This is a genomic window from Azospirillum doebereinerae (assembly GCF_003989665.1).
Taxonomy (GTDB): Bacteria; Pseudomonadota; Alphaproteobacteria; order Azospirillales; family Azospirillaceae; genus Azospirillum; species Azospirillum doebereinerae.
The window spans coordinates 1-56,166 of sequence record NZ_RZIJ01000034.1 but is presented as its reverse complement, the minus strand read 5'-3'; the positions used below and the strand labels follow the sequence as shown (position 1 = coordinate 56,166).

Sequence of the window (56,166 nt, the reverse complement as noted above, 5' to 3'; positions counted from 1 at the left end):
GGGAAAGGTGATGAAGGCTCCGCCCCCGGCGACCGCGTTCAGCGCCCCGGAGGCGAAGGCCGCCACCATAAGAAGACTCATGGACAGCATGCGCGTCTCCCATGCTTTCGGGCGTTGACCGCCCAATCCGTATTGTGTATACAGAATATCAAGAAGAACGAAGCGGCTCTCAAACGCGAAGCGCACCGACTCCGGGGCCGGGGCTACGGCCGCAGTGTCGGTGCGCTTGGTCGAAACCTTCCCCGGTCCACGCCCCCCGGCTGGACCGGGTCCGGCTTCGTCTCACGCGTCCTTAAGGCCGGCGTCCTGTCAGTCGGCGCCCTCGGTCGCCAGCTTGACGCGGGTCGGCGCGGATTCGGCGATCTGCCGGGCGCGCATCGGCTTCAGGACGAACAGGGCGAGGAAGGCGGCGATGGCGTTCACCGCGGCGGCGAAGAAGAACACCGCCTGCCAGCTTCCCGTGGAGGCCACGGCGACGTTGGCGAAGGGCACGACCAGCGACGCGGTCCCCTTGGCGGTGTAGAGCAGCCCGGCGTTGGTCGTCGCGAACTTCGAGCCGAAGCTGTCGCCGCAGCAGGCGGGGAACAGGCTGTAGATCTCGCCCCAGGCGAAGAAGACCAGACCGGTCAGGATCACGAAGGCGACCGGGTTGTGGCCCCACTGGTTCAGCGCCAGGATGCCGACGCATTCGATGGCGAAGGCGATGAACATGGTGTTCTCGCGGCCGATGTTGTCCGACACCCAGCCGAAGAAGGGACGGGTCAGGCCGTTCAGCACGCGGTCGATCGACAGGGCGAAGGTCAGCGCCGGCAAGGTCAGGCCCATGATGCTGACGGGAACGCCGTCGAGGTGGAAGTCCTTGGCAATGGGGCCGAGCTGGGCCGTCGCCATCAGGCCGCCCGCCGCCACCATGGCGAACATCAGATACATGACCCAGAAGGTCGGAGTCTTCAGCATCTCCTGCGGGGTGTAGTTGCGGCGGCTCTGGTTGACCGACGCGCTCGTCACCTTGGGCAGTTGGTCGGCGTGCGGCTCGGCCAGGAACCAGGCGAGCAGGAAGACGACGGCGCCCTGGCCAAGGCCGAAGGTCATGAAGGTCGCCTCGTAGCCGGACGACGCGATCATGTTGGCGATGGGAACGACGGTCAGGGCCGAACCGGCGCCGAAGCCGGCCGCCGTGATGCCCGCCGCCAGACCGCGCCGGTCGGGGAACCACTTCAGCGCGTTGCCGACGCAGGTGCCGTAGACGCCGCCGGCGCCGATGCCGCCGATCGCCGCGCCCAGATACAGCATCGCCAGCGAATCCGCGACGGAGTTGATGGCCCAGGCCAGCGCGCAGAGGGCGCCACCGACGACCACGACGATGCGCGGCCCGAACTTGTCCACGAACCAGCCTTCGACCGGCACCAGCCAGGTCTCGGTCACCACGAAGATGGTGAAGGCCACCTGGATCGCCGCCCGGCCCCACTGGTGCTTTTCTTCGATGGGGGTGACGAACAGGGTCCAGCCGTACTGAAGATTGGCGATCATCGACATGCAGATGACGCCAATGACCAATTGCATCCATCGACCGCCGAGAGGTCCGTTTTGGACTCCGGATTGGGATTGGTGCATTTTTTCATTCCTCCTTTGAAGCGTGCTCTCTTCCAGGTCGGGCGTTGTTCTTGTCTCGATGCTTTTGTGGTTTGGAAGGCGGAGGAAGCGCGGCGGAATGCGGCGCCGCGGCCTCCACAGCCCCTGTTGGGGTGCTTTGAGACCCGGCCAGATGTGAAGGTCTGAGTTTCATATCTGGAATTATCAATATGGTATACCAGATGCCGACCCCTTGTAAACCGATTAGTGGCATCCCCAATTGTTTTAACCCCCCTCAGTCCGCCGCCCCTTTTTCCGTCTTGCTGAATGGCCGCGCTCTGGCATATGGTATGCCAGAGCGCGGCCGAGAGCGGCACCCAGGCCCCTGCGGCGCGCTCCGAACCCCTGGCCCCGCGACCACGGACACGGCTTCCTCCGCTGTGGATCCCGGGCTCCTGGGTGGTTCCGCCCATCCCCACCGACACGCCTCAAAAGAAGGAGACGAGCGCCATGGAGCAGCAAACCGTCGAGATCGTCCTCGCCCGGGACGACGCCGACATCGCGGCCAGCTTTCCGGTCATGAAGGAATTGCGGACCCATCTGGCCGACCCGGACGTCTACCGCGCGCAGATCCGCCGGCAGATGGATGACGGCTACACGCTGGCCCTGGTGCGGATTGACGGCGAGGTCGCCGGCTGCGGCGGCTTCCGTGTGCACGAGACGCTGTCGCGCGGGCGCTACATGTATGTGGAGGATCTGGTGACCGCGTCGCAGAAGCGGTCCTACGGGCTGGGCGACAAGCTGTTCGACTGGTTGACCGCCGAGGCGCGCGAGCGCGGCTGCGCCCAATTGGAGATCGTGTCGGGCGTCCAGCGCGGCGAGGCTCACCGCTTCTACCACCGCAAGCGGATGACCATCAAAGCGTTCCAGCTGGTGCTGCCGCTGGCTTGAGCGCCCATCGCCGTTCCGGCAACGAAAAAGGCGGCCCCGTCGGGGGCCGCCTTTTTCATGCCTGTGGGCTTCCGATCGGAATTCGGGCGAATCAGAACGCGCGGGGGAAGCTCGCCCAACTCGGACCGGGGGCCTCGTCCTCGGTCTCCGCCTTCACCGGGTTGACGCGGCGGAGCGGGCTGGTGGTGAAACGCTCGGACTCGGCCTGGGCGGCGCCGACCCGCGCCACCAGCAGATGATGCACCGTTCCGGCGAAGACGGAGAGCACAAGCGCGAGAGCCAGCATTTCCAACATGTTCGTCGCTCCAGAAATCTCGGTGTGTGGGCTTTTTTCTTGTCAGGGTTCCGTTATGACGCACTGCAACAGATGGGGCAAGGTTCTTGGTATACAAGGTACCGAATACCCGTTATGCGTATTTCGCATTTCGCACCGCAGCAAGGCATGCGTTTCAAACATACCGTATCGCGGAATATCTTTAAAATCCGCTGTTTCAACAGCAAGATGTCCACAGCGATCCACCGCCCGCGAAATTATCCGCAACGGTGAAATTGTTTGATTGGCGTACTGTATTTGGTATACCATAATGCCCATGGATCGCCGCGATCATCCGTCCCCGCTTCCCCACGCCAGCACCACGGAGGACACGCCATGAGGGTCGAACACATTCTGCGCACCAAGGAATCCCGCGTCGTCGCCGTCCGCACCACGGCGACGGTGGCCGAGGCGATCCAGTTGATGAAGGCGGAAAACGTCAGCGCGCTGCTCGTCAAGGAGGTCTGCCGGACCGAGGGCAACACGCTGGCCGGCGTGCTGTCGGAACGCGACATCGTGCACGCCCTGCTGGAGCGCGGCTCGTCCCTGCTGCCGATGCCGGTCTCGCAGTTGATGACCCGCGCGCCCATCACCTGCGCGCCAAGCGACAGCCTGCACCACGCGCTGCACCTGATGGACCGCCACCACATCCGGCACCTGCCGGTGCTCGACGACGGGCATCTGGTCGGCGTCGTCAGCGCGCGCGACTTCACCAAGCTGCAATTGCAGGAACTGAGCGCGGCCGAACCGCTGCCGGCTTCGCCGACGCTCCACCTGCACTGAGTCCAGATCGCCTGCCGGCCCCGCGCCGCCGCCGTGCCGCCGCGCACGCGGCGGCGCTTTCCCATGGGAGAACCGTTCCGTGACGACCCTGATCTTCACGCATTCCGATTGCTTCGCCCACGACACCGGCCCCGGCCACCCCGAAGCACCGGAGCGGCTCGCCGTGGTTTGGGAGGTGCTGGACCGCGAGGAATTCCGCGGCCTGGAACGCCGCGACGCGCCCGAGGCCGGCGTCGAGCAGCTCGCCCGCGTGCACGATCGCGCCTATGTGGACATGGTTCTGGACGGCGTGCCGGCGCAAGGCTACCACCGGCTCGACGGCGACACGCTGCTGTCGCCGGGATCGCGCGGCGCCATCCTGCGCGCCGCCGGGTCGGTCTGCGCGGCAGTCGACGCGGTGATGACGGGCGAGGCCGCCAACGCCTTCTGCGCCGTCCGTCCCTGCGGCCACCACGCCGAGCCGGCCCGCGCCATGGGGTTCTGCGTGTTCAACAACATCGCCGTTGGCGCGCTGCACGCGCGCGACCGCCACGGGCTCTCCCGCATCGCGGTCGTCGATTTCGACGTGCACCACGGCAACGGCACCCAGTCGATGTTCACCGACGATCCGGAGCTGTTCTTCGCCTCGACCCACCAGTCGCCGCTCTACCCCGGAACCGGCGCGCCCTGGGAGCGCGGGGTCGCCGACAACATCCTCAACCTGCCGCTGGAGCCCTACAGCGGCTCCGTCGAGTTCCGCCAGGCGATGGAGCGGGCCATCCTGCCGGCGCTGGAGGCCTTCGCCCCGGAGTTGCTGCTGATCTCCGCCGGCTTCGACGCCCACGCGCGCGACCCGCTGGCCCAGCTCGGCCTGACCGGCGCCGATTTCGAATGGGTGACGCGCAAGCTGGTCGAGACCGCCGACCGCCACTGCGGCGGCCGGGTGGTCTCGGTGCTGGAGGGCGGCTACGACGCGGTCGGGCTGGCCGAGGGCTGCGCCGCCCACCTGCGCGCCCTGATGCGCGCCTGATCCTCAGGCCGCGTTCCGCGCTGCATTCCGCGTCCATTCCAGCAGCCGGGCGACGGCGCCGTCCGGTTCGGTCCGCGTCAGCGGCGCGGCCCCCGCCAGCACGGCGCCGCTCGACCCGTCGATGGTCATGAGATCGCCGCCGCGCAGCGTCACCGCGCCGACGGTCAGGACGCCCCGCTCCACGTCGATGCGCAGCGTGCGGGCGCCGGCGACGCAGGGACGCCCCAGCCCGCGCGCCACCGTAGCGGCGTGGCTGGTGAAGCCGCCGCGCGCGGTCAGGATGCCCGCCGCCGCCTGCATGCCCAGGATGTCGTCCGGCGCGGTTTCCGGCCGGCACAGGATCACCGCCACGCCGCCGGCCGCCAGCCGCACCGCCTCGTCCCCGGTGAAGGCCAGACGGCCGGTGACCGCCCCCGGCGAGGCCGGCAGCCCGATGGCCAGAGCCTCGGCCTCCGCGCCCGGCGCCAGGGTCGGGCGCAGCAGCTCGTCCAGCGCGCGCGGATCGACCCGGCGCACCGCCTCCTCGCGGGTGATGATCCCCTCTTCCGCCAGATCGACCGCGATGCGGACCGAGGCGGCCGAGGAGCGTTTCCCGGCGCGGGTCTGGAGGATGAAGAGGCGGCCGGATTCGACCGTGAACTCGATGTCCTGCATGTCGCCGAAGGCGCGCTCCAGCCGTCCGGCGACCGATAATAGCGCTGCGAAAACGTCGAGCATGCGGCGTTCCATGGAGCCGGAAGGCAAGCCCCCCACGGCACGCCCCCGCTCGGCGCTCTGGCGCTCGGTCAGCGGGTCGGGGTCGCGGACGCCCGACACCACGTCCTCGCCTTGGGCGTTGGCGAGGAACTCGCCGCACAGCCCCGGCTCGCCGGTGGAGGGGTCGCGGGTGAACAGCACGCCGGAGCCCGAGCGTTCGTCGCGGTTTCCGAACGCCATCGCCTGCACCGTCACCGCCGTGCCGCCCTGGTCGGGCAGCCCGTGCAGCGCCCGGTAAGCCACGGCGCGCGGGTTGTTCCAGGACCGGAACACCGCGCCGATGGCCTCGCGCAGCTGCTCGCGCGGATCCTGCGGGAAGGGACGGCCGCAGGCCTCCTGCACCGCCTGTCGGTAGCGCGGCAGCAGGATTTGCCAATCCTCGGCGGTCAGATCGGCGTCGCGGACCAGGCCACGCGCCCGCTTGTGCCCGTCCAGCAGGTCGTCGAAGGCGTGGGCCGGAACGCCCAGCACCACCGGCGCGTAGGTTTGGATCAGCCGGCGGTAGCAGTCGTAGGCGAAGCGGGCGTCGCCGTGGCGCTCCGCCAGCCCCTCCACCGTCGCGTCGTTCAGGCCGAGATTCAGCACCGTGTCCATCATGCCGGGCATCGAGACCTTGGCGCCCGAGCGCACCGCCAGCAGCAGCGGGGCGTCGCGCCCGCCGAAGCGCGCGCCGGAGCGGGCCTCCAGCGCGGCCAGCGCCGCCTCGATCCGCCGCTCCAGGGCCGGTGGCAGACGATGGCCGTCCGCCCGCACCCGCTGCCCGGCGCCGGTGGTCAGGATGAAGCCCGGCGGCACCGGCACCCCGAGCCGCGCCATCGCGGCCAGCCCGGCGCCCTTGCCGCCCAGCCGCTCCGGATCGGCGGGACCGTCCAGAACGGCGCCCGCGCCGAACTCGACGATCCAGCCGGGGCTGTCCACACCCTCATCGGGTACGGCATCCGGTACGGCATCGGGTACGACGGCGACCGACACGGCGGCAGCGGCTGTGCAAGCGTTGAAGGCCCTCACATCCAAACCCGTGTCCATGCGCCGTTCCTCCTTAGCCGTATCCCGGACCGTACCGGGCCATCCTATAAAATTGGGTGTTTGCACCGCAGTGCACAACAGCACTTTTAGGCAATTTTCACAATGCGGAATGCGTGCAAGACTTACACTTTCTTACCCAAGAGTGACTTTTTCGACAGGGGTGTCGATTGGATGGAACCCGCAGCCGGCGGGTATCCGAAACACCGGACCGGCCGGCGTCTCCACCACACCCGGCTGGATCGGCGACAGGTCGCAGCCCGCCGCCAGACGGAGCGCCGAGTCCGGGTCGGCGCAGCCGGCCAGACGCAGCAGGATCATCCGGGTCACGAAGACCAGCCGGCACGTCCCGGCGTCGGCGTCGGCCAGGATGCGACGCGGCGTGGTCCACCGCCCGGCGACCGCTTCGCCGCCGTCCATCACCGGGGTCTGGCCGGGCGGCAGGCGCGCCAGGAGGAACAGCGTGTCGAATCGGCGCGGCAGCGTGTCCGGCGTCACCCAGCGGCTGAAGGGAACCGCGCGGGCCGGCGCCGGGACCAACGCGGCCTCGTCCAGGGCCTCGGCGAAGATCCGACCGGCCGCCATCGCCCGGCGCAGCGACTCCAGCCGCGCGGCGTCCGGCGGGTCGTCGGTCAGCAGCAGCCCGCATTCCTCGAAAGCCTCGCGGAGAGCGGCGACGCGCTGGGGCAGGTCGGCCGGAGCCGCACCGTCCGGCCAGAAGCGCCGCCAGCCCGGCGCGTGGTCCTCCCCCTCCAGCCGCCCGCCGGGAAACACGGTGGCGCCGGGGGCGAAGCGCAGTCCCCCGTGCCGTTCGATCATGAAGAGTTCCAAGCCTTCCGCGCCATCGCGCAGCAGGACGAGGGACGCGGCCGGGCGCGGTTCCACGGGGAGGGTTGTCATGGCGTCAGTGTGGCTTGGCCTTGGCGGGCTGTCCACCGCAGGGCCGGTGCGGGTGTCTCACCATGCGGAAAAGGGCACCCCCTGCGGTTGACCCTCCAACCCCGGCGATCCCAGCATCCGCCCCGACACACCGTTCGTCCGCCCTGCTTACGGGGCGCACAAGGAAGCTCATCGCCATGCCGCTCCACCGCAGCACCAAGATCGTCGCGACGCTGGGTCCGGCGAGTTCGACCGAAGCCCAGATCGTCGCCCTTGCGCAGGCCGGCGTGAACGTCTTCCGTCTGAACGCCAGCCACGGCACCCAGCCCGAGCACGCCCTGCGCTACGCCCGCATCCGCGCCGCCGAGGACCGGCTGGGCCGCCCGATCGGCGTGCTGCTCGACCTCCAGGGGCCGAAGCTGCGGGTCGGCACCTTCGCCTACGGGCCGGTGGATCTGGGCATCGGCGACTCGTTCCGGCTCGATCTCGACCGCCGGCCGGGCGACCGGAAGCGCGTCGCCCTGCCCCACCCGGAGGTCTTCGCCAGCCTGGAGCCCGGCCACGACCTGCTGCTGAACGACGGGCGCATCCGTCTGCGCGTGCTGGCCTGCGGCGCCGATTTCGCCGAGACCGAGGTGATCGCCGGCGGCACCCTGTCCGACCGCAAGGGCGTCAACGTCCCCGGCACCGCGCTGGCCCTGACCGCCCTGTCGGAGAAGGACCGCAGCGACCTCGCCTTCGGCCTGGAACTGGGGGTGGACTGGATCGGCCTCAGCTTCGTCCAGCGCCCGGAGGACATCGAGGAGGCGCGCGCCCTGATCGGCGACCGCGCCCATGTGATGACCAAGATCGAGAAGCCCGCCGCCTTGCCGACGCTGGACCGCATCATCGAACTGTCCGACGCCGTGATGGTCGCGCGCGGCGATCTCGGCGTGGAGTTGCCGCCGGAGGATGTGCCGGGCCTCCAGAAGAGGATCATCCGGCTCAGCCGCGCCATGGGCAAGCCGGTGATCGTCGCCACCCAGATGCTGGAATCGATGATCGCCGAGCCGACGCCCACCCGCGCCGAGGCGTCGGACGTCGCCAACGCGGTCTACGACGGGGCCGACGCGGTGATGCTGTCGGCGGAATCGGCGTCCGGCCGCTACCCGGTGGAGGCGGTGGCGATGATGAACCGCATCGTCCACAAGGTGGAACGCGATCCGCTCTACCGCCGCATTATGGACGCCGAGCATCCCCACCCGGAGGCGACCGCGCCCGACGCCCTGACCGCCGCCGCCCGGCAGATCGCCGAGACGATCTCGGCGGCCGGGATCGTCACCTTCACCACCACCGGCTCCACCACGCTGCGCGCGGCGCGGGAGCGGCCGACGGTGCCGATCCTCGGCCTCAGCGCCCGGCGCGAGACCGCCCGGCGCCTGTCGCTGGCCTGGGGCGTCCACGCGGTGTGGACCGACGACGTGCAGAACTTCTCGGAGATGGTCGGCCGCGCCGCCTCGGCGGCCACCGCCGCCGGCATCGGCCGCACGGGCCAGCCGCTGGTGGTGACGGCCGGCGTTCCCTTCGGCACGCCCGGCATGACCAACAGCCTGCGCGTCGTCACCATCGACGCCGAGGACGAGCCGCCCGCCGCGCCGGCCGGGGCCGCGCGGCAGACGGAAACGGTCTGACCGGTGGGAGAGGCGAACCGCCCCGTCTTGGAAGCCTCAGTTCAGGAAGTCGCAGTGCTTCTCGACATGGGCGGCCAGCCCGATGGTGTGCTCGCGGACTAGACGCTCGGCCAGATCGGCGTCGCGGGCCTCCAGGGCCTTGATGATCGCCTTGTGGTCGTGGATCGAGCGCTCGGCCCGGTTGTCCTGGCCGATGGTCAGCTTGCGGATCGCCCGGATGTGGATGAACAGGTTGTCGGTGACGTCCTGGATCAGCTTCGACCCGCTGAGCTGGATGATGCTCTTGTGGAAGGCGATGTTGGCGTCGGAATACTCACTGACATGGTCGGTCGGGCGCCGTTCCTCGAAGCCGCCGAACAGGTCCCACAGCTTGTGGATCTCGGCCGCCGGGGCGCTCTGCGCCGCCATGCGCGCCGCCATGCTTTCCAGCGCCGCCCAGACCTGGATCATCTCGATGATCTCGGTCTTGGTCTTGCGGATGACGAAGATGCCCCGTCGCGGCTGCAGGCGGATGAAGCCCTCCTGCTCCAGCAGGGTCAGCGCCTCGCGGATGGGGGTGCGGCTGACGCCGAGAAGGTCGCTGAGCTGGCGCTCGTCCAGGCGGATCTCGTCGTCGTGGTCGTAGATGTCCATCTCCGTGATCGCCTGCTTCAGCGCGTGATAGACCTGACTGCGGAAGGTCGTTCCGGTGTCGAGCGGCTGAACGTTGAGCGATGGAGCGGCCATGGTCCTGCGTGTCCTCGTAGCGCGCCGCAACCTGGGCGCGGTGTGCCGATCCGGGCGATCGGCTTTTCGTATCTCACATACCAGATGCATCCAATGTCCTGAAAAGTCCAGGACTATCCGGCGGAATCAGGGGGCCGCGCGGGGCGCCGCCAAGGCCGCCAACAGCCCCGCCACCGCCGCCGGATCGCGCATCGCCACGCCCATCGCCGCCACCCCGGCGGCGCCCGATTCCCGGCAGGCGAGCACGGCGTCGGGCGTCTCCACCCCGCCCAGCGCGACGACCGGAAGCCCCGAGTCGGCCGCCATCCGCCGCAGCCCGTCCACGCCGAGCCACGGGCCGTAGCCGGGTTTGCTCGCCGACGCGAAGACCGGCGACAGGGTGGCGTAGTCGGCGCCCTGCGCCGCCGCGCGCGCCAGCCCGGCCGCGTCGTGGGCCGAGACTCCGATCAGCGCCCCCTCCCCCAGCAGCGCCCGCGCCGCCGCCGCGTCGCCGCCGTCCGGCAGATGCACCCCCGCCGCCCCGGCGGCCAGCGCGAGAGCCGGGTCGCCGTGCAGCGTGACCGTCGCCGACCACGCCCGCCCCCGCCCGACCAGCGCGCGGGCGAGGTCCAGCCGGTCGGCGTCCGGCAGGTCCTTGTCGCGCAGGGACAGCCAGCGCAGGCCCAGCGCAAACAACCTGTCCGCCAGATCCGCCAGGGGGCAGGCCGCCTGCGAACGGTCGGTGATGACAAGCAGGGATGGTGTGGGCAGAGGCATGAAGAAAGCCTTCAGGGCGATCGTGAAGCCCCTCTACCCTTGCGGGAGAGGGGTTGGGGTGAGGGGTAACGCAACCTTCCCAGCTTTCGCTGGGCTGCACCCCTCATCCCAACCCTTCTCCCGCAAGGGGAGAAGGGCTTCAAGAGACGCGAAGCTCCTAACTTCCCGATCCAATCGAAACTTTGTTTTTCCGCCCTTCGGAAAGACATCGGCGAATTGTTGGCGTCACGGACGATCCGGCGCGATCCTAGCGGTCCAAAGCCCCACGACCCCAATCGCAAAGGGGGATTATTGCTTGGTATTGACACTGTCCGTCAAACGGATGATCGTTGGCGAGGGCATGGGGCATTTGGCATGCCAGTCGCGACGATCAGCCATCGGTGGCGGGCACCTTGGCACCGGCACGCCTGGAATTCACGAAAAAGATCCGCCACCCCATCCCGCTGCAACCGGAACGAGGCAACGGCCGCAAAGGCCCCCGTCCGGCCGTCCGAACGACCATAAGAATTCGGGTGCAAACGGGAGGAGATGCAATGATCTTGCGGGGATCGCGCAACGCCGGACCAATCGGCGGGCGGTGGATGCAGTTGCTCATCGGCGTCGTCTGCATGTCGATGATCGCCAATCTTCAATACGGCTGGACGCTGTTCGTCGAGCCCATCGACGACAAGACCGGATGGGGCCGCACGGCGATCCAGGTCGCCTTCACCATCTTCGTGGTAACCGAGACCTGGCTGGTGCCGGTCGAGGGCTGGTTCGTCGACAAATTCGGGCCGCGCATCGTCGTGCTGATCGGGGCGGTGCTCTGCGCGCTGTCCTGGATGCTGAACGCGATGGCCGACTCGCTGGCCCTGCTCTACGTCGCGGCGGCCATCGGCGGCATCGGGGCGGGCGGGGTCTACGGCACCTGCGTCGGCAACGCGCTGAAATGGTTTCCCGACCGGCGCGGTCTGGCGGCGGGCATCACGGCGGCCGGCTTCGGTGCCGGCTCCGCGCTGACCGTCGTCCCCATCGCCACGATGATCGAGTCCTCCGGCTACGAGGCCACCTTCATGGCCTTCGGCGTCGGCCAGGGGCTGGTGGTGTTCCTGCTGGCCTGGTTCATGGTCGCCCCGCCCAAGGAGGGTCCCGCCGGAGCCGCCGCCGCCGCGCAGACCCGGCGCCACTACGCCCCGCAGGAGATGCTGCGGACGCCGGTCTTCTGGGTTATGTACCTGATGTTCACCATGGTGGCGGCGGGCGGCCTGCTGGTGACGGCGCAGCTCGGCCCCATCGCGGCGGACTACAACCTGGAGAAGGCCCCGGTCAGCCTGCTGGGCCTGACCCTGCCGGCGCTGACCTTCGCCCTGTCGATCGACCGCGTGCTGAACGGGATCACCCGTCCCTTCTTCGGCTGGGTGTCGGACCACATCGGGCGCGAGAACACCATGTTCGTCGCCTTCTCCATCGAGGCGGTGGGGGTGATGGCGCTGTCGGCCTACGGCAGCGACCCGGTGGCCTTCGTGCTGCTGACCGGTCTGGTGTTCTTCGCCTGGGGCGAGATCTACAGCCTGTTCCCGGCCTGCTGCGGCGACACCTTCGGCTCGAAGTTCGCCGCGACCAACGCCGGTCTGCTCTACACCGCCAAGGGCACGGCGGCCCTGCTGGTGCCGTTCGGCAACATCATGGTGGAGGCGTCGGGAAGCTGGCAGACGGTGTTCTACAGCGTCGCCATCGTCAACGCGCTGGCCGCCTTCCTCGCTCTGTTCGTCCTGAAACCGATGCGGACCCGCACCGTCGCCGCCGCGACGCGCGCCGCCCCGCGCCTGACGACGCGCCTCGCCGACTGACGCGGGCGGCGGGGGCCGGGGGGGCACCGCCAACCCCGGAACCCCCGCCATGACCCCCGCCAGCACGCCTCCTGCCACCACACCCAGCCTGTTCACGCGCCTGCGGATCGGCGTCAAGATCCATCTCCTGGTCGGGCTGATGACCGGCGTCGCGGCGCTGGTCGGTTTGGTCGGCCTCGACACGCTGCTCGCCCACGACGCGCTGGTCGCCGACATGCGGCTGGCCTCCGCTCGCGCCGTGATGGGGGAGCGGGTCAACGGCCTGATGCTGTCGGTGGTGATGGATTCGCGCGGCATCTACATGGCCCGCGACCGCGCCGAGGCGGAGAAGTTCGCCCGCCCCCTGCTCGACGGCCTCAAGGCGCTCGACGGCGCGATGGTCCAGTGGCAGGCCCTGCTGCCGCCGGGCCACGGTGGCGACCTCGACGCCGCCACGGCCCGCGCGCGGGAGTTCATCCGCTTCCGCACCGAGCTGGTGCGGCTGGCGCGCGAGGACGAACTGCCGGCCGCGCGGGCCTATGGCGACAACGACGCCAACCGGACCAACCGCAAGGCGCTGAACGACCTGATCCAGGCGCTGGCCGCCCGCAACGCCGCCGAGGTCGAGGACCTCAACGCCGCCATGGACCGCCACACCCGCGAGCGCATGGCGCTGATGCTGGCGATCCTGGCCGGCGGCACGCTGGGGGGGACGGCGCTGGCCTCGGCGGTCGGCAGCCGCTTCATCGCCCGGCCGCTGCGCCGGATGACCGACGCGATGAACGCGCTGGCCGCCGGGGACACCGCCAGCGCGTGCCCGCAGCACGACAGCCGCGACGAGATCGGCGACATGGGCCGCGCGCTCCAGGTCTTCCGCCGCAACGCGCTCGACCGCGAGCGTCTGGCCGCCGAACACGCCGCCGCCGAGGCCGCCCGTTACCGCCGCGCCCTGACGGTGGAGCGTCTCATCGACCAGTTCGCCGGCTCCGCCACCCGCGTCTTCGGCACGGTGGTCGAGTCGGCGACGACGCTGGACGGGACCGCGCGCGGCCTGACCCTGGTGGCCGAACAGACCAACCGGCAGGCCGCGAACTGTGCCGCGACGGCGCAGCAGACCTCCGCCAACGTCGCGAGCATGGCGACCGCGACCGAGCAGATGACGGCGACGGTGCGCGACATCGCCCATCAGGTGGTGCAGTCCACCGGCATCGTCGGCGAGGGCAAGCGGCAGGCGGAGAGCACCGACCTGACCGTGCGGGCGCTGGCCGAGGCGGCGGACCGCATCGGCCGGGTGGTCAAGCTGATCCACGACATCGCCGACCAGACCAACCTCCTGGCGCTGAACGCCACCATCGAGGCCGCCCGCGCGGGTGAGGCGGGGAAGGGCTTCGCGGTGGTGGCCGGCGAGGTGAAGGCGCTGGCCAACCAGACCGCCCGCGCGACGGAGGAGATCGGCGCCCAGGTCGCCGCCATGCGCGACGCCACCGACGGGGCGGTGCAGGCCATCGCCGCCATCGGCGCGACCATCGAGTCGATGCACGCGGTGGCGAGCTCCATCGCGGCGGCGGTCGACCAGCAGACGGCGGCGGCCGGCGAAGTTTCCCGCAACGTCCAGCAGGCGGCGACCGGCACGCAGCACGTCTCGGCCAGCCTCGATCAGGTCACCCGCGCGTCCCGCGACACCGGGGCGGCGGCGGCGCAGGTTCTGGGGGCGGGCGAGACCCTGTCCCGCCACGCCCACGAATTCCAGGCCGAGATGGAGCGCTTCCTCGCCGGCATCCGCGCGGCGTGAGAATTCTCGGCCACAGCTGCCCCCTCCCCATCCCTCCCCCGCCTTTGGCGGGAGAGGGGGCCGGACCCTTGCAAAAATCCTGTGGCAGTCCCCTCTCCCGCGTCAGCGGGGGAGGGTTAGGGAGGGGGCAACCGTAGAGGCACCACGCGGCTCGCTCAGCCCCGCAGCACGTCCAGCGCCCTCAGCCCCTCCACCGCGTGGTCGACGAAGGCGCGCACCCGTCCCGGCATGAAGCGCGCCGTCGGCACCACCACGTGGACCGGCAGGGGCGGCGGCTCCGTCTCCGGCATCAGCCGCACCAGCGTGCCGGCGGCCAGATCCTCGGCCACCTGGTAGGAGAGCGGGCGCGCGATGCCCTGCCCCTCGCGCGCGGCCAGCAGCGCCGGCTCGACGTGGCTGACCGTCAGGCGGGGAGCGAGGCGCACCACCCGCTCCCGCCCGTCCAGCGTGAAACGCCATTCCGGCGGGTTGGGACGCGGAGCGCTGGCGATGGTGTCGTGCCGCGCCAGATCCTCCGGCAGGCGGGGACTTCCACGCTCGGCCAGATAGGCCGGGCTGGCGACCAGCACCCGCCCGACCTGCCCGACCCGGCGGGCGACCTGCCCCGAATCCGGCAATTCCCCGATGCGGATGGCGACGTCCAGCGCCGCGTCGATCAGGTCGAGGTTGCGGTCGGACAGCTCCAGCTCGACCCGGATGTCCCGATAGGCGTGCATGAAGCCGATCACCAGCGGCGTCACGTGCTTGCGCCCGAACATCACCGGCGCCGTCACCCGCAGCCGGCCGCTCAAGGGGCGCTCGGTTCCGGCGGCGATCAGCGCCTCGTCGTAGTCGGCCAGCAGCCGCCGCGCCTGCTCGGCGAGCCGCCGACCCTCCTCCGTCGGCGCGAGGCTGCGCGTCGTGCGCTCGATCAGCCGCACGCCCAGCCGCTCCTCCAGCCCGGCGAGGCCGCGCGTCACCGCCGCCGCCGACCGCCGCAGCCGTTTGGCCGCCCCCGCCAAGCTGCCGGCGTCGAGGATGGCGACGAACAGCGCAAGCTCGTCCAGGCGGTCCATGCAATCTTCCAGTTTCCGCAAGAGTTCCTTGCGATGAGAGGGCATTCCGCCGATCCGGCGCAAGTGGTTTCCTAAGGGCATCCCATCCCCCGCCTGCGAGGAACGCCCCGATGACCGAACCCACCATCACGCTGTACGGAATGTCGCTGTCCGGCCACGCCCATCGGGTGGAAGCCTTCCTGACCATCCTCGGCCTGCGGCACCGCTATGTGGAAACCACCCCGGAGCTGAGGCGGAGCGAGGAGTATCTGGCGATGAACCCGCTGGGGCAGTTGCCGGTCCTGGTGGACGGCGACACCGTGGTGCCGGATTCCAACGCCATCCTGGTCTACCTCGCCGGCCGCTACGACGCGTCGGGGCTGTGGCACCCGAAGGATCCGGTCCAGGCGGCGGCGGTGCAGCGCTGGCTGTCCATCGCCGCCGGCGAAATCCGCTTCGGGCCGTCGCGGGCGCGCTTCCTCACCGTCTGGGGCGGGCCGCACTCGATGGCCGACGCACAGGCGACCGCCGCCCGTGTCCTGCCCTTCATGGACGGCCATCTGGCGGCACGCGACTGGCTGGCCGCCGAGCGGGCGACCATCGCCGACCTCGCCTGCTACGCCTACGTCGCGCGGGCGCCGGAGGGGGGCGTGGCGCTCGATCCCTACCCGGCGCTGCGCCGCTGGTTGGAGCGGGTGGAGGCGCTGCCGGGCTTCACCGCCATGCCGCACGCCCCCGTATCGCAACCCGCCTGATCCCACCCCAGAAACGCGGAGCACGGCCATGACGTCCGATCCGATCCTCGATCCCTTCCATTCCGGCGAACGGGAAGCCCAGGCACGGGCGGGATTCCGTGTGCCGTCCGCCCCGATCCGCGACGAACTGACCCCGCAGCACCGCGATTTCTACCCGCTGCTGCCCTTCCTGCTGGTCGCTGCGGCCGACGCGCAGGGCGCGCCCTCGGCCGGGGTGCTGACCGGACCGCCGGGCTTCGTCTCCTCACCCGACCCGCGCCTCCTGCGGGTCCGTCCGAAGCACGGGGCGTGGGACGCCCGGCCGGGGCTGGGGGCTCCGGTCGGGGCCCTCGGCATCGATCTGGCGACCCGCCGCCGCAACCGGGTCAACGGGGTGGTCGTCGCTACGGAAGGCGGCGGCTTCGACCTCGCGGTCGAGCAGAGCTTCGGCAACTGCCCGCAATACATCCAGGGGCGGTTGGTGGAGGACGACGGAAACGGGGCCGCCTTGGTCGCGGCCCCGCGCGAGACGCTCGGCGGGCTGGACGCCGAGGCCCGCCGCGTCCTCGCCGACGCCGACACCCTCTTCGTCGCCTCCTCGTCCGGGCCGGGACCGGAGGGCGGTTTCGACGTGTCGCACCGGGGCGGACCCGCGGGCTTCGTCCGCATCGACGGCGACCGGCTGCGGATTCCCGATTATTCCGGCAATCGCTACTTCAACACGCTGGGGAATTTCCTGCTGAACCCGCAGGCCGGGCTGCTGGTCGTCGATTTCGCGACCGGCGACGCGCTGCACCTGACCGGCTCGGTGACGGTCGATTGGGAGCGCCCGGACGATCTGCCGGGCGCTCAGCGGTCCTGGACCCTGCGCGTCGAGCGCGGGTGGCGGCAGCGCGCCGCCATCCCGCTGCGCTGGAGCTTCCGCGACCTGTCCCCGGCGACCCGGCGCATCGCCGAAATGGGCCGGGACGCCGCGTGAGGTTCAGCGCATGGCGGCGTCGAGCTTGGCCTTCCACAGGCCGTTGGACAGGGCGGTGGTCATCCACTGGTCGACCGCCTGCTTGAGCGCGGGGTCCTTGCGGAGCAGATAGGCGTTCTCGAAATGGGTGAAGGGGGCCGCCACCGGGACCGCGCAGAGCACGCCGGGGTTCAGCTTGGCCTGAAGATCGGCTTCGACGCCGTCGGTGACCATGACGTCGGCCTTGTTCGCCGCGATCTGGGCGAAGATCGTCCGGTTGTCCGGCCAGACCTCGATCGGCGCCTTGGTGAAGGAGGCGCGGGCGAACTTCTCGTTGGTGCCGCCGGGGTTGACGACGACGCGGGTGGCCGGCTGGTCGATGGCCTCGACCGTGGTGAACTTCTCCTTGTCGGCGCAGCGGGCGATCGGGCGCTTGCCGTCGGTCACGTTGGGCACCGAGAAATCGCCGACCGCCGCCCGGTCGGGGTTGACGGTGATGCCGCCCAGCGCGACGTCGAACTTGTCGGCCTTCAGATCCTCGATCAGCGTCTTCCAGGTGGTCGGCACGAACTCCGCCCGCACGCCGAGCGCGGTCGCCAACTCCTTGGCCATCTCAACGTCGGCGCCGACCAGCGCCCCGTCGTCCCCCTTGTAGCTGAAGGGCTTGTAGTCGCCGGTCGTGCCGACTCGCAGGATTCCGGCCTGCCGGATCCCCTGCAACGCATCGTCGGCCGCCCAGGCGGCGGGCATGGCCGTCAGCACGGCGGCGGCGACCAGCAGCCTCGTCAGGAACACCCTCATCGCAAACCCCCTGTGTTGTTGTTTGGAGAGGCCGGAAGCGAGTCCGGCATCCGCGAGTATGCCGCGACGGCCGGCGGATTTCCGTCCGAAAAAGACGGCGCATCCCAGTCGTCAGGAACGCATCGCCAAGTGCGCGGAACTGTGCTTCGATGACGCTTTGATGACACTGAACGATGGGTGTGTCGATGATCCGATCCGCTGGCGCCGCGCGGTCGCCGTGGCTTCTGTCCGGTGCGGTTGCCGTGTCCCTGATGGCCGTTGCCCCGGCGCTGGCCGCCGACCCGGTTCCCCAGAACGACCTGCTGAACGCCGAGCTGTGGATGCAGCGCTCGGTCGAGTACAAGGCGAACGCGCTGGCGGTCTACGCGCTGGGCAAGATCCAGCTCGACAAGGCGCTGGCCGACAAGAGCTGGACGGCGGCGCCCGAGCAGACCGGGGCGTATCAGGATCTGCCGCCCGCCGTCGTGCTGGATCTGGACGAGACGGCGATGGACAACTCGGCCTATCAGGTCGGCTTGGTGACCACCGGCACCGATTTCTCGCCCAAGACCTGGGACGCCTGGGTGAAGGCCGAGAAGGCGACCGCTGTGCCGGGCGCCGTGGAGTTCACCCAATACGCCGAGTCGAAGGGCGTAAAGGTGTTCTACGTCTCCAACCGCACCGGCGACCAGGAGGAGCCGACCCGACGCAACGCGCAGGCGCTGGGCTTCCCGATGGGCGGCAACGTGGACACCTTCCTGATGTCCAAGGAAAAGCCGGACTGGGGCTCGGCCAAGAGCACGCGCCGGGCGGTGATCGCCAAGGATTACCGCATCGTCCTGCTGTTCGGCGACAATTACGGGGATTTCTCCGACGCGTCGAGCGGCGGCGAGGCCGAGCGGCTGAAGGCGTTCGAGGCCGACAAGGCCCATTTCGGCCGTGACTGGCTGATGCTCGCCAACCCCGGCTACGGCTCCTTCGAGAGCGCGCCGTACCAGCACAACTTCAAGCTGTCGGGAGACGAGAAGCGCGCCAAGAAGATCGGCGCGCTGGAGCCCTGGGTGGCACCCGCCCCTTGACCAAGGTTCGGGACAGGTGCGCCGGTTCTGATCGGAAGGCTTCGGATCAGAAGAACAGGCGCACCGCCTGGACGATGACGACCCACGGCGCCCCGATCATGAACACCCACACGGCCGCGCGCGGCAGGCCATGCATCTTGCGGACCTGCGGCTCGACGGCGGTGTCGACGGCGGCGGTCTCGAAGGAGGTGGCGTTGAAGGACGACATGGCGGGTGGCTCCGGGTTCGGGTTCAGCATCGCGTTGACCCGATGATGCGGCCGGGATCGTTAACGACCGTTAAAGATGCCGCCCCGCACCACCGGCGATTGAGGCGTACCCCGGTCGGCGAGGGGGCCGGCGAGGCCCGCCGCACTCAGGCGCTAACTTGAAGCCCTTCTCCCCTTGCGGGAGAAGGGTTGGGATGAGGGGTGCAGCCCGACCGAAGGTCGGGAGGTAACCTTTACCCCTCACCCCAACCCCTCTCCCGCAAGGGGAGAGGGGCTAATCAGCGCCGCGCCGCCATCCTCACACCGTCAGATAGCGCCGCACCGCCTCGTCGTCGTGGTCGGCGCGGGGGCCGGACAGCATGACCTCGCCGCGCTCCAGCACCACCCAGTCGTCGGCCAGATCGCGGGCGAAGTCGAAATACTGCTCGACCAGCACGATCGCCATCGTCCCCTTGTCGCGCAGATAGGCGATGGCCCGGCCGATGTCCTTGATGATGGAGGGCTGGATGCCCTCGGTCGGCTCGTCCAGCACCAGCAGGCGCGGACGGGTCACCAGCGCGCGGCCGATGGCGAGCTGCTGCTGCTGCCCGCCCGACAGATCGCCGCCGCGCCGCTCCAGCATGGATTTCAGCACCGGAAACAGCTCGAAAACCTCGTCGGGGATGGAGCGCTGGGCGCGCGGCAGCGGGGCGTAGCCGGTCAGCAAATTCTCCCGCACGGTCAGCAGCGGGAAGATCTCGCGCCCCTGCGGCACATAGGCGATGCCGCGCCGCGCCCGGTCGGCGGGGGCGAGCTTTGTGATGTCCGCCCCGTCCCAGCCGATGGCGCCGCCGGTCACCGGCTTCAGCCCGACGATGGCGCGCAGCAGGCTGGACTTGCCGACGCCGTTGCGGCCGACCAGACAGGTGACCTTGCCGATCTCGGCCTTGAGCGAGACGCCGCGCAGAGCCTGGGCGGCGCCGTAATGCAGGTCGATGGAGCGAACGTCCAGCATGATCGCAATTCCTTTCCTCAGCGGCCCAGATAGACGTCGATGACCTGCTGGTTGGCGCTGACCGCGTCGAGCGAACCCTCCGCCAGCACGGACCCTTCCGCCAGCACCGTCACCTTGACGCCCAGCGCGCGGACGAAGCTCATGTCGTGCTCGACCACGATCACCGAATGCTTGCCGGCAATGTCGCAGAGAAGCTGGGCGGTCTGTTCGGTCTCGGCGTCGGTCATGCCGGCGACCGGCTCGTCCACCAGCAGCAGCTTGGGGTCCTGGGCCAGCAGCATGCCGATCTCCAGCCACTGCTTCTCGCCGTGCGACAGGCTGCCGGCGATGCGGTCGCGCTTGGGCGACAGGCGGGTGACGTCGAGAATCTCCTCGATGCGCGCCTTGTCGTCGCGGCCGATGGCGTAGGTCAGCGTCTTCAGCGGCCCGCGCGGCGCCTTCAGCGCCAGCTCCAGGTTGTCCCACACCGTGTGCGGCTCGAACACCGTCGGGCGCTGGAACTTGCGGCCGATGCCGAGGTTGGCGATGGACGCCTCGCGCAGCTTGGTCAGGTCGGTCGCGCCCTCGAACAGGATGGTGCCGTGATCGGGGCGGGTCTTGCCGGTGATGACGTCCATCATCGTCGTCTTGCCGGCCCCGTTCGGGCCGATGATGGCGCGCATCTCGCCCGGCATCATCACCAGCGACAGGCTGTTCAGCGCCCGGAAGCCGTCGAAGCTGACCGAAACGCCGTCGAGGTAGAGAAGGGTGTCCTCCGCGCTCATCGCTCACATCCCCTTCTGGTCGGCGGGCTTGCCGTTGGGCAGGCTCTTGCTCTTGGGCATCCTTGCCATCAGCTGCGCGCCCAGCCCCAGCAGCCCCTTGGGCAGGAACAGCGTCACCGCCACGAACAGGCCGCCCAGCGCGAACAGCCACAGCTCCGGCAGGGCGCCCGTGAAGTAGCTCTTGCCGAAATTCACCAGCACCGCGCCCAGAATGGCGCCGGCCAGCGTGCCGCGCCCGCCGACCGCGACCCAGATCACCGCCTCGATGGAGCTGGCGGGAGCGAACTCCGACGGGTTGATGATGCCGACCTGCGGGACGTACAGCGCCCCCGCGACGCCGGCCATGCAGGCCGACAGGGTCCAGGCGAACAGCTTGTAATGCTCGGTGTTGTAGCCAAGGAAGCGAACCCGGCTTTCGGTATCACGAACCGCCACCAGAACCTTGCCGAGCTTCGACCCGATGATGCCCGACGCGATCATGTAGGACAAGGCCAGCGCCACGACGGTCGCCACGAACAGCCCGACGCGGGTGCCCGGCGCCTGGATGTCGGCCCCGAGGATCTCCTTGAAGTCGGTCAGGCCGTTGTTGCCGCCGAAGCCCATGTCGTTGCGGAAGAAGGCCAGCAGCAGGGCGAAGGTCATCGCCTGGGTGATGATCGAGAGATACACGCCGGTGACCCGGCTGCGGAAGGCGAACCAGCCGAAGGCGAAGGCCAGCGCACCCGGCACCGCCAGCACCATCAGCGCGGCGAACCAGAAATGGTCGAAGCCCAGCCAGTACCAGGGCAGCTCCGTCCAGTTCAGGAACACCATGAAGTCGGGCAGTACCGGGTTGCCGTAGACCCCGCGCGGCCCGATCTGCCGCATCAGGTGCATGCCCATGGCGTAGCCGCCGAGCGCGAAGAAGGCCGCGTGCCCGAGCGACAGGATCCCGCAATAGCCCCACACCAGATCGAGCGCCAGCGCCAGCAGCGCGAAGCACAGGTATTTGCCCAGCAGCGAGACGGTGAAGATCGACAAATGGAAGGGCGAGTCCGCCGGAACCAGCAGCGTCGACACCGGGACCAGCACCGCCAGCAGCGCCAGGATGGTCAGCACCACCCCGGCCTTGCGGTCCAGCCCCATCAGGAAAAAGCGCGTCAGCATCGATCAGGCCTCCACCGCCCGGCCCTTCAGCGCGAAGAGACCGCGCGGACGCCGCTGGATGAACAGGATGATGAAAATCAGCACGAGGATCTTGCCCAGCACAGCACCCGCGTAGGGCTCCAGGAACTTGTTGAGCGTGCCCAGCGTCAGCGCGCCGACCAGCGTGCCCCAGAGGTTGCCGACCCCGCCGAACACCACGACCATGAAGCTGTCGATGATGTAGCCCTGGCCCAGATTCGGGCTGACGTTGTCGATCTGACTCAGCGCCACCCCGGCCAGCCCGGCGATGCCGGAGCCCAGGCCGAAGGTCAGCGCGTCCACCTTGGCCGTGCGGATGCCCATGGCGTTGGCCATCGGCCGGTTCTGAGTCACCGCGCGGATCGACAGGCCGAACCACGTGCGCTTCAGCGCCACCAGCAGGGCGGCGAACACCGCGAAGGCGAAGACGACGATCCACAACCGGCCGTAGGTGATGGTCAGCCCGCCCAGTTCGAAGGCGCCGGACATCCAGCTCGGCGCGCCGACCTCGCGGTTGCTGGGGCCGAAGATGGAGCGCACCGCCTGCTGCAGGGCCAGCGACAGGCCCCAGGTGGCGAGCAGCGTCTCCAGCGGGCGGCCGTAGAGCCAGCGGATCACGCTGCGCTCGATCAGGATGCCGACGCCGCCGGACACCAGGAAGGCGGCGGGCAGCGCCACCAGGATCGACAGGTCGAAGAGGCCCGGCGCGTGGGCGCGGAACAGCTCCTGCACCATGAAGGTGGTGTAGGCGCCGATCATCACCATCTCGCCATGGGCCATGTTGATGACACCCATCACGCCGAAGGTGACGGCGAGACCGATGGCGGCCAGCAGCAGCACCGAACCCAGCGACAGCCCATACCAGAGATTCTGCGCGACGCCCCACAGGGTCAGCTTCAACTGGACGCTGGCGATGGCCGACGCGGCGGCGGCCTTGGCCGTCTCCGACGCGGAAGAGGAGGAGGCGACCGACGACAGCAACGCCAGCGCGTCCTGGTCGGAACGCCCGGCCAGCGTGGCGACGGCGACGCGGGTGTCCTCGTCGGACGCCCCGGCGGTCAGCGTGATGGCGGCGCGCGCCTGTTCCATGGCGCGGCGGACGCTGGAATCCTGTTCCTTGGCGAGCGCGGTGTTGAGCGCGTCCAGCGCGGTGGCGTCGCGGCTCTTGAACACCGCGTCGGCGGCGGAGCGGCGGATGCCCGCGTCGGGGCTCATCAGGGTCAGCGCGCCCAGCGAGGCGCTGATGGCGCGGCGCAGCGCGTTGTTGACCTTGATCTTCTCGATGGCGCCGGCGGGCGCCTCGCCGAGCGAGGCGCCGCCCAGCGGGTCGGTCAGGGCGTAGTCGGATCCGGCCTTGCGGGCGATCACGACGACGCCGTCGGCCTTGCGGACGTAGAGGTCGCCGGCCTGGAGCGCCTCGATCACCGGGACGGCGGCCGGGTCGCCGGCCTCGGACAGCTGTGCCAGCCCCTTTTCGGTTCCGGCGTAGCCGCCGGTGCCCAGGGACTGGACGAGCGGGCGGAGGTCGGCGGCCAGCGCGACGGACGTCGTGGCGGCCACCACGCACACGGCCAGAAGCCAGCGGAGAGCGCGTCGCATCGCGGATCCTTCGTTGAGCTTGCGGGGGGATGGGTTCTTCAAACGAAAGGCGTTTGCCCCCTCCCCAACCCTCCCCCGCTTGCAGCGGTGGAGGGGGCTGGTCCCCCTCTCCCGCGAAGCGGGGGAGGGCCGGGGAGGGGGCAAACGCCTTGCTCGATCAACCAGTCAGACGGCTACAAGCGAAACCCTCAGGTCCCCTTGCCGCCGCACTTGCCGGTCTTCACGTTGAAGTTGCCGCAGGACATCGGCTTGCGCCAATCGGCGATCAGGTCCTTGCTGTCCGGCAGGAAGTCCGACCACTCGTCGCCGGGGACCAGGCCCGGGGTCTTGGAGACGGTTTCGAACTGGCCGTTCTCCTGCACTTCGCCGATCAGCACCGGCTTGGTGATGTGGTGGTTCGGCAGCATCGCCGAATAGCCGCCGGTCAGGTTCGGCACCGAGACGCCGACCATGCTGTCGATCACCGCGTCCGGGGCCACCGTGCCCGCCGCCTCGACCGCCTTCACCCACATGTTGAAGCCGATGTAATGGGCTTCCATCGGGTCGTTGGTGACGCGCTTGTCGTTCTTGGTGAAGGTCTTCCACGCCTTGATGAACTCGGCGTTGGCGGGGTTCTCCACCGACTGGAAGTAGTTCCACGCGGCCAGATGACCCAGCAGCGGCTTGGTGTCGATGCCGGCCAGCTCTTCCTCGCCGACCGAGAAGGCGACGACCGGGATGTCCTGCGCCTTCACGCCCTGGTTGCCGAGCTCCTTGTAGAAGGGAACGTTAGCGTCGCCGTTGATGGTCGAGACGACGGCGGTCTTCTTGCCGGCCGAACCGAACTTCTTGATGTCGGCGACGATGGACTGCCAATCGGAATGCCCGAACGGCGTGTAGTTGATCTTGATGTCCTCGTCCTTGACGCCCTTGCCCTTCAGGTAGGCCTCGAGAATCTTGTTGGTCGTGCGCGGGTAGACGTAGTCGGTGCCGGCCAGGACCCAGCGCTGGACCTTCTCCTTCTGCATCAGGTAGTCGACCGCCGGGATCGCCTGCTGGTTCGGGGCGGCGCCGGTGTAGAAGACGTTGCGCGAGGATTCCTCGCCCTCGTACTGCACCGGGTAGAACAGCAGGCCGTTCAGCTCCTCGAAGACCGGCAGCACCGACTTGCGGCTGACCGAGGTCCAGCAGCCGAACACGGCGGCGACCTTGTCCTTGGTCAGCAGTTCGCGCGCCTTCTCGGCGAAGAGCGGCCAGTTGGAGGCCGGATCAACCACGACGGCCTCCAGCTTCTTGCCGAGGACGCCGCCCTTCTTGTTCTGCTCCTCGATCAGCATCAGCATGACGTCCTTCAGGGTCGTCTCGCTGATCGCCATCGTGCCGGAGAGGGAGTGCAGGATGCCCACCTTGATGGTGTCCTGCGCCAGGGCCGGCGCGGCCATTCCCATCATCGCGCCCATCGCCAGACCGGCGAAAGCGCCAAGACCGAGCACCGAAGTCGCCTGTTTCGTCCGCATGAAGTTGCCCCCTTCCACTGTCGCCCCGGTTGGCCCGGCGCATCGTCAAATCGTCGGAGGAAAAGCTACCGCGCCTGCGAACGGGCGTATCTACGTCAAATGCCCCATACGGCCGCTTGCCCCGGCCGTCCCAGCCCTCAAACCCTCGCCGGACAAATAGGATGCCGAAGGATGGAATAACGCCGCAGGCCGGGCGTCGTACCGGAAAGGGCGGCCACGCTTCCGCTGCGGTGCACGCAGGCAACAGTGTGTTCTGCAATCCCGCCGTCACCAAATGTCACTTGCGCCGCTTCCGTTGCTGGCCGAAGGATACGAGGCTTACCATTTATCGTTCACGATCCGGTCCCAGCCCCATGCTTTCCGTCAGCCGCCTGCCCCTTGGCCATTACACCGCGCTCGGACTCGCCGGCTTCCTGATCGGAACCCTGGCGGCCGGGCCGGCGGCGGCCTCCTCCCCCACGCGCACCGGCACGACGCAGGCCTCGGCCCCGGCGGCGCCCACCCCGGCGCTGGTGGCGATGTGGGCCGCCCGCGTGGAGCAGCGCGCGACCGAGATCCAGAACGCCCCCAAGGCGACGGCCACCCGCATCGGCTTCGGCGCCGTGGTGAAGAAGGGCGACGGCGGGGTCATCGAGGCCGTGCTGCCGGCGATCGAGGTCCCCACCGAGCCGGCGGTCACCGAGATCGGCACGCTCCCCGCCATCGAGCCGCCGCCGCCGGTGGTCATCCGCGTGCGCTCGCCGCTGGCCGACCGCGTCGGCAAGGTGGCGCGCCGCCTGATCGAGCTGGGGCATCTGCCCGCCGACCAGTGGACGGAGAGCTTCGAGGATCCGCTGGAGAACGCCGTGCGCGCCTTCCAGATCGTCGAGGGGTTGCAGCCCGACGGCAAGGTCGGCGAGGTGACCCGCCAAGCGCTGGACCGCACGCCCGCCCAGGCGGTGGCGATGCTGCGGCGCGCGGCGGCGATGATGAAGGCGCAGCAGGCCTCGATCCCCGAGACCGCCGTGCTGGTCAACCTGCCCGGCCAGTCCGTCACCTACATCGAGCGCGGCCGCCCGGTCCTGACCATGCGCGCCGTGGTCGGGCGCCCGTCGCGCAAGACGCCGCTGCTCCAGGACAAGATCACCAGCGTCACCATCAACCCGACCTGGACCGTCCCGCCGACCGTGTTGAACGAGGACAAGCTGCCCAACCTGCGCAAGAAGGGCAACCCCGGCATCAAGAACGCCGTCGTCTACCTCGACGGCGCGCCGGTGACGCCGGAAAGCGTCAACTGGTGGTCGGTCGACGTCGGCCGCATCCGCATCGTGCAGAAGCCGGGCGACGACAACGCGCTGGGGCGGTTCCGCTTCAACCTGACCAACGGCGACGGCATCTTCCTGCACGGCACCAACGACCCGCGCCTGTTCAGCCGGGATCTCCGCGCCGCCAGCTCCGGCTGCGTCCGGCTGGAGGACGCGCGGCTGATGGCCGACACCCTGCTCGACGCCGCCAAGATGTCGGACGCCGCCGTCACCAAGCAGCTCGACACCGGCGAGACCAAGACCGTCCGCCTGCCCAACGCCATCCCCGTGCGCTTCGTCTACTGGAACGCCTCGGTCGACACCGCCGGCACCGTGCGCGTCCACCCCGACATCTACGAGAACCCGCCCGACGTTCCCGGCACGGCGCCCGTCACCCAACCGGTCTCGACCCCGCGCCCCTCGGCCACGAAGCCGGCGCCGCTGCCCATCCCGATGGCCCCGCCGGCGGCGGCGTCCGTGTCCTCGGCCACGGTCCGCAACCTGGCGGTCCAGACGCCGGCCGCGACCCGGATGTGAGGGAGGGGACGCGATGATCGTCCGCATCGACCATCTGGTGCTGACCGTCGCGTCCATCGCGGCGACCTGCGATTTCTACAGCCGGGTGCTGGGGATGGAGGTCGTCACCTTCGCCGGGGGGCGCAAGGCGCTGTCCTTCGGCGCGCAGAAGTTCAACCTGCACGAAGTCGGCCACGAGTTCGATCCGAAAGCCCGCCGGCCGACCGCCGGCTCGGCCGATTTCTGCCTGATCACCGAAACGCTGCTCGACGCGGTCGTCGCGCATCTGGCGGCCCAGAACGTCGTGATCGAGGAAGGGCCGGTGGACCGCACCGGCGCCACCGGGCCGATCCGCTCGGTCTATTTCCGCGACCCGGACGGCAACCTCGTGGAAGTCTCGACTTACGCCGCCTCGGCCTGATTCCCACGCCGCCTTTTTTACACCGCCGGGTCGAACAGCGGTTCCGGCAGGCCGGGCACCTCCACCCTCAACGCGAAGACTCCGCCCGATTGCGGGAAGCGCTCCAGTTCCTCGGCCGGGCGGCCGGCGCTGGCCGTGGTCAGGTAGAGCGTCCGCAGATCCGGCCCGCCGAAGGCCACCATGGTCGGGCAGCGCGCCGGAACCGGGTGGGTGGAGAGCAGGGTGCCGTCCGGGGCGTGGCGCTGCACCCGCCCGCCCTCGTAGAGCGCCGTCCAGTAGCAGCCCTCGGAATCCACGGCGGCCCCGTCGGGGCGGCCCCGGTCGTCGCCCGACGGCTGGAAGCGCAGGAAGACCTCCCGGTCCGTGGCCGCGCCGGTCGCCGGGTCGTAGCGGTAGCGGTAGACCGTGAAGGTCGGCGTGTCGGAATGGTAGAGGATGCGTCCGTCCGGGCTGAAGGCCAGCCCGTTGGAGGTCAGCAGCCCGTCCGCCAGCGCCGTCAATCCGCGCCGGTCGAAGCGGTAGAGATGCGCCTTGCCGCCGGCCTTGGGCTCGTCCAGCGTGCCGGCGAGGTAGCGGCCCATGGGGTCGGCGCGCCCGTCGTTGAAGCGGCTGGCGGCGGTGTCCTCCGGGTTGGCGGCGAGCAGCGCCAGGGGCTTGGCCTCGGCGTCGAGCGTCCACAGGCCCGAGCGCAGCCCGGCGATGAAGCCGCCGCCCTTGCGCAGGCCGACGCAGCCGATCTCCTCCGGCAGGGTCCAGGCGGTGTCGGCGCCGGTCGCCGGATCGAAGCGGTGCAGGGCGCGGCTCTTGATGTCCACCCAGTGGAGGGCTTGCTCCGCCACCGACCACACCGGGCTTTCCCCCAGCTTGGCGCGGGCGTCGAGGACACAGGCGAAGGGCTGGGCGGTGGTCATGGGAGGTCTTTCGATGGTTGGGGAAAATCCGGCGGGTGTGGCCCCCTCCCTAACCCTCCCCCGCTTGTCAGCGGGAGAGAGAACTGCCGCCGAACACCGACAAGGGTCCAGCCCCCTCTCCCGCGCAGCGGGGGAGGGATGGGGAGGGGGCTCCGCCCGTTCAACACACAAGCCCACGGCATCCTCACACCCACGTCCCCAAAACCTCCAGCCCCGGCCCCAGCAGCACCAGCGCCGCCCGGTGCCCCGGCGCCAAGCGGCCGTAACGGTCCTCCAGCCCGAGGAACGCCGCCGGGTAGAGCGACGCCATCCGCAACGCCTCCTCCAGCGTCACCCCCAAAAGCCCCATTGCGTTGCGCACCGCGCCGATCATGTCGATGTCCGCCCCGGCCAGCGTGCCGTCCTCGGTCTCCAGCCGCCCGTCGCGGCGGTGGATGGTCCGGCCGTACAGCGTGAAGCTGGTGGCGTCGGTGCCGACCGGCGGCATGGCGTCGGTCACCAGGAACACCCGGCCCGGCGGCTTGGCGGCCAGCGTCAGCCGCAGCAGCGCCGGGTGCACGTGCACCCCGTCGGCGATCACCCCGCACCACAGCCGGGGATCCTGCATCCCGGCCAGCGCCAGCCCCGGCGCCCGGTTGACGATGGGCGGCATGGCGTTGAAAAGATGCGTCACCCCGCGCAGCCCCAGCCCGGCGGCCTCCCCCACCCGCTCCAGCCCGGCGGCGGAATGTCCGGCCGACAGGATCACGCCGCCGGCCGACAGCCGCGCCAGCGCCTCGTCGGACACCCGTTCCGGCGCCAGCGTCACCAGCACCCGCGCGTCGGGCGATCCCGCCGCCGCCCCGGTCAGGAAACCGATATCCGCGTCGTCGGGATGGCGGATGAAGCGCGGCTCGTGCACGCCCGGCCGCTCCGGGCTGAGGAACGGCCCCTCCAAATGGACACCCAGCACCCCGCTGCCCGGCAGGGCGGAGGCCGCCAGCGCGGCGCGCGTCGCCTGCTCGGTGCGGCCCCGCTCGTCGGTGATGAGGGTCGGCAGCAGCCCCACCGTCCCCGACCGCCGCAGCGCCGCCGCGATGGCGAGCGCCGACTCCACCGTCGGGCTGTCGTTGAACAGCACCCCGCCCGCCCCGTTCACCTGCGCGTCGATGAAGCCGGGCGCCAGCAGCGAATCCTCCGGCAGCCGCACCACCTCGGCCTCCACCGCCGCCCCGGCGGGCAGCAGATCGAGGATGCGTCCGTCCTCGACCAGCAGCCCATGGCCGTCCAGCAGGGCATCGCCGGTGAACAACCGCGCGCCGGCCAGGAAGAGGCGCCGCGTCACGTCGCCGGCCCTCCCTTGCCATTCAGGCCAAGCTCCGGCTCCAGGCCGGGACGGGGCGCCGGCGGCGGCACCACGGAGCGGGCGATCTCGGCCATCAGCAGCTTGCGGTCGATGGGCTTGGGCACGTAGCCGGTCATCCCGGCGGCGCGGCAATGCGCGACGTCCTCGGGGAAGGTGTTGGCGGTCAGCGCCACGATGGGGGTGGCGTTGGCGGGCGGCACCATGGCGCGGATGGCGCGGGTCGCCGCCAGCCCGTCCATCACCGGCATGTTGACGTCCATCAGGATCAGGTCGAAGGCGTGGCGCCGCACCGCCGCGACCGCCGCCGCCCCGTCCTCCACCGCGACGACGCGGTGGCCGAGCTGCTTGAGGATGGTGACGACCAGCATCCGGTTCATCTCGACGTCCTCGGCGACCAGAATGCGCAAGCCCTCCGCCGTCTCCGCGACCGGGCGCGGCGGCGCCGGGGCGGGAGGGGGCGGAGGCGGCGGCACGGGCCGTTCGACCCTGGCCGGCGCCTCCGCCGACCCGCCGGCCGGCGCCCCGGAGCCGGACGGGCGCAGCCGGTCGAGCCGCTGCTGCAACTCCGCCGCGTCGTAGGGCTTGGCGATCTGGTCGAAGCCAGCCTGCGCCGCGTCGTCGGCGACGACCGCGTGGGCGGCGAAGCCGGACGCCAGCAGCACCGGGAGGCCCGGCCGCAGCCGCCGCGCCTCGCGCGCCAGCTCCGCCCCGTTCATGCCGGGCGGCATGACGATGTCGCTGAACAGCAGGTCGAGCGTCTCCGGGCTGCGCAGCACCACCAGGGCCTCCCCGGCGCCCGCCGCCGCGACCACCCGGTGCCCCCAGCTCCGCAGCAGCGCCGTCCCGGTCTCGCGGATGGTCTGGTCATCCTCGACCATCAGGATGGACAGCGGCGCCCACGACGACAGCGGCGGCGTGGCCGGGACGGCGAAACGCCCGCTCTCGTCGGCCACCCGGCTCGCCGGGAAGCGGGCGACGGCGGTGGTGCCCTGCCCGACCGTGCTCGACAGCGACAGCGTCCCGCCGTGCAGTTCCACCAGCCGGCGGGTCAGCGGCAGGCCGAGTCCGGTCCCCTCGACCTGCCGGTTGGCGGCGCTCTCCACCCGGCCGAAGGCCTGGAGGACGCGGCCCATGTCCTGCTCGGCGATGCCCATCCCGTTGTCGCGCACCTCCAGCCGCAGGCCGCCGTCGGCGTCCAGCGCCGCGCCGACCGACACGCGCCCGCCAGCCGGGGTGTATTTCACCGCGTTGGTCAGCAGGTTCAGCAGGATCTGGCGGATGCGCTTCTCGTCGCCGCGCAGGTGGCGGGCGGCCGGATCGACCGCCGCCGTCAGCGCGATGCCGGCCCGCCCGGCGCGCGGGGTCAGCAGCCGGACGGCGAAGGTCGCCGTCTGCTCCAGATCGACGACCTCGTCGTCCAGCACCAGCTGCCCGGCCTCGGCGCGGACGTTGTCCAGGATCTCGTTGATCAGCTCCAGCAGATGCTGGCCGCTGTCGCGGATGTTCGTCGCGAAATCCTTGTAGAAGGGGTTGCCGATCGGCCCCTCCGACTCGCGCGCGATCAGGTCGGCGAAACCGATCACCGCGTTCATCGGCGTCCGCAACTCGTGGCTGAGGCTGGCCAGGAACTCGCCCTTCGAGCGGTTGGCGGCCTCGGCGGCGCGGCGCGCGTCCTGCAATTCGGCTTCCATGACCTTGCGCGCGGTGATGTCGCGCTCGACGCTGACGAACTCCAGCGGCGCGCCCCAATCGTCGGCGACCAGCCGCACCGCGCTCTCGATCCACACCCAGTGCCCGTCGGCGTGGCGCAGGCGGTAGGTGGATTTCATCGTCGGGCTGGTCGGCGTCATCCGCCCCAGCCCGTCGGTCACCGCCGCGCGGTCGTCGGGGTGCATGCGCTCCGTCAGCGGGCGCCCGACCAGCTCGGCCGGGTCGCAGCCCAGGCTGTCGCGCACCGCCTCCGAGCAGAAGCGGCGGACCCCGTCCACCCCGACGCGGCCGATGACGTCGGACACGCTGCGCGCCAGCAGGCGGTAGCGCGCCTCGCTCTCGCGGATCGCGCGCTCGGCCTCGTGGCGGCGGGTGATGTCGCGGGCGCCGACCGACACCATCGCGACGGTTCCGTCGGCGTCGCGGATCGGCACCAGCGACACCTCCCAATAGCGGGTGACGCCGTCGCGGGTGTCCTTGTCCTCGAACCGGATCGGCCCGCCGGAATCGATGCAGACCCGCAGGTCGTCCGCCAGCTTGGCCGCCACGTCGGGCGGCAGGAAGGCGTCCGGGGAGCGGCCCTGCGCCTGCTCGGCCGTGGTTCCCATCGCCGCGAAGGCCGCCGCGTTGCCGCGTTGCAGGATGAAGGCGCCATCCCCGGCGATCTTCCCGATGAAGAGATTGTCGATCGAATGATCGAAGACGGCGCGGAACATCGCCTCGCTCCGCGCCAGCGCCCGCTCGTCGCCGACGCGGCGGTGCTCGCGCGCCAGCATCATGCCCAGCAGCGCGATGCCCAGCACCGTGAAGCCGGTCAGTGGCAGCCCCAGACGCTGCAGAATCTCCGCCGGTCCCCAGGCGGGCAGCACCAGAAACGGCGCCAGCGTCAGCGGGGCGACCAGAAGCCCGAACAGGACAAGCGGGCGGAACCCCGGCTCCCGCCCGTTCCGCCGCAGCAGCGGCGCCGCCAGCACCCCGGCCAGCCCGGTCAGCCCCATCCCGATCAGCCCCGTCGCCACCCCGGCGCCGCCCAGCCACAGCCGGTAGGCCGACCCGACGGCCGCCGCCGTCAGCGCCGCCGGCCAGCCGCCGAAAACCCCGGCCAGCGCCACCATGACGTTGCGGAGATCGACGATCACGCCGTCCGCGACCGGGAAGGCGTCCATCATCGACAGGATCGCCGCCGCCCCGAACAGCAGTCCCGACAACGGCCCGAACGACCGCCGGCCGCCGAACCGGCTCAGCAGCAGCCGGTAGGCCAGCAGGACGAGCGCCAGCAACCCGACGCCATGCGCAAGGGCGATGACCATCCCCGTTCCCATGCCGCCCCGATGCCTCCGCCTGCCCGTTGAACGAAGCTGTTATCCGCCGTTTCGCAACCGACATCTACACACACAATGGCACAAGCAAAAGATTCAATTCCTGCCATTCTGCGTCTCACGACGATGGCGCCCGGCCCGGCCGGCGTTCCGCCACGTCCCGGTCGCATCTGCGGTTGCGGACGGGCGCTGAAACGCTTGCGGCGGCGTGGCGCATCGGCATGATGGGCCGGTCGCCCAACGTCCTTTCTCGAAGGCTTCGGAATGTTGCTGGAGGTTCTCTCACGAAGCCTGGTCGCGCGGACGACCATCGCCGCCGCACTGCTGGTTTCGGTGCTCATCGCGGTTCCGATGGCGATCCTGATCCGGGCCGACGTGCGGGCCACCCGCGCCGAACTGGCGATCCGGGCCGAGTTGGCGACCAAGATCGTGCTGGACGACGCGGCCAACGCGCTGTGGGACCTCGACCCCGAAGAGGCGGTGGCCGCGCTGGCGCCGCTGCGCTCCATCGACGCCTTCGCCGAGGCGGCGATCCTCGGCCTCCATGGGGAGCGCTTCGCCGGCTACCGCAAGCCGGGCGTCGGTCCGCTGCCGGACGACGCCGCGACCAGCGCCACCGCGACGCTGGAACGGACCGACCGCAACGGCGTCCAGCGCAGCCTCGGCACCTTGCTGGTCCGGCTGGACGCGACGCCGACCAACGCCGCCATCCGCCACGACGTGATGCTGCTGAGCGCGCTCGGCGCCGCCGTGCTTTTGCTGGTGGTGGTCGGCGTGGTGTGGGCGACGCGCGGCGTCACCGTGCCCATCGCCGGGATGACCCGCGCCATGTCCAATCTGGCGGCCGGCGACGTGTCGATGGAGGTTGCTGGGCGGCACCGGGACGACGAGATCGGCCGCATGGCGGCGGCGCTGCGCACCTTCCGGCAGAACGCCATCGACCTGCGCGCCGCCAAGGAGCGCGCCGAGCAGGCGGTGGCGTCCAAGGCCAAGTTCATGGCCGCCGCCAGCCACGATCTGCGCCAGCCGGCGCAGTCGCTGCTGATGCTGAGCGCGATCCTGCGCCGCCACGCGACGACCCCGGAGACCGCCGACTCCGCGCGCAAGATCGAACAGGTCGTGCTGACGCTCAAGCAACTGCTCGACGACCTGCTGGAGGTCTCGCGGCTGGACGCCGGCGGGGTCACGGCGACGATGGGCACCCACGACATCGGCGACCTGCTCCAGGCGCTGGACGCTCAGTTCGGCCCGGTCGCCCGCGCCAAGGGGTTGAGCTTCATCGTGTCGCCGCTGCGCGGCAGTGTGGTCACCGACCGGGTCCTGCTGATGCGCCTGCTTGGCAACCTGATCGACAACGCCATCCGCTACACGCCCAACGGCTCGGTCCAACTCGCCGGGCTGGAGACCGGCAGCCGGATCCTCGTCGAGGTGCGCGACAGCGGCATCGGCATCCCCGAGGACCGGCTCGACGCCATCTGGGAGGAGTTCCACCAGATCGGCAACCCGGAGCGCAACCGCGACAACGGGATCGGGCTGGGCCTGTCCATCGTCAAGCGCCTGGCCGGCGTGCTGGACCATCCGGTGAAGGTGCGCTCGGTGCCGGGGCGGGGATCGGTGTTCTCGGTCGCGGTGCCGCTGGCCGCCGAGCCGGCCCGGCCGGCGGAGATGGAGACCGTCCGCATCGACGAACCGTCGCCCCGCGCCGCGCATGGCGCCGACCGGAGCGGCGGCGTCACCGTGCTGGTCATCGACGACGACGGCTTCGTGCTGACCGGGCTGTCGCAGTTCCTGAAAAGCGCCGGGCACCGGGTCCACGGCGTGTCCGCCGTCGCCGAGGGTCTGCGCGGCCTCCAGGACGGCAGCATCCGGCCGGACATCGTCGTCGCCGACTACCACCTGTCGGCGACGGAGAACGGCATCGAGTTCATCGCCCAGGTGCGGGCGCTGCTGGGCCTGCACGTTCCCGCCATCCTGATCTCGGGCCGGCTCGACAAGGACGTGGTGCAGCGCGCCACCGAGCAGGGCGTGGAGGTTCTGGCCAAACCGGTCATGCCGGACCGCCTATCCCTGCTGATCGGCCGGCTGATCCGGCAAGACCAAGCCGTTCCGCTTATCTCACCCTCGAAGTAGTCCGCAATTTCGGTTCTAGCCCTTGTCCATGTCCTAAAAATAGCGCAGGCTCCTTTGCACCGCTTGGCGCAGCATTGATGGGCCGTCAGCCCGAAAAATTGACGACGCCGAGAGAAAAAGCAACTTTGGGGAATGCGGTATGCTCATCCAGGCCAAGACCGACCTGCATCGTGTTCGCAGCATTATTGCCGAGTTCGGGTTCGATTATGTGGTAACCCGTGCGATCAAGGCCGGCATGCCCGAGCGGACCGCCGCCATCGCCCTGGACCAGCTCAAGGATTTCCTCTTCGCCTGCGCCGCGCATCCCGACCGGGACATCGCGCCGCAATCGGCCGCCTGCGATGACCTGTGGCACGAGTTCATCGTCGCCGACACCCGCGCCTATGTCCGCTTCTGCGACGCGGTGTATGGCGAATACCTGCACCACAACGGCGTCGTCCCGGCCGACCGCTTGGCCGCCGCCCGCCGCGGCAGCGCCAACCTGTTCCGCACCCCGGCGATGGCCGACTGCCTGCGCGAGGCGAAGGCCGCCGATTGCCTGCGCGAAGCCAAGCCGGCCGACTGTCTGCGCGAAGCCAAGCCGGCTGACTGTCTCCGCGAGGCCATGGAGGCCGACTGTCTCCGGGAAGCGAAGGCCGCCGACTGTCTGCGCGAAGCCAAGCCCGCCGATTGCCTGCGCGAAGCCAAGGGCCACACGGCGTAACGCACCCTCGAACCGCTCGGCGAAAGCCCCTGCTCCGCTCCAGCGGCGCAGGAGCTTTCGTATGTCCGGACGCCGGCCGCGTCAGCCCCGCCGACCGCCCAGAAACGCCGTCAACTGCTCCTCCGCCGCCATGACGTGGTCAACCACCGCGCCGCAGGCGGCGTCGGCGTCGCCCGCCCGGCAGGCGGCCAGCAGCGCGTGGTGCTCGTCCTGGGAGCGCGGGTGGTAACCCAGCGCCGCGAACTGGAAGCGCAGGTAACGGTCGGCCGCCGCCAGATGCTGCTCGACCAGCGCCAGCAGGCGCGGACGTCCCGCCCGCGCGTAGAGCGTCATGTGGAAGCGGCGGTTCAACTCGCCCATGCGACCGGGATCGGGCTCCGCGTCCATTTCCGCGATCAACTCCTCCGCCAGCGCGAAGTCGGCGGCGGACAGCCGGGGCAGTGACAGCCGCAACGCCGCCGGCTCCAACGCCGCGCGGATGGCGCCGATGTCGGCGGAATCCCCGGCCGAAATCTCCGCCACCACGGCACCCCGGTGGGGGTTGAACTCGACCAGCGCGCGCGCCTCCAACTGGCGCAGAGCCTCGCGCACCGGCATGCGGCTGACCCCGAACGCCGTCGCCAACTCCTCCTGCCGCAGGGGCGCGCCGCCGGGCAGGGCGCCGCTCAGGATCGCCTCGCGCATCGCCGCCTCGACGAACTCGGTCGCCGTGCGGAAGCGCGGGCGGTTGCGCTCGATCAGCGCGGTCAGGTCGAGGGGATCGATCATGGGGCGAAGCCGTTCGAAAGCCGCTTGCGTGGATATTGGATCCAATATATGCGTGATGCCTTCCGCTGTCCACCACGCCCGAAAGGTCGGCCCAATGCCTTCCTCCACGCCCATGGCCCGCCACGACGACGCCCCCACCGGCGGCCTGTCGTTCCCGGCGGCCGGCACCGGTCTTCTCGTGGCGCTGGTCGGCTACGCCAGCTCGGTCGCCGTGGTCATCCAGGGGCTGGCCGCCGTCGGCGCCGACACGGCGCAGATCACCTCGGGGCTGGTGGCGGTCGGCCTGTCCATGGGGCTGGCGGCCATCGTGCTGGCGACGCGCCAGCGCAAGCCGATCAGCGTCGCCTGGACCACGCCCGGCATGGCGCTGCTGGCGGCGACCGGGCCGGTGGCCGGCGGCTTTCCGGCGGCGGTCGGCGCCTTCCTGACGGTGGCGGCGCTGGTCATGCTGACCGGTTTCTGGACGTCGCTCGGGCGTTGGATCGCGGCGATCCCCAAGCCGCTCGCCAACGCCATGCTGGCCGGGATCCTGCTCAAGCTGTGCCTGGCGCCCTTCGCGGCGATGACCCAGGCGCCGGGGCTGGGCCTGCTGGTGCTGGCGGTCTGGGCGGTGGTCGGGCGCTTTGCCCGGCTCTACGCCGTGCCCACCGCCGTGGCGGTGGCGCTGGGCGCGATGGCGCTGACCGCGCCGGACACCGGAGCGCTGCCCGCCAGCCTGTGGCCCAGCCTGACCCTGGTCGCCCCGGTCTTCACCTGGGAGGCGCTGGTCGGCATCGCCCTGCCGCTGTTCGTCGTCACCATGGCGTCGCAGAACATCCCCGGCCTGACGGTGCTGGCGACCTTCGGCTACACCCCGCGCGTGCCGCCGCTGTTCCTGGTGACGGGCGCCTTCTCGGCGCTGAGCGCCCCCTTCGGCGCGCCGACGGTCAATCTGGCGGCGATCACGGCGGCGATGTGCGCCGGCCCCGACGCCGATCCCCGGCCGGAACGGCGTTGGCAGGCGGCGGTGGTTGGCGGCCTCGGCTACATCGCCTTCGCGGGGCTGGCGGCGGTGACGGCGACGCTGGTGCTGCGCTCACCGCCGATCCTGATCGAGGCGGTGGCCGGTCTGGCGCTGATCGGCGCCTTCGGCGGCGCGCTGCTGGGCGCCGTCCAGGCGGAGGACGAGCGCGTCCCGGCGCTGGTCACCCTGCTGGTGACCGCCTCGGGCCTGTCCTTCTTCGGGGTCGGCTCCGCCTTCTGGGGTCTGGTGTTCGGCGGGGTGATGCACGCGCTGCACCGCTGGCGCCCCGCCGGAAAACCCGCTTAGGCGCCGGCCAGCAGCTCCGCCACCGCCTCGACCGCCGCCGCCGCGTAGGGGCGGGTGCGCGGCGGGATTTGCGACGGGTTGATGCCCGGCCCGAGGATGCCGACGCCGACCGGCTTGAGGAATTCGAGCTGGAGGTCGATCAGGCTCTTGATGACGGCGTGACCCATGACGTTGCCGTGCTCGGTCTCGCCGCGCTCGATGATGCCGAGCGCCACCGCGCCGGCCACGTCGTCGCGCAGCAGCAGGCGCTTGATCGCCAGCGGCTTTTCCATGGAACCCGGAACCCACACCTCCGCGACGATGCCGAGCTGCCGGCGGGCGGCCACGGCGCGCGCCTCGTCCAGCATTTCCTCGACCTCACGGCGGTGGAACCGTCCGAGCACGATGCCGATGTTCTTCACCCTTGCCACTCCCGTTTCGCCGCGACCATCGCGAGGCGCCCAAAGTGTCGTCCCGCCGCGCAAAGCGCAAGCCCTTCGGCACATGGACAGAGCGTCGAAGCCCGATCAACAAGACGCCCCCGCAAGTCGATTTTGACACGGATGAACACGGATGCCGGCGTTGCCGGCGCACGGATGGATGCCAAGCGAAAGAGGAGCTTTGATCCGTGTTCATCCGTGTCTCAAACCGCTTCCCCTCCCAGCGCTCCCGGAGTCCGTGGCCCTGGGAGCGCAGCGATAGTCAGCACGAATCGGCTTCCGGACCTTGCCGATCCGGAAAGGACAGCAGAAAGATAATGAAAGATCCCAGCGAAGGTTCGTGACCGAAACACTCGCGGGTCGGCGGTCAAGACCAGGACGCGCGCACCCGAATGAATCGAACCGCCGAACCCCGTGGCAAATCGACGCAATTTAGCGCAATTCCACCCCAACGCTTTCCTTTCGGATCGATAATAATATCTCCCCTGGGGATCGGGCGCCACCGCTGGTTGGCGAGGCGAACGATCGGGGCGCGGCACAGCTTGATCTGGGACGGTGAGCATGTTGAGGGGTGCGACCGAATACGCGCCGTCGACCTTCGAGGAGCGGGGGGCCGCCGTGGCCTTCACGACTCCCCTTCTGTCGCAGACGCGGGTGCGTCGGGGCGAGCGCTCCAAGCTGGAGGTGCTGATCCCGAGCCTGTCCCAGGGCGCCGGCATCTACGTCGTCGCCTGGAAGGCGGTGCCGGAGATGGTCACCATGACCATGCACGACCGCTACCTGCACGAGCTGATCGTCAACGAGGAATCCTGCTCCCCCCACGAGATCCGCCGGGCGACGCTGAAGGCGGCGCGGCGGGGCCTGGCCGGACCGCAGGCGGCGCAGGCCGCCCGCCGCGCCTTGGACGAGGACGAGGAGCAGGGCACCCTCACCCATTACCTGCTGATCCTGGCGATCCTGAAGGCGGTCGGGCTGGAATCGCCCGACATGCTGAAGGCCGGCATCGGAACCGAGGAGGGCCAGCGCCTGACCCGCCAGTTGATGACGCGGGCGGCCGGCAGCCTGCGGCTCGACGCCACGGTGCTCTACGCGCGGCTGGCGGAGATCGCCGACGTGGCCTCGCCGGTCGGGCTGGCGCAGTCGCCCCGGCCGGGCCGCCTGCTGCGCTGCCTGAGCGACCTCAAGATCTTCAAGAAGGGGATGGAGGACTGGGCGGAGGCGGTGCCGAGCGACACCTCCCCCGTCGCGTTGTTCTGCGCCGAGGTCGCGCAGCACACCATCGGCATCGGCGAGACGGTGGTCCGGGATTTCCAGCGGCGGATCGAGGCCATCGGCCCGCTGATGCGGGATTGGGACAACGAGATGCTCCGCATCCGCGACCACGCGACCCGTCTGGCGTGGCTGCTCGACGGCTGGTCGCACATCACCGGCGCCTGGGACGTCGCGCAGAGCGAGGACAGCCACCAGCAGGCGGCGACCATCAACGACCTGTTCCGCATCCTGCCCCTGCTGCCCCGGCAGGAAAGCAGCCGCGACCTGATCGGCGACGCCAAGCGCGTCTCCTCCTCCAGCCAGCGCCGCTCGGTCCGCGCGCTGGAGGATTGGCGCACCGGCGCCATGGATCTGGAAGCCATCCGCCGGATCGAGGCGCTGAAGGCCCGCTCCCCATGACCGAACCGCCTGAAAAGGCGGGCATCCCCGGTCTGCCGCCAGCCCTTGAGACCAAGCTGCTGGACATCCCCGACGAGAAGTTCGCCGAGGTCGTCCGGCTGCTGGAGCGGGTGCGCGACCATCCCGACGTGCGCCAGACCTTCGCCACCATCCGCCCGCGCCTGATCCAGACCCGCCCCGACCGGCGGCCAACCTTGAAGCGCGTGCTGTGCATGCCGTTCGAGGACGTGCTGGAGAGCCCCGGCGGCCGCGGCAAGGTGGAGCAGCCGCTCGGCCGGATCGAGCGGCGGACCATCGAGCCGGTGTGGCGGCTGGTCGCCGAGCGCGCCGACCAAGCGGCCTTCGAGCAGCTCGACCATCAGGTGCGGGAGACGGCGCCGGGAAACCGCAACGCCCTGCTGAACATCGGGCGGGTCCTGTGGCCGATGGCCGCCGGCATCCTGCACGCCGCCGCCGCCGAGAACGGGTCCTTGCGCGGCGACGCACCGCTGCGGCGCCAAGTGGAGGAGATCGCCGGGCTTCTCGACATCGGCCTGATCGTCGAGGCGCTGAAGAGCGACCTGTCGCCCAAGCCGGTGCCGGCGCTGGAGGAGGAGCACACCGACGCCATCGAGCGGGCGGCCCAGGCGGCGGCGCGGCAGGCGCCGGACACGGTCTATGGCCTGCTGCGGATCGCCGCCGCGCGGCTGGCCACCCCGGCCGATCTGCTGACGGTGTTGCCCGACCTCGACCTCGGCCGGGCCAAACGCGATCTGCCGGCGATCCTCAGCAGGCTCGGCGGTCTGGTGGTCGGTCATCTGGAGGAGCGCATCGCGCGGCCGGACGGCGCCGGCGACGCCCCCCCGATCCCGCCCGAGGAGGCCGTCGTCCTGGCCGAGCAACTGCTCGCCAGCGTGACCGCGACCGGCGCGGCGATGGAGCGGCGCAGCGACCCGGCCTACCGGGGCCGGTTGGACGCGGTGAAGCGGGCGGTCGGCGCGATGGTGAGCGGATCGGTGCTGAAGACCGCCGCGACGGGCATCCTGTCCGCCGTCCCCGCCCCGCCCCTGGCCGGACCGCCGGTGGTGGACGAGCCGGCGCAGATCGCCGCCGAGGACCACGCCCGCGCCCTGCGCCGCAGCGCCGGTCTGGCCGAGGCTCTGGGCCTGCAACAGCCGGTGGACGACACGCTGAAGGCGATGGGCAACGGGCTGATCGAGCAGGCCCAAGCCCTGCTGGACGCCTACCCGCGCCTGATGGCCCATCCCGACGACGCCGACGCGGCGGAGACGAACCTGTACTACGTCCTGCGCCTGCTGGAGATGGTCGCCGGTCCGGGCAAGGCCGAATCCCTGCGCCTCGCCATCATGGCCTCCACCGCCGGCCGCTACGACGACTGAGGTCCCGCGCTTTCCAAAGCCCTTCTCCCCTTGTGGGAGAAGGGTTGGGATGAGGGGTGTTCCGCCGAAGGCGGAAGCTTGCGTCCCCTCACCCCAACCCCTCTCCCGCAAGGGGAGAGGGGCTTCATGCAGTCAAAAACCACATGCTTCCCGCAGATGCGGACTGTGTGAAAACCTTAACCCACGACCAGATCGTCCAGCCGGAACCCGGCGATCTTGTAGATCTCCTCCAGCGCGCGGCCGAACTCCACCGCCGGGTCGTTGGCCACGCGCTCGCGCATGCCCTGGAGAATCTCCGGCCGGGTGCTGAACCGCACCGCCATGATGAAGGGGAAGCCGAAGCGCGCGCGGTAGGCTCGGTTGAGCGCGCGCTGCTCCTGGATCTCCTCCTCGGTCAGCTCGTTCAGGCCGGCGCGGGCCTGTTCGGTCTGCGAGAAGGCGGTCAGGTTGGCCGGGCGGGTCGCCTTGTCGGCCAGATCCGGGTGCGAGAGGATCAGGGCGCGCTGCCGCTCCGGTCCGGACTCGCGGACGATGGCGGTCATCGCCGCGCGCAACTCCTCCTTGCCGGCGAAGGGGCGGCGGTCCCAGGCGGCCTCCGCGACCCAGGGGCTGTCCTCGAACACGGCGCCCAGCGCCGCGACGAAGGCGGCGCGGTCCATGCGGTTGAGATCGTCCAGGCTGTGCGGCATGCGGGTCGGCTCCGGTCAGGAAGAATGGGGATGTTCGGCGATCCAGTGGCGGGCGATGTCGAGCCGGGTCGCGACCCAGGCCTTGTCGTGCCCCTTCACGTAATCCAGGAAACGGCCCAGCGCCGCCGCCCGGCCGGGACGCCCGACCAGCCGGCAGTGCAGGCCGATGGACATCATCTTCGGGCTGGTGTCGCCCTCGGCGTAGAGCACGTCGAAGCTGTCCTTGAGGTAGGCGAAGAACTGGTCGCCGGAGTTGAAGCCCTGGTTGGTCGCGAAGCGCATGTCGTTGGCGTCCAGCGTGTAGGGCACGATCAGCTGCGGGCGCCCGTGGCTGGTGTCCCAATAGGGCAGGTCGTCGGCGTAGGAATCGGCGTTGTAGAGGAAGCCGCCCTCCTCGGCGACCAGCGCCCAGGTGTTCGGGCTGCACCGGCCGAGGTACCAGCCGAGCGGGCGCGATCCGGTGACACGGGTGTGAACCTCGATGGCGCGCAGCAGGTGCTCGCGCTCGACCTCCTTGGGAAGATGCTGGTAGTCGATCCAGCGCCAGCCATGAGTGGCGATCTCCCAGCCCGCGTCCTTCATGGCGGCGACGATCCCCGGGTTGCGCTCCAGCGCCATGGCGACGCCGTAGACGGTGACCGGCATCCCGCGTTCCGTGAACATCCGGTGCAGTCGCCAGAACCCGGCGCGCGACCCGTACTCGTAGATCGATTCCATGTTCATGTGGCGGGCGCCGGGGATCGGCTGGGCGCCGACGATCTCCGACAGAAAGGCTTCCGAGGCGGCGTCGCCGTGCAGGACGCAGTTCTCGCCGCCCTCCTCGTAGTTGATGACGAACTGCACCGCGACCCGTGCCCCGCCCGGCCAGTTGGCGTGCGGCGGCGTGGCGCCGTAGCCGATCATGTCGCGGGGGTAGCTCTCGGTCGTCATGGCGGGTGTCTCCGGTTCGCTCGGGCGTTTCCACGCTAAAGCAAGCGGCACGGGCACTTCAATCCATCCCGTCCCCTGCTCGGGCCGAAGACAGTTTCCAGATTTTCCGGGGTGGCGGGGCCGTCGGGCGCGGTCTACCGTGGCGCCGAATGCCTTTTCCAGACAGGAGCACTCCGCCATGGGCCGCCTGACGACGCACGTCCTCGACATCGCCGCCGGCCGCCCGGCGCCCGGCATGCGGATCGTCCTGACCGATCTCGACGGCGGCGCCGTGCTGGGCGAGTTCCGCACCAACGCCGACGGCCGCCTCGACGCCCCGGCCTTGCAGGGCGACGCCTTCAAGCCCGGCCGCTACGAGCTGCTGTTCTTCGTGGCCGAGTATTTCCGCGCCCAAGGGGTCACCGGCGACGGCGTGAACTTCCTGGAGGACGTGCCGCTGCGCTTCGGCGTCGCCGACGCCGCGCAGCATTACCACGTGCCGCTGCTGGTCTCCCCCTGGGCCTACTCGACCTACCGGGGGAGCTGACCGCCACCCCCTTCGCGCACCCCCCGCCCCGCCCGCTTTCCAGCCTGCGGAAAAGCCATCCCATTGGTTTGCCGTGCGGACGATCCGCCGCTTAGCTGTCCTCACGAACACTTCGAGTTTCAGTGAGGAGCCGAGCGATGGCGAGAATGACGGCGGCGGAAGCGGCGGTGCGGGTGCTGGAGCGGGAAGGCGTCGACGTCTGCTTCGGCGTTCCGGGGGCCGCGATCAACCCGTTCTACGCCGCGATGCAGCGGCGCGGCACCCTGCGCCACGTGCTGGCGCGCCATGTCGAGGGCGCCTCGCACATGGCCGAGGGCTACACCCGCGCCAAGGCCGGCAACATCGGCGTGTGCGTCGGCACCTCCGGCCCGGCCGGGACCGACATGATCACCGGCCTCTATTCGGCCATCGCCGATTCCATCCCGATCCTGTGCATCACCGGGCAGGCGCCGCGCGCCCGCCTGCACAAGGAGGATTTCCAGGCGATCAACGTCCCGGACATCGCCCGGCCGGTCACCAAATGGGCGCTGACGGTGCTGGAGCCGGCGCAGGTCCCCTACGTCTTCCAGCAGGCCTTCCACCTGATGCGCTCGGGCCGCCCCGGCCCGGTGCTGATCGACCTGCCGATCGACGTCCAGATGGCCGAGATCGAGTTCGACGAGGAGGCCTACCAGCCGCTCCCCGTCTACAAGCCGGCAGCCAGCCGCGTCCAGGTCGAGAAGGCGCTGGCGATGCTGGCGGCGGCCGAGCGCCCGCTGCTGGTGTCCGGCGGCGGCGTCATCAACGCCGACGCGTCCGACACGCTGGTCGAGTTCGCCGAGCTGCTGGGCATCCCGGTCATCCCGACCCTGATGGGCTGGGGCACCATCCCCGACGACCACCCGCTGATGGCCGGGATGGTCGGGTTGCAGACCGCCCACCGCTACGGCAACGCCACCATGCTGGCGTCGGACTTCGTGCTGGGCATCGGCAACCGCTGGGCCAACCGCCACACCGGCTCGGTCGAGGTCTACACGCGCGGCCGCAAGTTCGTGCACGTCGACATCGAGCCGACCCAGATCGGCCGCGTCTTCATGCCCGACCTCGGCATCGTGTCGGACGCGGGTGCCGCGCTCGACCTGTTCATCGAGGTGGCGCGGGAATGGAAGGCGGCGGGCAAGCTGAAGGATCTGTCGGGCTGGGTCGCCGACTGCCAGGGCCGCAAGCGCTCGCTGCACCGCCGCAGCGACTTCGACCAAGTGCCGATCAAGCCGCAGCGCGTCTACCAGGAGATGAACAGCGCGTTCGGCGAGGACGTGACCTACGTCACCACCATCGGCCTGTCGCAGATCGCCGGCGCGCAGTTCCTGCACGTCTACAAGCCGCGCCACTGGATCAACTGCGGGCAGGCCGGGCCGCTCGGCTGGACGCTGCCGGCGGCGCTGGGCGTGCGGGTCGCCGATCCCAAGCGCAAGATCGTCGCGCTGTCGGGCGACTACGACTTCCAGTTCATGATCGAGGAGCTGGCGGTCGGCGCCCAGCACAAGCTGCCCTACATCCACGTGCTGGTGAACAACGCCTATCTCGGGCTGATCCGGCAGGCCCAGCGCGCCTTCCAGATGGACTTCCAGGTCCAGCTCTCCTTCGAGAACATCAACGCGCCGGAGATCGGCGTCTACGGCGTCGACCACGTCGCGGTGGCCGAGGGCCTGGGCTGCAAGGCGATCCGCGTCACCCAGCCCGACCGCATCCAGGACGCCTTCGCCCAGGCCAACCGCTGGATGGAGGAGTTCCAGGTCCCGGTCGTCGTCGAGGTGGTGCTGGAGCGCGTCACCAACATCGCCATGGGCACCGACATCGACAACGTCACCGAGTTCGAGGAGACCATCGACCTGCCCGTCGACCAGCCCGAAACGGTGCTGGTGTAAAGGGAGGAGCGGGGCGCCCGGGAGACGGGGACCTCCCCGGCGCCCCACCGCTTTCCACCCGACGACGCCTTATCCGACCGACCGCCGAAATTCCCAGCGCACGCCGCGCCGTGCTAGCCTTGCCCTGACCGTAACCGACCGATCCGGCAGGGAGTTTCCGCGACCATGGCGTTGCTTGAGAACATGCGCATCTTCGTCCGCGTCGTGGAGCTGGGCAGCCTGTCGGCGGCCGGACGCAATCTGCGCATGTCCCCGGCGATGGTCAGCCACCGGATCCAGCAGTTGGAGACCCATCTCGGCGTCCGCCTGCTGAACCGCACGACCCGGCAGTTGCAGGCGACCGAGGCCGGCGTCGACTTCTACCAGGGCTGCCTCGACGTGCTGGAGGCGGTGGAGCGCGCCCACAGCAACATCGTCACCGGATCGACCCTGCCGTCGGGCAGCGTGCGGGTCACCGCGCCGCTGGGCTTCGGACGGCGCATCCTGGCGCCGCTGGTCCCGGAATTCTGCGCCGCCAACACGCTGGTCGAGGTGCGGCTGCGGCTGTCCGACCATCTGCTCGACCTGCTGCGCGAGGCGGTGGACGTCGCCGTCCGCATGGCGACGCTGAAGGATTCCAGCTTCGTCGTCCGCAAGATCGCCGATCTGCGCCGCGTGCTGGTCGCCGCCCCGTCCTATCTGGAGGAGCGCGGGCGCCCGCAGGCCCCGGCCGATCTGACCGACCACAACTGCCTGCTGCTGCGCTTTCCCGGCACCCAGCAGTTCCAATGGACCCTGCTCGACAAGGGCGAGCCGGTGAAGCTGTCGGTCGCCGGCCGCTTCGACGCCGACGACGGCGACGTGCTGACCGGCTGGGCGCTGGACGGCCGGGGCATCGCGATGAAGCCGCTGTGGGAGGTGGCCGAGCATCTGGCGAGCGGCGCCCTGGTGCCCGTCCTGCCCGACCATCCGCCCGAGCCGGTGATGCTGGCGGTGCTCTACCCGCACCGGGCGCTGGTGCCGGCCAAGGTGCGGGTCTTCGCCGACCACATGGTGCCCCGGATCCGCTCGGCGCTGACCGCCCTGTCGCCCGACACGATGGTCTGACCGCCCATATGGACGCGGCGGAGATCGCGCGGCAAATGCCGGTCTGGCTGGCGATGGGGGAGCTGTTCCTCGACACCGAACTCGACGCCGCCGACCACGGGCGGATCCGGCGGGTGCTGGCGGAGTCCGGCTACGACGAGGCCGTTCTGCACGAGATCCTGCGGCGGGAGGTGACGCCGGGCTTCGGCCCCAACCTGTTCGCCGTCGCCGGGGCCTGGGGGTGCCGGAACGAGGAGGACGCGCGCCGGCTGCTGCGGCCGGTGATCGCGGGGACGGGCTTCGGGTGGATGGGGTGGCTGGTGTGGCGGTTGCTGCGTCGGGAGGTCGAGGCGGATTGGCGGCGGATCAACCCGTTCGGAGTGGCGGCGTCCTGAGCGGGATTGCGCAGCTCCGCGTGCCCCCTCCCTAACCCTCCCCCGCCTTCGGCGGGAGAGGGAACTCCGCCGAACGCCGACAAGCATCCGGCCCCCTCTCCCGCGAAGCGGGGGAGGGATGGGGAGGGGGCAAACGGGACCCGCACCCAAACCCAGCCCCCCTATACCCCGCGCGAGCGCACCAGCAGCACCCGCGCCTCTTCCGCCGCGCGCAGCAGGCGGGGCAGGAACTGCACCTCCATCTCCGGGCAGGTGACGCGGGCGGCCTGGGCGCTGACGTTGACCGCCGCGACCACCCCGCCCGACGCCGCGCGGATCGGCACGGCGATGGAGCGCAGCCCCAGTTCAAGCTCCTGGTCGACCAGCGAGAATCCCCGCTCTCGCACCCGTTCCAGCTCGCGCCGGAGGGGATCGGCGGCGACGATGGTGCGTTCGGTGAAGGGCTTCAGGACCACGCGGGCAAGGTAGGCGTCCAGCTCCGCCTCCGGCAGCGCCGCCAGCAGCACGCGCCCCATCGAGGTGCAGTAGGCCGGCAGGCGGCTGCCGACGTTCAGCCCGACCGACATTATCCGCTTGGTCGCCGCGCGGGCGATGTAGACCAATTCGTCCTCGTCCAGCACGGCGGCCGAGCAGGATTCCTGCACGGCGCCGCTGACCTGCTCGATCAGCGGGTCGAGGATCGTCGCCAGCGGCGCCGAGGACAGGAAGGAATAGCCCAGCGCCAGGATCTTCGGCTTGAGGAAGAAGGTCCGCCCGTCCGACCCGGCGTAGCCGAGCTGCATCAGCGTCAGCAGGCAGCGCCGCGCCGCCGCGCGCGGCAGGCCGGTGATCTTGGCGATGTCGGCGATGGTCAGGTTCGGTTCGCGTTCCGTGAAGGCGCGGATCACCGACAGCCCCCGCGCCAGGGAGGTCATGAAATTCGGGTCGGCGTCGTCCTTGACCGCCCCTTCGGCCCCCTTGGCGACCTCGGCCGGATGCAGCGTCTCGGCCATGCCGTGGCTCCCTCGTCCTCAAACCCGCAAAGCGCGACACCGCCATAATGGTGCGATTATCGCGCCATGGCGAGCGGAATCGCACCCAGCCGTGCGGGCGCGGGAACCGAAGCGGGCGTCAGCCGGTGCTGAACAGCTGGCCCAGCGCGTAACTCAGCTGGCGCGGGGTCACCGGCTTGTGGATGATGCCGAGCCCGTGCGAGGCGGCGTCGCGCTCGCAGTCGGGTCCGGTTTCCCCGGTCAGGATCACGCCGGGAACCGGCCCGCGCCCGACCTCCTCGAACAGGGCGCGGATCCGCGCCACCGCTTCCGTCCCGTAGCGGCCCTCGCGCAGTCGGTAGTCGGCGACGATGATGTCCGGCCGGCGGCCGACGCTGACCAGCGCCTCGACCGCCTTGTCGGCGGATCCGGCGACCAGCACCTCGTAGCCCCATTCCTTGAAGATCGTCTCCAGCCCCAGCAGCACGATGGCGTCGTCGTCCACCAGCACGGCGAAGCGGCCCCGCCCCGCCGTGGCGCCCTCGGTCACCGCCTCCACCGCCACCTCGGTCTCGCCGGCCGGCAGCGTCAGGGTGAAGACCGTGCCTTGGCCCGGCACCGACTGGACGCCGACCGGATGGTCGAGCAGCAGCGACAGCCGCCGCACGATGGCCAGGCCCAATCCCAGGCCCCGGTTGCGGTCGCGCTCGGGGTTGCCGACCTGGTGGAACTCCTCCCAGATGCGCTCCAGGTGATCCGGCGGGATGCCGATGCCGGTGTCGCGCACCTCGATCAACAGCCGGTTGCCGGCCCGCCGGCACTCGATGTCGATGCGCCCCGCCTCGGTGTAGCGCAGCGCGTTCTCCACGAGGTTCCGCACCATGCGGGTCAGCAGCGTGCGGTCGCTGCGCGCCGTGCCCCGGCAGACCTCGACCCGCAGATCCAGCCCCCGCGCGGCGGCGACCGGGCGGTAGGAGGCGGCGATGTGGTCGAACAGGGGTTGCAGCGGCACGTCCTCGACCGACGGCTCGACGATCCCCGCGTCCAGCCGCGACATGTCGAGCAGGCTGTCGAGCAGATCCTTCAGCGCGTCCAGCCCGCGCGCCAGATGCAGCAGCGCGCTTTCGCCCCGGCTGCCCTGGACATGCGGCTTCAACACGTCGACGAACAGCAGCAGCGCCTGCAGGGGCTGGCGCAGATCATGGCTGGCGGCGGCGAGGAACTTGCCCTTGGCGAGGCTGGCCTCCTCCGCCGCTTCCTTGGCCTGGAGCAGGGCGTCCTGGGCGAGACGGCGGCTGGTGATGTCGCGGAAATAGACCGACAGGCCGATGGCGCTGGGGTAGACGCTGGCCTCGATCCAGCTGTGGAAGATCGGCGAGACCGTCTCGACCGTCACCACGCGGTTCTCGCGCAGCGCCTGCTGGTGCGCCAGGAACGGCTCGCTGCCGAGCACCTCGGGGAAGACCTCCCAGATCCGCCGGCCCAGCAGATCCTCGCGCTTGCGGCCCCACAGCTGCTCGGCCTTGTTGTTGATGTAGGTGTACCGCCACTCGTGATCGACCGTGTAGAAGGCGTCGCTGATGCTTTCCAGGATCTCGACCGTGCGGGCGTGCTGGGCGGCGACCGCCTCCTCGGCGATCTTGCGGGCGGTGATGTCGCGGAAGAAGCAGCCCAGCCCCTCCGGCGTCGGGTGGTAGCGAACCTCCAGCCACAGCTCCTTCCCGCCGCTCTCGTAGCGCTTCTCCAGCGCGGTCGAGATCCGCTCCTCCATCGCCTTGCGGCAGATCGCCTCGACGTCGCTGCCGGCCATCTGCGGCCAGATCTCCCACATGGTGCGGCCCATCATCGTCGACAGCGTCAGGCGGTCGATCTGCTCCGCCCGGCGGTTCTGATAGGTGACGCGGTAGTCGCGGTCGAAGGTGACGAAGGCCTCGTCGATGCTGTCGAGCACCTCGGTCGCCCGCTGCTGCGCCTCCTGGATGGCGTTCTCCACCGCCCGTTCGCCGGTGCGGTCGTGGAGGATGCACAGGAAGCCGCCCGCCGCGTCGCCCAGCAGCGGCAGGATCGTCACCGTTCCCCAGAAGGCGGCCTCGTCCTTGCGGTGGAACCAGCGCTCGTCGCGGTATTGCCCCTCGGCCAGCGCCGTGGCGCGGGCCTTGGCGGGCACGCCGGCCTCGATGTCCTCCAGCGTGAAGAGGACGGCGCTGTCGCGACCCCGGATCTCCGTCTCGCTCCAGCCCAGGATGCGGGTGGCGCCGGGGTTCCAGCTCGTCACCCGGCCGGCGGAGTCCATGGTCAGGATCGCGTGCTCGGTGGCGCTGTCCAGGATCGCCCGCAACCGCCCCTCGCTCTCGGCGTGGGCGGCGCGGCTGCGCTCCAGCTCGTCGAAGGCGGCGCGCAGATCCGCGTTCAGGCCGGCGATGGTCAGCAGATCGTCGCTCTTGGTGCCGGAGGCGTCGACCGCCGCCCGAAGCACGGCGTTCTCCGCCTCCAACGCCGCGATGCGGGCGCGCAAGACCTCCCCATCGGTCCGGCTGGCGTCGGGCTGGCCGGTGGACGGCGCGGAATTCTCGGTCATCGGCACCCGGGGTAAGCAAAAAGTCCCATGCCCCGCAGAGTGCGCAAGCCTTGAAGCGTCTGTAAATTCACCCAAAGGCGATATCTCCTCGGATCACCATGCCGCCCGTGGCGGAGCCTTCAACCAATGGCCGCAACGGCCTTCACCAACGCGCGCACCCCGGCGTCCCGCACCTTGTCGCGGCGCAGCGCCAGCCCCAGCGTGCGGGTCAGCGGCGGCGCCAGCGGTCGGACGCCGAAGCGGTCGCGGTCGCCTTCCCCCGCGACGGTCACCGCCGGCAGGATCGAGCGGCCCAGCCCGGCGGCGACGAGGTTCTTGATCGCCTCGACATTGCCGAGTTCCATCGCCGGGCGCGGCTGCGCGCCACCGGCCACGAACCACGCGTCGATCACCGCCCGCATGGTGCCGCCGCGCTCGTAGAGGATCAGCGGCCCGGCCGCGGCCTCCACCGGCGTCATCGGCGCAGAGAGGGACACGCCGTCCGCGCGGGCGTCGACGGCGACCATCGCCTCCGCGCACACCGGCTCGATGGACAGGCCGGGCCGCGCCGCCGGCAGGGTGACCAGCGCGAGGTCGAGAGTCCCGGCCTCCACCGCGTCGAGGATGTCGGGGGTGTTGCCGGTGACGACGATGATCTCCAGGCCGGGATGGGCGGCGCGCAAGGCGGCCAGCAGCGGCGGCAGCCGGTAGATGCAGGCGGTCGCCCCGGTGCCGACGCGCACGCGCCCGGTCTCCCCGGTGCGGTGGCGCATCATGTGGGTCATCGCCGCGTCGGCCTCGTCGCGCAGGCGGCGGACGAAGGGCAGCAGGTCGCGCCCGGCGGCGGTCGGCAAGGCGCGCTTGCCGACCCGCTCGATCAGGCGGACGCCCAGCCGGTCCTCCAGATTGCGGATCTGCAGGCTGACCGCCGGCTGGGTCAGGCCGAGCCGGGCGGCGGCCTCGGTGAAGCCGGCGTGCTCCACCACCAGCGCGAAGGTCAGGAGCTGATCGAGGTTCAGGCGGCGCATACCCCCAGTTTTCCTTATGATTCCGATCAGATCAATAAATTTGCCTTTCCGGCCGCCCCCGCCGAAAGTCGGGCCATTATGCACGACCGACCTTCCCCCGCCCCCTTGTGGCTGATCCTATTGTGTGCGAGCCGTTTCGGCTCCTCGCTGGCCTTCATGGTGCACGCCGGCTCCCTGCCCGCGACGATGCGGGCCTGGGGGATGTCCGGCGGCGAGGCCGGCGGGATCCAGACCGCCTTCAACGCCGGCTACGCGCTGTCGCTGGTGCTGTCCTCCTGGTTCGCCGACAGCCTGGGCGCCAAACGCGTCTTCCTGTGGTCGAGCGGAGCCAGCGCCTTGACCGGTCTGGCCTTCGCCCTCTTCGCCCGCTCGCCCGACAGCGCGCTGCTGCTGTTCGCGCTGCTGGGTTTGACCCAGGGCGGCACCTACGCCCCCTCCATCATGCTGGTGGCGCAGGGGGTTCCGGCGGAACGGCGGGGCGCGGCGGTCGGCTGGCTGCTCGGCGCCGGGTCGCTCGGCTATTTCGCCTCCATCGCGCTGGCGGCGGGGTTGAGCGAGCGTCTGGGCTACGAGGCCGCCTTCGTCGCCTGCGGGCTGGGGCCGCTGCTGGCCCTGCTGGTCGCGGCGCCGGGCCTGCGCGGGCGGCCCAACCGGATTGCCGGGGCGCGGACCCAGGCGTTGCGCGGCGCCTTCCGCTTCCTGGCCGACCGCCGCTCCCTGCTGCTGACCGCCGGCTACACCACCCATTGCTGGGAGCTGCTGGGCATGTGGGCGTGGCTGCCGGCCTTCCTGACCGCCAGCCTGTCCGGATCGGGCGGAGCGACGGCGCAGGGGCTGTGGATCGCCGGGGCCATCCACCTGTCGGGCTTCCTGTCCTCGCTGACCATGGGAAAGGCGTCCGACCGTCTGGGCCGGCGCGCCGTGCTGGTGGCGATGGGGGGGCTGGGCGCCGCCTGCTCGCTGACCATCGGCTGGATGGAGACGCTGCCGGTCTGGCTGATCCTGCCGGTCGCGGCGCTCTACGGCTTTTCCGCGCTCGGCGATTCGCCGGTGCTGTCCACCGCGATGACCGAATCGGTCGAGCCGGGCAGCCTCGGCGCGGCGCTGGCGGTGCGCTCCATCCTCGGCTTCGGGGCCGGCGGCGTGGCGCCGCTGGCGGTCGGGCTCGTGCTCGACGGCGCCACCGGATCCGGCCTCGGCTCCGGCTGGGGCTGGGGTTTCGCCCTTCTCGGCGTCGGCGGCGGGTTGGCGGCCGTCTGCGCCGCTTTGCTTCCCGCCGACCGCCCTCTTCCTTCCCCCCGGAGCTGACCGACGTGACGACCACCTTGAACACCGCCCTGACCGTCCGCCCGTCGCGCGACGCCGACATCACCGCCATCACCGCGCTCTACGCCCACCATGTGCAAACCGGCACCGCCTCCTTCGAGGAGATCCCGCCAAGCGAGGCCGAGATGGCAGAGCGCCGGGCGGCCATCCTGACGCGCGGCCTGCCCTATCTGGTCGCGGAAAGCGGCGGAACGCTGGCCGGCTACGCCTACGCCGGCCCGTACCGGACGCGCAGCGCCTACCGCTTCGCGCTGGAGAACTCCGTCTACGTCGATGCCGGGATGGCGCGGCGCGGGGTCGGCCGGGCGCTGATGATTCCGCTGCTGGAAATCTGCGAGGCCGCCGGCTACCGCCGCATGGTCGCGGTGATCGGCGGCAGCGACAACCACGGCTCCATCGGGCTGCACGCCGCCTGCGGCTTCCGCTCGGCCGGGGTGCTGCCGGGGATGGGCTTCAAGTTCGGCCGCTGGATCGACAGCGTGCTGATGGAACGTCCCTTGGGCGACGGCGACACGAGTGTCCCGGCGGAGGTCCGTCCGTCTCAGTCGTAGGCCAGCAGCTCGTCGCGGTCGCGGGCCGGCTTCGTCGCCGGCCGCGCCGCGAAGGACAGGTCCACCGCCGGGATGTGGACCTCCACCGGCAGCTCCGACCCCGGCACCGGCCGGTTGAGGTCGAGCACGGCCAGCAGGGTCAGAAGCCCCAGCGCCAGCGCCACCACCAGCAGGCGGCGGTCCAGCCCGTCGAGCCAGCCGCCCTCCTCGTCCCGCCCGTCCCTGTCCAGCAACGCCATGGCGCGTCCTCCGTTTCCGCGTATCGACGCCCCTTCGTGAGGTTGGAGCTTGCCCGCCGCCGTGAAAGGTCACAATCTGGCTTTCACGCAGCCAGCCTTCGGTAAGCCCGAAGGCTGAGGGCTCACCAATCGGGTGTTTCCACTTCGGGTGTTTCGCCGTGCGCTTCGACCTGACCGACCTGCGGCTGTTCCTGCACATCGCCGAGACCGGCAGCATCACCGCCGGTGCCGAACGCAGCGCCATGGCGCTCGCCTCGGCCAGCGCGCGCATCCGGGGGATGGAGGAGGCGCTCGGCATCCCTCTGCTGGAGCGCGGGCGGCGCGGGGCGCGCCCGACCCCGGCGGGGCGCGCGGTGGTCCACCACGCACGCCAAGTCATGCACCAGCTGGAGCGCATGCGCGGCGAGCTGAACGACTACGCCAAGGGCCTGAAGGGCCATGTCCGGCTGCTGTCCAACACGGCGGCGATCAATGAATTCCTGCCCGACGCGCTGGCGGGCTTCCTGGCCGCCAACCCCAACATCGACATCGACCTGGAGGAGCGCCCCAGCCACGCCATCGTCGAGGCGGTGGCCGCCGGGCTGGCCGATCTGGGGGTCGTCGCCGACATGGTCGACCTGGCCGGGCTGGAGACGCGGCCCTTCCGCAGCGACCGGCTGGTGCTGGTGGTGCCGCGCGGCCACCGGCTGGCCGGGGGCGGGGCGGTGGCCTTCGCCGACACGCTGGACGAGCCCTTCGTGGGCCTGAGCACCGGCAGCGCCTTGCAGGAATACCTGAACAGCCACGCGGCACGGGCCGGGCGCAGCCTGTCCTTCCGGGTCCGGGTGCGCGGGCCCGTCGCGCTGTGCCGGCTGGTCGAGCGCGGCGTCGGCATCGGCATCGTCCCGGAAATGGCGGCGCAACGGGCGCGGGAATCCGCCGCGCTGCAGGTGGTCCCGCTGTCCGACCCCTGGGCGCCGCGCGTGCTGATGCTGTGCGCCCGCCGCTTCGACGAATTGTCGGCCCACGCCCGCCGGCTGGTCGAGGATCTGACCGCGCAACCCCCAGTCTTGGCGCCTCCCGAGCCGCTCTCCGGCCCCTGACCATTTCGGATTAGTCAGACATACTGTCGTTAATTTGCCGTCGAATTGTCAGTGTTGCGGTGGTACTACCAGCAAAACACTGTCAGGGAGGCAACCACCATCATGCGGACGGCGACGAAGGATCTGGCGGGCGACATGCGCAGGCAATTGGCCGAGCTGGTGCGCAGCCGGGTGCCGAACGCGCGGGCCGAACGGTTCGTGCAGCGCTTCTACGGCAACGTGCCGCCGGACGATTTCCTGCGGGCGACGCCGGAACAGCTCTATGGCGCGGCGCTGGCGATGTGGCAATGGGGGCAACAGAGGCACCCCGGCGCGGCGCGCGTGCGCGTCTACTCGCCCCGGCTCGACGAGCATGGCTGGCAGTCCGACCGCTCGGTGGTGGAGATCGTCAACGACGACATGCCCTTCCTCGTCGATTCGGTGACGGCGGAGTTGAACCGCCAGGGTGTCACCGTCCACCTCGTCATCCACCCCGTGGTGCGCGTCGTCCGCGACGCGTCCGGTCGGCTGGAGACCCTGCTGGAGCCGGGCGAGGAGCAGGACGGCGCCCGCGACGAATCCTTCATGCACTGCCTGATCGACCCGCAATCCGACCCGGCGGCGCTGGCGCGCCTGCGCGACGGGCTGGAACACGTGCTGGCCGACGTGCGCGCCGCCGTCGAGGATTGGGAGCCGATGCGCGAGCGTGTCCGCGCCGCCCGCGACGACAGCGCCCGCGCGCCCGATCCGGCCGACGCGGCGGAGACCGCCGATTTCCTGACCTGGGTGGACGCCGGCAACGTCACGCTGCTGGGCAGCCGCCGCTACGACGCCATCCCCGGCCGCACCCCCGACGAGCCGTGGCTTGAGCTGGTCGAGGGCAGCGGGCTCGGCGTGCTGCGCGACCCCGAGGTCACCGTCTTCGACGAGCACGGCCACGCCGCCGTGCTGCCGGCCGAGATCCGCGCCTTCCTGCACCAGCCGCGCCCGCTGCTGGTGACCAAGGGCACGCGGCTGGCCACCGTCCACCGCGCGGTGCCGCTCGACGCCATGCTGGTCAAGCGCTTCGACGAGGCGGGCAACGTGGTCGGCGCCCTGCTGACGGTCGGGCTGTTCACGTCGGTCGCCTACAACCGCAGCCCGCGCGAGATCCCGTTCCTGCGCCGCAAGGTCGCCGACGTGATGGCGAAGGCCGGCTTCGACCCGGCCGGCCATGACGGCAAGGCGCTGCTGAACATCCTGGAGACCTACCCGCGCGACGAGCTGTTCCAGATCGCGGTGCCCGAGCTGTACGAGGCGACGCTCGGCATCCTGCATCTCCAGGAGCGCCAGCGGCTGGCCCTGTTCGTCCGCCGCGATCCGTTCGAGCGTTTCGTCTCCTGCCTGGTCTTCGTGCCGCGCGACCGCTACGACACGGCGCTGCGCCGCAAGATCCAGGCGCTGCTGGAGGCCGGCTTCAACGGCGCCTGCACCACCACCCACACCCAGCTCTCCGAAAGCACGCTGGCCCGCCTGCACCTGATCATCCGGACCGAGCCGGGCAGGATCCCGGCCGTCGACGTCGAGGAGTTGGAAACCCGCCTCGTCCAGGCCGCGCGCGGCTGGGGCGACCGGCTGCGCGACGCCCTGATCGAGGCCCGTGGCGAGGAGACCGGCAACGCCCTGCTGCGCCGCTACGCCGACGCCTTCCCGGCCGGCTACCGCGAGGAGTTCGGGGCCGAGACCGCCGTCCACGACATCGACCGCATCGAGCAAGCGGTCGCGCAGAAGCGCCTGGGCATCACCCTGCTGCGCCCGCTGGAGGCCGAGGGCGACGAGCTGCACGTCAAGATCTACCACCAGGGCAGCCCGGTCCCGCTGTCTGACGTGCTGCCGATGCTGGAGCACATGGACCTCAAGGTCATCACCGAGCAGCCCTACGACGTGGCGGCGGCCGGCGGCGAGCCGCCGGTGTGGATCCACGACTTCACCGCCCGCACCCAGACCGGCGTCACCGCCGATTGCGTGCAGGTCAAGGAGCTGTTCCAGCAGGCGTTCTCCGCCGTGTGGGACGGGCGGATGGAGGATGACGGGTTCAACCGGCTGATCCTGCGCGCCGGGCTGTCGGGGCGTGAGGTCACCGTGCTGCGCGCCTACGCCAAGTTCCTCAAGCAGGCCCGCTTCGCCTACGCCCAGGACACCGTCGAGGC

At 70.5% G+C, this 56,166-nt stretch carries 49 protein-coding genes and 1 pseudogene (1 of these 50 only partly in view); 24 read left to right on the top strand and 26 right to left on the bottom strand.

Annotated elements, in window-relative coordinates; translation table 11 throughout:
* Together EJ913_RS27960 and oxlT (EJ913_RS27955) are read right to left on the bottom strand one after the other, a co-directional pair.
* Positions 1–90: the start of a sulfite exporter TauE/SafE family protein gene (locus tag EJ913_RS27960; RefSeq protein ID WP_127004151.1), read on the bottom strand. It extends 654 nt beyond the left edge of the window; only the first 90 of its 744 coding nucleotides appear in the window; it begins with the start codon at positions 88–90; its stop codon lies beyond the left edge, outside the window.
* Positions 91–309: 219 nt separating this feature from the next.
* Positions 310–1,563 (bottom strand): oxalate/formate MFS antiporter, encoded by a 1,254-nt coding sequence (gene oxlT / locus EJ913_RS27955; protein ID WP_404323526.1) that lies wholly within the window; start codon positions 1,561–1,563, stop codon positions 310–312.
* 519 nt (positions 1,564–2,082) lie between these two features.
* Between oxlT (EJ913_RS27955) and EJ913_RS27950 the strand changes: the two genes are divergently transcribed.
* Entirely contained in the window at positions 2,083–2,523 is a 441-nt protein-coding gene (locus EJ913_RS27950; protein ID WP_127004147.1) for a GNAT family N-acetyltransferase, read from the top strand.
* A 91-nt stretch (positions 2,524–2,614) separates the two neighbouring features.
* Here EJ913_RS27950 and EJ913_RS27945 read toward each other — a convergent pair whose 3' ends face one another.
* Complete coding sequence (locus EJ913_RS27945) at positions 2,615–2,818, bottom strand: hypothetical protein (protein ID WP_127004145.1); 204 nt, start codon at positions 2,816–2,818, stop codon at positions 2,615–2,617.
* A 354-nt stretch (positions 2,819–3,172) separates the two neighbouring features.
* On the opposite strand from EJ913_RS27945, the gene EJ913_RS27940 reads away from it, so the two are divergent.
* Both EJ913_RS27940 and EJ913_RS27935 read left to right on the top strand, forming a co-directional pair.
* Positions 3,173–3,619: a CBS domain-containing protein gene (locus EJ913_RS27940; RefSeq protein WP_127004143.1), complete on the top strand. Its 447-nt coding sequence runs from the start codon at positions 3,173–3,175 to the stop codon at positions 3,617–3,619.
* Between the two features lie 79 nt (positions 3,620–3,698).
* On the top strand, positions 3,699–4,628 hold the full coding sequence (locus EJ913_RS27935; protein WP_127004141.1) for a histone deacetylase family protein: 930 nt from the start codon (positions 3,699–3,701) through the stop codon (positions 4,626–4,628).
* 3 nt (positions 4,629–4,631) lie between these two features.
* Here the strand turns inward: EJ913_RS27935 and EJ913_RS27930 are convergent, their stop codons facing one another.
* Both EJ913_RS27930 and EJ913_RS27925 read right to left on the bottom strand, forming a co-directional pair.
* Entirely contained in the window at positions 4,632–6,410 is a 1,779-nt protein-coding gene (locus EJ913_RS27930) for a pyruvate, phosphate dikinase (RefSeq protein ID WP_127004139.1), read from the bottom strand.
* Between the two features lie 132 nt (positions 6,411–6,542).
* Entirely contained in the window at positions 6,543–7,307 is a 765-nt protein-coding gene (locus EJ913_RS27925) for an NUDIX hydrolase (protein ID WP_127004137.1), read from the bottom strand.
* A 176-nt stretch (positions 7,308–7,483) separates the two neighbouring features.
* On the opposite strand from EJ913_RS27925, the gene pyk reads away from it, so the two are divergent.
* Positions 7,484–8,956: a pyruvate kinase gene (gene pyk, locus EJ913_RS27920; RefSeq protein WP_127004135.1), complete on the top strand. Its 1,473-nt coding sequence runs from the start codon at positions 7,484–7,486 to the stop codon at positions 8,954–8,956.
* A 36-nt stretch (positions 8,957–8,992) separates the two neighbouring features.
* Here the strand turns inward: pyk and EJ913_RS27915 are convergent, their stop codons facing one another.
* Both EJ913_RS27915 and EJ913_RS27910 read right to left on the bottom strand, forming a co-directional pair.
* The gene (locus EJ913_RS27915) at positions 8,993–9,682 is read right to left on the bottom strand and encodes a GntR family transcriptional regulator (protein ID WP_127004133.1); all 690 of its coding nucleotides are present in this window, start codon (positions 9,680–9,682) and stop codon (positions 8,993–8,995) included.
* A 126-nt stretch (positions 9,683–9,808) separates the two neighbouring features.
* Positions 9,809–10,438 carry a thiamine phosphate synthase gene (locus EJ913_RS27910; protein WP_185909974.1) on the bottom strand — a complete coding sequence of 210 codons (630 nt, stop codon included), beginning with the start codon at positions 10,436–10,438 and terminating at the stop codon, positions 9,809–9,811.
* A gap of 581 nt (positions 10,439–11,019) precedes the next feature.
* Here EJ913_RS27910 and oxlT (EJ913_RS27905) point away from each other — a divergent pair.
* Together oxlT (EJ913_RS27905) and EJ913_RS27900 are read left to right on the top strand one after the other, a co-directional pair.
* Entirely contained in the window at positions 11,020–12,267 is a 1,248-nt protein-coding gene (gene oxlT, locus EJ913_RS27905) for an oxalate/formate MFS antiporter (RefSeq protein ID WP_404323530.1), read from the top strand.
* Positions 12,268–12,316: 49 nt separating this feature from the next.
* Positions 12,317–14,038, top strand: coding sequence for a methyl-accepting chemotaxis protein (locus EJ913_RS27900; RefSeq protein ID WP_127004129.1), 1,722 nt, complete (start codon positions 12,317–12,319; stop codon positions 14,036–14,038).
* Positions 14,039–14,193: 155 nt separating this feature from the next.
* Here EJ913_RS27900 and EJ913_RS27895 read toward each other — a convergent pair whose 3' ends face one another.
* Positions 14,194–15,093, bottom strand: coding sequence for a LysR family transcriptional regulator (locus EJ913_RS27895; protein ID WP_127004127.1), 900 nt, complete (start codon positions 15,091–15,093; stop codon positions 14,194–14,196).
* 110 nt (positions 15,094–15,203) lie between these two features.
* Between EJ913_RS27895 and EJ913_RS27890 the strand changes: the two genes are divergently transcribed.
* Entirely contained in the window at positions 15,204–15,827 is a 624-nt protein-coding gene (locus EJ913_RS27890) for a glutathione S-transferase family protein (protein WP_127004125.1), read from the top strand.
* A gap of 28 nt (positions 15,828–15,855) precedes the next feature.
* Positions 15,856–16,785 (top strand): pyridoxamine 5'-phosphate oxidase family protein, encoded by a 930-nt coding sequence (locus tag EJ913_RS27885; RefSeq protein WP_127004123.1) that lies wholly within the window; start codon positions 15,856–15,858, stop codon positions 16,783–16,785.
* A 3-nt stretch (positions 16,786–16,788) separates the two neighbouring features.
* Here EJ913_RS27885 and EJ913_RS27880 read toward each other — a convergent pair whose 3' ends face one another.
* Complete coding sequence (locus tag EJ913_RS27880; RefSeq protein ID WP_127004121.1) at positions 16,789–17,565, bottom strand: transporter substrate-binding domain-containing protein; 777 nt, start codon at positions 17,563–17,565, stop codon at positions 16,789–16,791.
* A gap of 185 nt (positions 17,566–17,750) precedes the next feature.
* Between EJ913_RS27880 and EJ913_RS27875 the strand changes: the two genes are divergently transcribed.
* Positions 17,751–18,623, top strand: coding sequence for a 5'-nucleotidase, lipoprotein e(P4) family (locus tag EJ913_RS27875; RefSeq protein ID WP_127004119.1), 873 nt, complete (start codon positions 17,751–17,753; stop codon positions 18,621–18,623).
* Positions 18,624–18,669: 46 nt separating this feature from the next.
* On the opposite strand, the gene EJ913_RS31940 is transcribed toward EJ913_RS27875, so the two are convergent.
* The 6 genes from EJ913_RS31940 to urtA form a co-directional block, all read right to left on the bottom strand.
* A complete protein-coding gene (locus EJ913_RS31940; protein ID WP_185909973.1) occupies positions 18,670–18,831 on the bottom strand; it encodes a hypothetical protein in 162 nt (53 codons plus the stop codon).
* A 298-nt stretch (positions 18,832–19,129) separates the two neighbouring features.
* Positions 19,130–19,825 (bottom strand): urea ABC transporter ATP-binding subunit UrtE, encoded by a 696-nt coding sequence (gene urtE, locus EJ913_RS27870; protein WP_127004117.1) that lies wholly within the window; start codon positions 19,823–19,825, stop codon positions 19,130–19,132.
* 17 nt (positions 19,826–19,842) lie between these two features.
* Positions 19,843–20,589, bottom strand: a complete 747-nt coding sequence (gene urtD / locus EJ913_RS27865) for an urea ABC transporter ATP-binding protein UrtD (RefSeq protein ID WP_127004115.1) — start codon at positions 20,587–20,589, stop codon at positions 19,843–19,845.
* A 3-nt stretch (positions 20,590–20,592) separates the two neighbouring features.
* A complete protein-coding gene (gene urtC, locus EJ913_RS27860; RefSeq protein ID WP_127004113.1) occupies positions 20,593–21,735 on the bottom strand; it encodes an urea ABC transporter permease subunit UrtC in 1,143 nt (380 codons plus the stop codon).
* 3 nt (positions 21,736–21,738) lie between these two features.
* On the bottom strand, positions 21,739–23,352 hold the full coding sequence (gene urtB, locus EJ913_RS27855; protein ID WP_127004111.1) for an urea ABC transporter permease subunit UrtB: 1,614 nt from the start codon (positions 23,350–23,352) through the stop codon (positions 21,739–21,741).
* Between the two features lie 188 nt (positions 23,353–23,540).
* The gene (gene urtA, locus EJ913_RS27850; protein ID WP_127004109.1) at positions 23,541–24,848 is read right to left on the bottom strand and encodes an urea ABC transporter substrate-binding protein; all 1,308 of its coding nucleotides are present in this window, start codon (positions 24,846–24,848) and stop codon (positions 23,541–23,543) included.
* A 353-nt stretch (positions 24,849–25,201) separates the two neighbouring features.
* On the opposite strand from urtA, the gene EJ913_RS27845 reads away from it, so the two are divergent.
* On the top strand, positions 25,202–26,668 hold the full coding sequence (locus EJ913_RS27845) for a L,D-transpeptidase family protein (protein ID WP_244939522.1): 1,467 nt from the start codon (positions 25,202–25,204) through the stop codon (positions 26,666–26,668).
* Positions 26,669–26,681: 13 nt separating this feature from the next.
* Positions 26,682–27,068, top strand: coding sequence for a VOC family protein (locus EJ913_RS27840; protein ID WP_127004106.1), 387 nt, complete (start codon positions 26,682–26,684; stop codon positions 27,066–27,068).
* A gap of 17 nt (positions 27,069–27,085) precedes the next feature.
* Here the strand turns inward: EJ913_RS27840 and EJ913_RS27835 are convergent, their stop codons facing one another.
* The 3 genes from EJ913_RS27835 to EJ913_RS27825 all read right to left on the bottom strand — a co-directional run bounded on the left by EJ913_RS27835 (position 27,086) and on the right by EJ913_RS27825 (position 32,344).
* Positions 27,086–27,979: an SMP-30/gluconolactonase/LRE family protein gene (locus tag EJ913_RS27835; RefSeq protein WP_127004104.1), complete on the bottom strand. Its 894-nt coding sequence runs from the start codon at positions 27,977–27,979 to the stop codon at positions 27,086–27,088.
* Positions 27,980–28,163: 184 nt separating this feature from the next.
* Positions 28,164–29,303, bottom strand: a complete 1,140-nt coding sequence (gene nagA / locus EJ913_RS27830; protein WP_238522080.1) for an N-acetylglucosamine-6-phosphate deacetylase — start codon at positions 29,301–29,303, stop codon at positions 28,164–28,166.
* The gene (locus EJ913_RS27825; protein ID WP_244939521.1) at positions 29,300–32,344 is read right to left on the bottom strand and encodes a response regulator; all 3,045 of its coding nucleotides are present in this window, start codon (positions 32,342–32,344) and stop codon (positions 29,300–29,302) included. The genes nagA and EJ913_RS27825 overlap by 4 nt, the downstream gene beginning before the upstream one ends.
* A 273-nt stretch (positions 32,345–32,617) precedes the next feature.
* Between EJ913_RS27825 and EJ913_RS27820 the strand changes: the two genes are divergently transcribed.
* Together EJ913_RS27820 and EJ913_RS27815 are read left to right on the top strand one after the other, a co-directional pair.
* Complete coding sequence (locus EJ913_RS27820) at positions 32,618–34,483, top strand: hybrid sensor histidine kinase/response regulator (RefSeq protein WP_127004100.1); 1,866 nt, start codon at positions 32,618–32,620, stop codon at positions 34,481–34,483.
* A 139-nt stretch (positions 34,484–34,622) separates the two neighbouring features.
* Positions 34,623–35,186, top strand: a complete 564-nt coding sequence (locus tag EJ913_RS27815; protein WP_127004098.1) for a UCP032817 domain-containing protein — start codon at positions 34,623–34,625, stop codon at positions 35,184–35,186.
* Positions 35,187–35,267: 81 nt separating this feature from the next.
* Here the strand turns inward: EJ913_RS27815 and EJ913_RS27810 are convergent, their stop codons facing one another.
* A complete protein-coding gene (locus tag EJ913_RS27810; RefSeq protein ID WP_127004096.1) occupies positions 35,268–35,954 on the bottom strand; it encodes a GntR family transcriptional regulator in 687 nt (228 codons plus the stop codon).
* Between the two features lie 94 nt (positions 35,955–36,048).
* Between EJ913_RS27810 and EJ913_RS27805 the strand changes: the two genes are divergently transcribed.
* Positions 36,049–37,263, top strand: coding sequence for a benzoate/H(+) symporter BenE family transporter (locus EJ913_RS27805; RefSeq protein ID WP_244939520.1), 1,215 nt, complete (start codon positions 36,049–36,051; stop codon positions 37,261–37,263).
* On the opposite strand, the gene EJ913_RS27800 is transcribed toward EJ913_RS27805, so the two are convergent.
* Positions 37,260–37,664 carry a 6,7-dimethyl-8-ribityllumazine synthase gene (locus EJ913_RS27800; RefSeq protein ID WP_127004094.1) on the bottom strand — a complete coding sequence of 135 codons (405 nt, stop codon included), beginning with the start codon at positions 37,662–37,664 and terminating at the stop codon, positions 37,260–37,262. The two genes, EJ913_RS27805 and EJ913_RS27800, sit on opposite strands and share 4 nt — an antisense overlap.
* Before the next feature lie 579 nt (positions 37,665–38,243).
* On the opposite strand from EJ913_RS27800, the gene EJ913_RS27795 reads away from it, so the two are divergent.
* Positions 38,244–39,353: a hypothetical protein gene (locus tag EJ913_RS27795; RefSeq protein ID WP_127004092.1), complete on the top strand. Its 1,110-nt coding sequence runs from the start codon at positions 38,244–38,246 to the stop codon at positions 39,351–39,353.
* Complete coding sequence (locus tag EJ913_RS27790) at positions 39,350–40,732, top strand: hypothetical protein (protein WP_127004090.1); 1,383 nt, start codon at positions 39,350–39,352, stop codon at positions 40,730–40,732. The genes EJ913_RS27795 and EJ913_RS27790 overlap by 4 nt, the downstream gene beginning before the upstream one ends.
* A gap of 176 nt (positions 40,733–40,908) precedes the next feature.
* Here EJ913_RS27790 and uraD read toward each other — a convergent pair whose 3' ends face one another.
* Together uraD and puuE are read right to left on the bottom strand one after the other, a co-directional pair.
* Positions 40,909–41,421: a 2-oxo-4-hydroxy-4-carboxy-5-ureidoimidazoline decarboxylase gene (gene uraD / locus EJ913_RS27785; RefSeq protein ID WP_127004088.1), complete on the bottom strand. Its 513-nt coding sequence runs from the start codon at positions 41,419–41,421 to the stop codon at positions 40,909–40,911.
* Between the two features lie 15 nt (positions 41,422–41,436).
* A complete protein-coding gene (puuE, locus tag EJ913_RS27780; RefSeq protein ID WP_127004086.1) occupies positions 41,437–42,351 on the bottom strand; it encodes an allantoinase PuuE in 915 nt (304 codons plus the stop codon).
* Positions 42,352–42,529: 178 nt separating this feature from the next.
* Here puuE and uraH point away from each other — a divergent pair, with 178 nt between their 5' ends.
* The 4 genes from uraH (at position 42,530) to EJ913_RS27760 (ending at position 46,244) form a co-directional block, all read left to right on the top strand.
* Positions 42,530–42,877, top strand: coding sequence for a hydroxyisourate hydrolase (gene uraH, locus EJ913_RS27775; protein ID WP_127004084.1), 348 nt, complete (start codon positions 42,530–42,532; stop codon positions 42,875–42,877).
* Positions 42,878–43,014: 137 nt separating this feature from the next.
* Positions 43,015–44,784, top strand: a complete 1,770-nt coding sequence (gene gcl, locus EJ913_RS27770) for a glyoxylate carboligase (protein ID WP_127004082.1) — start codon at positions 43,015–43,017, stop codon at positions 44,782–44,784.
* Between the two features lie 165 nt (positions 44,785–44,949).
* Positions 44,950–45,870, top strand: coding sequence for a LysR family transcriptional regulator (locus tag EJ913_RS27765; protein ID WP_127004080.1), 921 nt, complete (start codon positions 44,950–44,952; stop codon positions 45,868–45,870).
* A 35-nt stretch (positions 45,871–45,905) separates the two neighbouring features.
* Complete coding sequence (locus EJ913_RS27760; protein WP_127004078.1) at positions 45,906–46,244, top strand: DUF7079 family protein; 339 nt, start codon at positions 45,906–45,908, stop codon at positions 46,242–46,244.
* 161 nt (positions 46,245–46,405) lie between these two features.
* On the opposite strand, the gene EJ913_RS27755 is transcribed toward EJ913_RS27760, so the two are convergent.
* The 3 genes from EJ913_RS27755 to EJ913_RS27745 all read right to left on the bottom strand — a co-directional run bounded on the left by EJ913_RS27755 (position 46,406) and on the right by EJ913_RS27745 (position 50,800).
* Entirely contained in the window at positions 46,406–47,236 is an 831-nt protein-coding gene (locus EJ913_RS27755; RefSeq protein WP_127004076.1) for an IclR family transcriptional regulator domain-containing protein, read from the bottom strand.
* Between the two features lie 118 nt (positions 47,237–47,354).
* Positions 47,355–49,793, bottom strand: coding sequence for a PAS domain-containing hybrid sensor histidine kinase/response regulator (locus EJ913_RS27750; RefSeq protein WP_127004074.1), 2,439 nt, complete (start codon positions 49,791–49,793; stop codon positions 47,355–47,357).
* A 119-nt stretch (positions 49,794–49,912) separates the two neighbouring features.
* Complete coding sequence (locus EJ913_RS27745) at positions 49,913–50,800, bottom strand: LysR family transcriptional regulator (protein ID WP_127004072.1); 888 nt, start codon at positions 50,798–50,800, stop codon at positions 49,913–49,915.
* A gap of 120 nt (positions 50,801–50,920) precedes the next feature.
* Between EJ913_RS27745 and EJ913_RS27740 the strand changes: the two genes are divergently transcribed.
* Both EJ913_RS27740 and EJ913_RS27735 read left to right on the top strand, forming a co-directional pair.
* Positions 50,921–52,108 carry an MFS transporter gene (locus EJ913_RS27740; RefSeq protein WP_238521903.1) on the top strand — a complete coding sequence of 396 codons (1,188 nt, stop codon included), beginning with the start codon at positions 50,921–50,923 and terminating at the stop codon, positions 52,106–52,108.
* Positions 52,109–52,113: 5 nt separating this feature from the next.
* A complete protein-coding gene (locus EJ913_RS27735) occupies positions 52,114–52,677 on the top strand; it encodes a GNAT family N-acetyltransferase (RefSeq protein ID WP_238521902.1) in 564 nt (187 codons plus the stop codon).
* Here the strand turns inward: EJ913_RS27735 and EJ913_RS27730 are convergent.
* Positions 52,668–52,916 (bottom strand): hypothetical protein, encoded by a 249-nt coding sequence (locus EJ913_RS27730; RefSeq protein ID WP_127004070.1) that lies wholly within the window; start codon positions 52,914–52,916, stop codon positions 52,668–52,670. The genes EJ913_RS27735 and EJ913_RS27730 overlap by 10 nt on opposite strands.
* Positions 52,917–53,074: 158 nt before the next feature.
* Between EJ913_RS27730 and EJ913_RS27725 the strand changes: the two genes are divergently transcribed.
* On the top strand, positions 53,075–53,998 hold the full coding sequence (locus EJ913_RS27725) for a LysR family transcriptional regulator (RefSeq protein ID WP_127004068.1): 924 nt from the start codon (positions 53,075–53,077) through the stop codon (positions 53,996–53,998).
* 102 nt (positions 53,999–54,100) lie between these two features.
* Positions 54,101–56,166: pseudogene (locus EJ913_RS27720) on the top strand (NAD-glutamate dehydrogenase domain-containing protein); the annotation flags it as partial.

Excerpts from the sequence above, each read along its gene's own strand:
- oxlT (WP_404323526.1), bottom strand. The coding sequence starts at position 1,563 with ATGCAATTGGTCATTGGCGTCATCTGCATGTCGATGATCGCCAATCTT.
- EJ913_RS27950 (WP_127004147.1), top strand. The coding sequence starts at position 2,083 with ATGGAGCAGCAAACCGTCGAGATCGTCCTCGCCCGGGACGACGCCGAC.
- EJ913_RS27945 (WP_127004145.1), bottom strand. The coding sequence starts at position 2,818 with ATGTTGGAAATGCTGGCTCTCGCGCTTGTGCTCTCCGTCTTCGCCGGA.
- EJ913_RS27940 (WP_127004143.1), top strand. The coding sequence starts at position 3,173 with ATGAGGGTCGAACACATTCTGCGCACCAAGGAATCCCGCGTCGTCGCC.
- EJ913_RS27930 (WP_127004139.1), bottom strand. The coding sequence starts at position 6,410 with ATGGACACGGGTTTGGATGTGAGGGCCTTCAACGCTTGCACAGCCGCT.
- EJ913_RS27925 (WP_127004137.1), bottom strand. The coding sequence starts at position 7,307 with ATGACAACCCTCCCCGTGGAACCGCGCCCGGCCGCGTCCCTCGTCCTG.
- pyk (WP_127004135.1), top strand. The coding sequence starts at position 7,484 with ATGCCGCTCCACCGCAGCACCAAGATCGTCGCGACGCTGGGTCCGGCG.
- EJ913_RS27915 (WP_127004133.1), bottom strand. The coding sequence starts at position 9,682 with ATGGCCGCTCCATCGCTCAACGTTCAGCCGCTCGACACCGGAACGACC.
- EJ913_RS27910 (WP_185909974.1), bottom strand. The coding sequence starts at position 10,438 with ATGCCTCTGCCCACACCATCCCTGCTTGTCATCACCGACCGTTCGCAG.
- oxlT (WP_404323530.1), top strand. The coding sequence starts at position 11,020 with ATGCAGTTGCTCATCGGCGTCGTCTGCATGTCGATGATCGCCAATCTT.
- EJ913_RS27900 (WP_127004129.1), top strand. The coding sequence starts at position 12,317 with ATGACCCCCGCCAGCACGCCTCCTGCCACCACACCCAGCCTGTTCACG.
- EJ913_RS27895 (WP_127004127.1), bottom strand. The coding sequence starts at position 15,093 with ATGGACCGCCTGGACGAGCTTGCGCTGTTCGTCGCCATCCTCGACGCC.
- EJ913_RS27890 (WP_127004125.1), top strand. The coding sequence starts at position 15,204 with ATGACCGAACCCACCATCACGCTGTACGGAATGTCGCTGTCCGGCCAC.
- EJ913_RS27885 (WP_127004123.1), top strand. The coding sequence starts at position 15,856 with ATGACGTCCGATCCGATCCTCGATCCCTTCCATTCCGGCGAACGGGAA.
- EJ913_RS27880 (WP_127004121.1), bottom strand. The coding sequence starts at position 17,565 with ATGAGGGTGTTCCTGACGAGGCTGCTGGTCGCCGCCGCCGTGCTGACG.
- EJ913_RS27875 (WP_127004119.1), top strand. The coding sequence starts at position 17,751 with ATGATCCGATCCGCTGGCGCCGCGCGGTCGCCGTGGCTTCTGTCCGGT.
- EJ913_RS31940 (WP_185909973.1), bottom strand. The coding sequence starts at position 18,831 with ATGTCGTCCTTCAACGCCACCTCCTTCGAGACCGCCGCCGTCGACACC.
- urtE (WP_127004117.1), bottom strand. The coding sequence starts at position 19,825 with ATGCTGGACGTTCGCTCCATCGACCTGCATTACGGCGCCGCCCAGGCT.
- urtD (WP_127004115.1), bottom strand. The coding sequence starts at position 20,589 with ATGAGCGCGGAGGACACCCTTCTCTACCTCGACGGCGTTTCGGTCAGC.
- urtC (WP_127004113.1), bottom strand. The coding sequence starts at position 21,735 with ATGCTGACGCGCTTTTTCCTGATGGGGCTGGACCGCAAGGCCGGGGTG.
- urtB (WP_127004111.1), bottom strand. The coding sequence starts at position 23,352 with ATGCGACGCGCTCTCCGCTGGCTTCTGGCCGTGTGCGTGGTGGCCGCC.
- urtA (WP_127004109.1), bottom strand. The coding sequence starts at position 24,848 with ATGCGGACGAAACAGGCGACTTCGGTGCTCGGTCTTGGCGCTTTCGCC.
- EJ913_RS27845 (WP_244939522.1), top strand. The coding sequence starts at position 25,202 with ATGCTTTCCGTCAGCCGCCTGCCCCTTGGCCATTACACCGCGCTCGGA.
- EJ913_RS27840 (WP_127004106.1), top strand. The coding sequence starts at position 26,682 with ATGATCGTCCGCATCGACCATCTGGTGCTGACCGTCGCGTCCATCGCG.
- EJ913_RS27835 (WP_127004104.1), bottom strand. The coding sequence starts at position 27,979 with ATGACCACCGCCCAGCCCTTCGCCTGTGTCCTCGACGCCCGCGCCAAG.
- EJ913_RS27825 (WP_244939521.1), bottom strand. The coding sequence starts at position 32,344 with ATGGTCATCGCCCTTGCGCATGGCGTCGGGTTGCTGGCGCTCGTCCTG.
- EJ913_RS27820 (WP_127004100.1), top strand. The coding sequence starts at position 32,618 with ATGTTGCTGGAGGTTCTCTCACGAAGCCTGGTCGCGCGGACGACCATC.
- EJ913_RS27815 (WP_127004098.1), top strand. The coding sequence starts at position 34,623 with ATGCTCATCCAGGCCAAGACCGACCTGCATCGTGTTCGCAGCATTATT.
- EJ913_RS27810 (WP_127004096.1), bottom strand. The coding sequence starts at position 35,954 with ATGATCGATCCCCTCGACCTGACCGCGCTGATCGAGCGCAACCGCCCG.
- EJ913_RS27805 (WP_244939520.1), top strand. The coding sequence starts at position 36,049 with ATGCCTTCCTCCACGCCCATGGCCCGCCACGACGACGCCCCCACCGGC.
- EJ913_RS27795 (WP_127004092.1), top strand. The coding sequence starts at position 38,244 with ATGTTGAGGGGTGCGACCGAATACGCGCCGTCGACCTTCGAGGAGCGG.
- EJ913_RS27790 (WP_127004090.1), top strand. The coding sequence starts at position 39,350 with ATGACCGAACCGCCTGAAAAGGCGGGCATCCCCGGTCTGCCGCCAGCC.
- uraD (WP_127004088.1), bottom strand. The coding sequence starts at position 41,421 with ATGCCGCACAGCCTGGACGATCTCAACCGCATGGACCGCGCCGCCTTC.
- puuE (WP_127004086.1), bottom strand. The coding sequence starts at position 42,351 with ATGACGACCGAGAGCTACCCCCGCGACATGATCGGCTACGGCGCCACG.
- uraH (WP_127004084.1), top strand. The coding sequence starts at position 42,530 with ATGGGCCGCCTGACGACGCACGTCCTCGACATCGCCGCCGGCCGCCCG.
- gcl (WP_127004082.1), top strand. The coding sequence starts at position 43,015 with ATGGCGAGAATGACGGCGGCGGAAGCGGCGGTGCGGGTGCTGGAGCGG.
- EJ913_RS27765 (WP_127004080.1), top strand. The coding sequence starts at position 44,950 with ATGGCGTTGCTTGAGAACATGCGCATCTTCGTCCGCGTCGTGGAGCTG.
- EJ913_RS27760 (WP_127004078.1), top strand. The coding sequence starts at position 45,906 with ATGCCGGTCTGGCTGGCGATGGGGGAGCTGTTCCTCGACACCGAACTC.
- EJ913_RS27755 (WP_127004076.1), bottom strand. The coding sequence starts at position 47,236 with ATGGCCGAGACGCTGCATCCGGCCGAGGTCGCCAAGGGGGCCGAAGGG.
- EJ913_RS27750 (WP_127004074.1), bottom strand. The coding sequence starts at position 49,793 with ATGACCGAGAATTCCGCGCCGTCCACCGGCCAGCCCGACGCCAGCCGG.
- EJ913_RS27745 (WP_127004072.1), bottom strand. The coding sequence starts at position 50,800 with ATGCGCCGCCTGAACCTCGATCAGCTCCTGACCTTCGCGCTGGTGGTG.
- EJ913_RS27730 (WP_127004070.1), bottom strand. The coding sequence starts at position 52,916 with ATGGCGTTGCTGGACAGGGACGGGCGGGACGAGGAGGGCGGCTGGCTC.